This is a genomic window from Dehalobacter sp. TeCB1 (assembly GCF_001707455.1).
Lineage (GTDB): Bacteria > Bacillota > Desulfitobacteriia > Desulfitobacteriales > Syntrophobotulaceae > Dehalobacter > Dehalobacter restrictus.
Genome location: NZ_MCHF01000067.1, coordinates 115,343 through 173,013, shown reverse-complemented (window position 1 = coordinate 173,013; position 57,671 = coordinate 115,343). Strand labels below are relative to the sequence as shown.

Sequence of the window (57,671 nt, the reverse complement as noted above, 5' to 3'; positions counted from 1 at the left end):
ACAGATTTTGAATACATCAATGAGGGCGGAAGCAAAGTTGGTCCTTCTCCAGCCCAGGTCATTCAGGGAAAGCCTATTTTTGAACATAATCAGCATAATCAAAATAACAAACAGGGTATTCGAAGTAATCATGGAAAGATAATAGGCCGTTTTGATTTCAGGAAAGAACTGATAGATAGAATAACTGACGAATGGCATCAGTAAAAAAACAACTGCCACACCGATCACAAAATAAGCTAAGGCCTTAAAATTCAACTTCATATTTCATCCCCTGCAATTACATAAATTATCCTAGATTATTTTTTTCAGATCTATACATAATAAATTCAAATGAATTACACAGAAATATATACAGCGGAAGGAGGCTGCTAGGATGCTTTATTCCAAAAAATCGGATCATAGCTTGCTGTTCATGGGTTCTGCCATGGTGGGGGGGTTTTTGCTGGGTTGTACTTATAAAAGATATGGCAAAAAAATCGAAAAACACATTCAGAAGTTTTGGCAAAAAGATTCGAATGATGATATGTTCGCAGCACACGAAAGCGAAATCTAAATCAGCGATCATCGCCTCTTATCTTTATTTGTTGACACTCTGCTCCTTAACCGGAGCCTTTTTTATTCTATCAGAAAGAATACGTTCCTTTCTGATAGATCTAAGTGCAACTAAGGCTGTTGCCAAAAGGATTGGCGCCACAGCCAAGTTTTCTATATTTTCAGCTTCGTGGGGCAACCCTGTGTCCAAGGCCTACGGCTACTTCATCCAAATGCAGCAGCCCTACCCCAAAAAACACGGCCACGCTGAGATGATCACCGCGGTGGGCAATCCCAATTTTTCCTCCGATATTCAGCCCCGCTGCTTTCGGCATAATCTGGCTTAAAGCCTCACGTGTCGCGCCCGCGACGGCCCCTTCGTCGCCATGGGAATCGTGGATTACCCCTTCACGTTTCGAAGCAACAATCGCCCTTTCGACAAGCTTTTTAATTGAAGCAAGATAATCTCCGCCGTAATCTACGGCAACTGTCTTGATGTTATCCGCTAAAAATTTCTGTTTAAGCGCACTTTCCTCTTCTCTGGTTTCACTCATTGCCATTCTTAAAGCAGCCAGAGCAACCGTCTTACTATCCGGCACCATAGTCAATCCTCCTTCTAGACAAACGTTCTTCATGACGCTAACAAACAATTACACGCTAAAAAAAGAGGCGATGTCAGAAAAAAACAACACCTACTTTCATTATCTTACATGAATTTTCGGAGATTAGCAAAGCTTATCTCGAGGGACTTACGACGAGCTTATCAGCTGGCCTCCGCAGATTTTAACTTCACATCAAAACTTTTGACATCCCCGTTAAGTTCAATCGAATATGTTTTACTATTCAGAATCACATTGACAGTGACCGGATAAGGAATGCCGGTTGCATCCAGAACAACGGTTCCAGGTTCAACTGTGATGCTTTTCCCATTTTCAATGGTTCCAATATCCTGGTCATTTTGTCTAACCATTACAACACTGTCAGGAGTTATCTCAAAGGAGAGACTAATGGAGCCGCTGTTTGCATTTTCGCTGTATTTAAAGGCCGGGGCATCTATTTCTCCGGAAAATTTCAGATAGAACTCGACGGGATCGGTAAATGCTTTCAGCTGATACAGCCCTAACAATACTGTACAAACTGCCATAATCCTGATGGCTGTTTTCTCAAAGCCCTTAAACCTTGACACTTTTTGGCGCGGGAAAGAAAATCTCCTGGAGCGCATCTGACTCACCTCAGTAATATGTATGCGCCGCCAGGAATTTGCATGCCGACATCATTCTGTAAGGCATCTATAAAACCTTATCTGGGGTTGGTCTGCATGCCACAATACCACTTTCGGCAGATAGCGCCCTCCATGGCGCTAACAGCCGCGCTACGCACTCCATGCTCCGCTTGCGCGGAATTGTGGCACGCAGCCTGATATCTAAGGATTATTTAAGCACGTCTGTAACTAGAATGTTGCTCTTCGAAGCAGCTAATTATGAATGTTTTACTTATCTGGCCATGGAGACTGAACTGCAAGTCAGGTATGTTATCATCCTTGGCTTATTCTACCCCAAGCAATCCTGTACCTTCGCCCATATTCCACTTGCGCGGTTACTGTGGCGTGAAGACCTTCTAACAGGAAGTCGCTGATAAGCTTACATGAAAGGCGTTTGCTGAACTGCTCCTCGAACGCGCAAGATAACGAGCTGCATTCTGGCATACAACCCCGCTTAAATAACCTTATGATTAGTCTGGGGGCCACAGTTCCGCTGTGAGCGGAGCACGATGCGGAGCGCGGCTTTTTGCGCCATGGAGGGCGCAATAGCCGAAAAGCGGTATTGTGGCCTCCAGACCTACCCAAGAGCATAGCCGTCTGCCATAATCTTGTCGTTCCTTGCTTCTATGGCTCATTCGGCATTAGCTCATCCTGGCCGTCGCTTTTCCGGCTTTGTAGCCGGTTGAAAAAGCTGCCTGGAGATTGTAGCCACCAGTTACGCCATCGATATCGATCACTTCCCCGGCAAAATACAACCCTTTGACCAAACGGGATTCCATCGTAGTTGGATTGATTTGCTTGGCATCAACGCCCCCGGAGGTAACGATTGCTGTCGCCATACCGAGCGTCGCCGTTATATGAAGTACCAGTTCCTGAAATAACCGGCAGAGTCTTTTCCTTTCTTCTTTAGTAACTTTATTAACGACCTTCTCTGGGTCAATCTCCGATAAAGCGACCATCACAGGAATCATACTCTGCGGGAGAAGATCGTCCAGGGCGTTCTTAAACTGCTTGTTGCCATACTTCAGAAAATCCCTCTGCAGCCTTAAATCTGTCTGCTCAGAAGTAAGGGCGGGCTTTAGGTTTATTTTCAGCTCAACCTTCTGTTTTTGGTCCAAAGCCTTGGAAGCAATCCTGCTTAAGGTTAGAATAATCGGACCGGATAAACCAAAATGCGTAAACAGCATCTCCCCAAATTCTTCTCCCTGCTTTTTCCCGTCGATCCAGATTGAGGCAGCCGTATTCTTCAGCGTCAACCCTTGAAGCTCTTTCGGCCATTTTTCAAGGGTTTTGAGCGGAACAAGCGCAGGCAGCGGCTTAATGATCCGATGTCCTGCTTTTTCAGCCAGCGTATATCCGTCCCTGGTTGATCCTGTTCCAGGGTAGGATGCTCCTCCCGTGGCAACGATCACAGCATCTGCCGGAAGCACTTCATCAGAGACAGCCAGCTGAACACCGGTTACTTTCCCGTCTTCGATCATGACTTTTTTGACAGCCTGGTTAAGCCTGATTTTTACGCATGTTCGTTCCAGATACTTCTTTAAAGCCTTAACGATTACCTCCGAATCGTCGGCTGTCGGAAACACTCTTCCACCTCTTTCTACTTTTGTTTCGACACCATAGTCTTGAAAAAAATGAATCAACGCCTCATTGCCGAACTCTTTTAAGGAAGCGTATAGAAATTTTCCGTTTCCGGGATAAAAACTTACAAAATTACTGATATCCCCCGCATTGGTAAGATTGCACCGACCTTTACCGGAAATTGCAATTTTACTGCCGAGTCTCGTCATTTTTTCGAGGAGCACCACCTCCGCTCCGGCGGAAGCAGCCTGGCCCGCTGCCATCATGCCTGCAGCCCCACCGCCTATTACAACAACCTTTTTAACCACAATCCATTCTCCCTGCTTTCCAATATGTTGATCGCAAACCAACAACACTTGCTAAAATAACTTTAGAGATTAGTCTCCGTATATCTAGACAACTTCAAATGGAGTAGGATGCATAGCACGGCTGTTTACCTACCTTCAATATTCGTGGAATGCGCTGCACAAGCAGCACATAGGCCTGAATCCGTATCGATGAAGATCTGTTTGCCGCACTCTCGGCAATAATAGGAATTCGCTTCTCCGACGATAACCTTCCCGGCTAGAAACTTGAACGGAAGCATCAGATATGCGAAGCTCAGAGCCCGGGAACCGCAGATGTCCACACAGCGACCGCATTGAACGCACTGGAGCGGTTCATAAATCAAAAGCATCTTATTTTCTTTCTGTTTCAGCGTGAGCGCCTGCTGCGGACATATTTTGGTACAAACCCCGCAGCCGTTACAATGATCGGTATATCTGATTGCCTGAAAAGGCACCTTTTTATTTGGTTTCTGTTTCAGTGTCTCTGCCAGCCATTGCCGGGTCCTCGGAATGGCATAGGATTCTTCTGCTTCGATAGCCGGAAACGCTGCCTTGATTCTATCTTTACCAAATTCACGCAACCTGTTTTTCAACCCTTTTTTCGATCGGCCACGAGCAAAACGTCCGGGACCGTAATCCGATTTTGCTGCGCCTTCTTCAGCAGGGAGAATCTCCAGCTTTAAGCCGGGATGATCCGTCCATTGCTGGCTGACCTCCAGATAGAAGCGCTGGCTGGCCGCTGCGGCCTGTTTATCCTGGCAATTGGAACAGTCCCCTGTAAGGATTCTGACCTGTTTGGATTCAGCCAAAAGCATTAAAACTGTCCAGGCATCCCTGTCCAGCATCCCGAGGCAGGCAATTTCATAACCGGCAGGCGCAGCCATTGGACAATTTAATACGCAATTTCCGTTTTCCAAAAGGTACTCTCCGAGGTTTTTCATGTCTCTGTCCACAAAACCGTCAGAGGGGCAAACGGCCATACAGACACCACATTCCGTACAGCTTTCTATCGAAATCTCTTTCTTATCACCGATGGACTTATGCGGACAGGCTTCAATACAAAGCCTGCATTCCCGGGGATAGGGCTTCTTCTTGTTCAGACAGTTGTCGGGATGATACAGCATTTGATTGTATTTCTTCATGATTATTCATATCCTTTGCGAAATTCATTTTCAATTCTTTCGAGATGACGAAGCATTCCGGCATGTGCTTCTTCAGGTAATTCTGCTTCGATCGCCTGATATATTTCCTCATGTTCCTGATAAAGAAGTTCCGACATGCCCTCTTTTTCAAAAGTATCTGCCCAATTCGTCTTCAATGTCTGGTGCATGATATCTGAAATCATATGGAGCATGCGGATCAGCATCTTATTCTTCGTTCCTTTAGCTATAGCATCGTGAAAATCCCGGTCACAGGGATAGCCCTGCCGGCCCGTATTATGACCCTTTCTGATCTCAATAAGAGAACCCCTCATTGCGGAAAGATCCTGATATTCAGCCCTTTCTGCTGCCAGTGCGGCAGCCTGGGTCTCCAGGATTTTTCTTATCTCCATCAGTTCGAAAATGGTATCTTTCTCCAGAGAAAGCACCCATGGCAAAGGAGCAATAACAGACTCGATATTAACATGTTTGATATAGGTTCCTTCTCCGCTTCGGATTTCCAGCAAACCCATAATTTCCAAAGCTCTGAGCGCTTCCCGGACAGACGCCCTGCTGACCTGCAGCCTCTCCGCAAGATCCCGTTCGGAAGGAAGCTTATCACCTGCTTTAATTTGTCCTTCAGCAACCAGCGTACTGATTTGATCAACTATTTCTTCGTAGATTCTTTTCGTTTTTGCTGGTTTCAGATTCATGCTTTCTCCCCGCAATTATCAATATTTATTTCGCATTGATTACCTATCACTTACAAATGATATAAAAAAATCACCGTATACTTACTGCTTCCTTCAAAGCATTGACTTCAGAAGTCGTTAACAGTCGGTATTCTCCTGCCGTCATTTTTGGATCCAGCTGGAGCGGGCCAAAACAGATTCTGCGCAAGCGAAAAACGGGGTATCCGACCTGCTCAAGCATTCTCCTGACCTGCCTGTTCTTTCCTTCGTGAATGGCAAGCTCAATTTCAGTCTGGTTGCCGCTTTTATCACGGGAAAGCTTCTTAATTTTCGCAGGAGAAGTCATACCATCCTCGAGGTGTACACCCGACTCAAGCGTCCTGATTGCCTGATCAGAAATATTACCGGCGACTGAGGCCCGGTATACTTTTTCCACGCCAAAACTTGGATGCGTCAGCCGAAATGTAAGTTCCCCGTCATTGGTCAGAAGCAGAAGTCCTGAAGTGTCATAATCCAGTCTGCCGACCGGATAGACTCTTTCTATAATATTCTGGCCAAGTAAATCAATGACCGTTTTCCTTTGATGGGGATCCGTAACACTTGTAATAACACCCGCAGGTTTATAAAGCATGACGTAGACCAGGTCTTCGCTTGGTCCTGAAGAATACGTCTTAGCGTTGACTTCGATGACATCCTCAGGCGTTACCTTAAAACCCGGCTGCGTTACGGTCTGTCCATTCACTTTTACAAGTCCCTGACTGATCAGAATTTCGGCATGACGCCGAGAAGCGACGCCCAAACGAGCCATCGCTTTTTGCAAACGTTCAGATTGATCTCCGGAACAATCCATCAAAAAACCACCATTAACGAAACATCTCTCAATTGATTTTAGCAAAAAAACTGCAGAAAGCAAACCCTTAGCCAAAGACCCTGCTGACGATCCAGATTGAAGCAATCAGTCCGACTGCATCAGCGAGCAGTCCGACTTTTAAAGCATATCTGTGTTTTTTGATGCCGACTGAGCCAAAATAGACGGCAAGCACAAAAAAGGTGGTATCTGTGCTTCCTTGGAGCGTGGAAGCAAGCCGTCCGATAAACGAATCAGGTCCGTATTGATGGATCAGTTCAGTTGCAACCCCAAGGGCCCCTGAACCGCTCAGTGGCCGCATAACGGCCAAAGGAATAATGCCTAACAGGTCTGGATTCCAGTCCATAGCTAAAAAAAGAGGTCGAAGAAGGTTTATTAACATATTCAGGGCGCCAGAATCCACAAACACTTTAATGGACACCAGCATTCCAATTAAAAACGGAATAATTTTTACGGCGGTTTTAAAGCCATTCTCCGCCCCCTCAACAAATGTCTCATATACAGGAACTTTATGGAGGTAACCATAAAGCGGCACAAAAAATAAAATAAACGGAATAGCCCATCTGGCAAGCTCAGAGATGATGGTCATAATCCGTTCCTCTTTCTAAAAAGAACATCTGCAATGATGGCTGAGGCCATGGCACACCCTGTGGCAAAAACTGTCGTCCCAATGATCTCGACTGGATTGGCCGATCCGGCTTTCATTCTGACAGCAATGATTGTGGCCGGAATAATCGTAATACAGGACGTATTCAGCGCCAGAAACGTAATCATCGCGGGACTGGCTGTTTCCTGATCCGGGTTTTCTTTCTGTAACTCCTGCATGGCCTTCAGGCCAAACGGCGTAGCGGCATTACCCAGACCGAGGATATTCGCACAGAGATTCATGACAATTGGGCCGAAGGCAGGACTATCCGCCCTGAGCGACGGAAAAAGTTTTCTGACCACCGGGGCGCTTATTCTGGCCAGGTGCCGGATGAGTCCTGCTTTTTCGGCAATATGCATGATACCCAGCCACAGGCTCATGACACCCATTAACTCGATTGCCACTTCTACCCCGAGTTCAGAAGCCTGAAGGGCCGACGCAGTGACCTGATCGATATTTCCATTCAGGGCAGCGACAATAATGCCGCAGATCAGCATAACCAGCCAGATCAAATTGACCATAACAGAAACCCCCTGCTTAAAATGTATGTTTTCAGCAGGGGGAATAGAAGAATAGACAATTTCAAAAATATCTCGACGATATCAGGGACATGCTGTTTGCCGGCATATATACTTTATTAGCATCTTTCTTCATACCCGTCTTCACGGTGGAATCTCTTTCTATTGACCATATGGGACAATTTATCCATTAGATTAGGCATTTCGTCAATGATGCGTTCTGCAATCATATTTCCTTCGACCGGAAGCAGTCGGACCTGATTTTGGTTTACAACCAGAAAACCTACAGGTTTTACCGATACCCCACCGCCGCTTCCTCCACCAAAAGGCATCTTGGAAGCGTTTTCATTTTTTTTCTCCTCCTCTTTTTCTCCCTCAGCGGAAGAGAATTCGCTGCCGCCGGCTGCAAAACCGCAGGATACCCTGGAAACAGGTATAATGACAGAGCCACTTGGTGTTTCGACCGGGTCTCCAATCACTGTGTTTACATTTATCATTTTTTGGATACTATCCATCGCTGTCTGCATCAGATTTTCAATTGGATGTTCATCCATAATTCCTAGTCCTCCTGTTTTTTAAGATCATTAATAGGAATTTATAGCCTGTAAAAATAATATGGCTGCTTTTTAGATTTAATATGCAGCAAAGTCTAAATAAAAATATATTTTCGGTAAAATTCGGAATTACCCGGTATCTAAAGTCATCTTGCTTTAGTGGGTTATACCTGTGCAGTCTTGCCGAGATAAACCCGAAGGCTGTCCAGCAGGCTCCCGTCAAGTAACCCGTCTCAGCAGCATCCCTGCCGCCAAGCTCAAGCTCGGCCTGGAGGGAATGAACTGTCATTTTGCGATAAAAAGAGCGGATGATTTTGGAAAAACCTTGTTGCAGCCGTCTGATACTTGCGGAGGAATAGCCATAATGACGAACAACCTCCCGCAGAAAATGCATTATCAACCGGTAACGTTTTCTGGTCGAGTCAGCATTATTTTTTGATTTTCTGTCCTGGCAGTCATTTTGCTGTATATTTTCTATGCTGTTCAACAGAAAATAAAGAAAGCCGGTCGAGACCATCTCTGCCGGAATGTTTATCTCCAGATTGGACCGGAACAATGCAGCTTGATAATGTATCTTCAGCATACTGCTAAAATTTTTGAAAGTATAATCGATGACCAGATTGATTTTGAACAGCGCTAAAACCAGCAGCCAAATCAAGCAAGCTGTGAGCAGTGCAAGAATCGTCATGGCTTGCCTCCAATTAGGAATATTTTATCCTCTCCATGTTATTCCCAGTATTGTGCCGTTCTATGAAAATTTGCCATTTTACAAAATAATTGCCAGCTTGACATCTTTCTGATATAAAAGAATAAACAGATGTTTTTGAGAGGAACGATATAATGACACTATCCTTTACAGAACTCAGTTCCCACGTTGTTACCGTTTTATATATTATCAATATTTTACTGGCCTGTACCGTTATCTTTTTAGAAAGAAGAAATCCAACCTCCACCTTGGCCTGGATTCTTGTTTTATTTTTGTTCCCCGCCGGTGGAGCGATTCTATATTTTATGTTTTCTCAGAATCTGACGCGCAAAAAAATGTTCCAACTCGGAGCGGAGGAACATTTGAAATATGCTGCGCTTTTAAACAAAGAAATTGAAGATCTTCAGTCTGGAAGATTGACCTTTAATGACCCAGCGATGGAAAACTACAAAGATATGATTCTGCTACATCAGATTCAGAGCCAGGCACTCTTTTCCCAGGACAATAGCGTAGAAATATTTACAAACGGCAGAAAGAAATTCGAAGACCTTTTTCGCACGATCCTCGAAGCCAAAGACCATATTCACGTTCTGTATTTTATTATTAAAAGAGATTCGTTGGGGCTGCAATTAATCAAAATTCTGACCGAAAAAGCCAAAGAAGGCCTTGAAGTCAGGCTATTGGTTGATTCCTTCGGTAACAAACTGCGGAAGGATGATTTTCAGCCTCTGATTGATGCCGGTGGAAGTGTCGAAAAATTTTTCCCTTCATTTCTGAGTTATATTAACCTAAGGCTCAATTACAGAAACCACCGTAAACTAGTGATCATTGACGGTCAGATAGGTTATATCGGCGGCTTCAATGTCGGCAACGAATACATCAACCTGAAGAAAAAGATGGGGTATTGGCGTGATACTCACCTCAAAATAACAGGCACCGCCGTTCTCAGTATGCAGACGAGATTCCTGCTGGACTGGAAAGTTGCTTCAGGTGAAAAAATCAAGCATTCGGCGAAGTATTATCCGGAACCAGCAGTTGTCGGAACGAGCGGTATTCAGATCGTCTCCTCCGGCCCGGATTCTCCCCACGAAGAAATCAAGCAGGGTTATATCAAAATGATCAACTCCGCCAAGAAATCTATCTATATTCACACGCCTTATTTTGTACCTGACTCCAGTATCCTCGAAGTTCTGAAAATTGCCGCGCTGTCCGGTGTCGACGTAAAAATAATGATCCCGAACAAACCGGATCATATTTTTGTCTACTGGGCAACGTATTCCTTTGTCGGGGAACTGATCAAAGCCGGGGCCAAGATCTATATCTACAATAACGGTTTTCTGCACTCGAAAACCATCGTGGTCGATAAAAAAATAGCTTCTGTCGGTACGGCGAATTTTGACATCAGAAGCTTTCGACTGAATTTTGAAGTCAATGCATTTATTTATGATGTCGGCATTTCGGAAAATCTCTGTAAAATTTATAATGAAGATCTGCTTTTATGTACCGAACTGACGCCCGAAAAATATGCGAAGCGTTCCGGTCTGATCAAGTTTAAAGAGTCCATTTCGCGACTTCTGGCACCGGTACTATAGCGAAGTATAAAGATTTGTTCTTACTAGGATGCTCTTACGGATAATTCTCAATTGAGAAGTTCTAACCGGTTCTAGAAAGTACAAAGCCGATGAACTATACAAGGTCAGCCAGTTTGGCATCCGTCAGTTTGACGAGTTCCGCCGTATCAAGTTTCACTTGCATCCCGATTTTTCCCGCGCTGATAATGATGTAATCATATTCCGAGGCCATCTCCTCAAGATAGGTCGGAAAATCCTTCTTCATCCCGATAGGGGAACAGCCGCCGTGAATATAGCCAGTGAGCGGCAAAAGTTCTTTAGATTTAAGCATCTCAATATTTTTGTCCCCGGCTGCCTCGGCAGCTTTTTTTAAATTCAGCTCGCAATTTCCAGGGATAATGAAAACATTGGTACCTGTTGTTTTTCCGGTTGTAACAAGCGTTTTAAATACCCGTTCCGGGTCAAATCCCATCTTCCGGGCTACGGATACAGCGTCTATCAGTCCGTCTTCCACTTCATATTCATAGACTTCATGCCAGATCTCTTTTGATTCAAGGATCCTTACGACGTTCGTTTTTTGATTTACTGCCATTATTCCTCATCCATGCCTTATGACATCATAATTTTTTTACGTTAATGATCTTTGATCACGTTCGATCTTTGCCAGACATTTTTCGCAATAACCATAAAACTTAACACGATGGTTAATCACTTTGAATTTATTCTTCTTCATAATGTTTTCTTCAATTGTTCCGAGCAAATCTTCCTCGACTTCTTTAATGGCTCCGCACTCCAGACAAATCAAATGGTGGTGCCGGTGTTCCTCGTCATCTTTCACGATATCGTACCTGCGGAATCCATCTTCAAAATCAACACCGTAAATCAGCCCCATCGCTTCCAACAGTGATAGCGTCCTGTAGACGGTAGCAACACCAATTTCGGGAAATCTATTACGGACAAGCTCGAAAATCTCCTGACTGTTCAGGTGCTTTCCCTGGTTTTCCGTTACTACCTCAAAAACATACTGTCTTTGGCTGGTAAATTTATAGCCCTTTTCCTTTAAGAGCTGATTTAACTCTTTGACTGTCATAAGAAAACACCCCGTTCTCTTTGTTCTATTCAGATTTTACCATATCTTTCATCAAAAACAACCGTACCGTCGGGCTTTTGTTCAGCATGGCTTATTTCTGTCCCAAAAACAGAAAAACCGGTCAAACCGGTTAACATTCTGTATCTGGTGGGTGTCATTCTTCGTCGATCATGGTGATTATTATTAGATTCTTATATATTTTAATTAATTCGATTCTATTTAATTCTATTCTATTGAATACTTTAAAGTTATCAGTATAAATTTTTTAATGTATTCGCGTTAAGCAGATTTTTGAACCAGATGCAGATACAGTTTCAGATAGGCAAAGCAGTATACTCTCGTGGTGTATTCGGTCAGCGCCAGGCTTTTATCTGCGATTGTGGTTACCCAGGCTTCATAACTTCTTGGCAGTCCGACCGGGAACATATGATTGGAAATGATATCCCGTTCTTTTTTGTTCAGTTCAAAGTATTTCTGCGCATTTTTCACCGCGATCTTCGGATGATTGCGTGAATGCCGGTAGCTTTCTGCGAGCAGGTTCTTGTCTTCTCTTTTCTTAAACTTGTATAAGTAGAAGTCGTGAAGAAGTGCCCCTCTGATCGTCGAAATGACATCAAGTCTGAACTTCATAGCAATCTTATAAGACAGGTAAGCAACGTCCAGAGAATGCTCAAAGACTGAGCCATGGTGATGCGGGATCACTTTCATTTTCTGGTATTCATCGTGCTCGATAATAGGTCTGGCTACTGCAAGAAAATAATCATCATACTTTAATAATAATTTTTCCATGATTGCTCCTAACTTTATTAACTAAAACTTATTATATTAGAAACAAACCATGATTTCAATGGTCTTTGTTACAATTTAATAGTACTTTCGTTACATTTTCGTAAACGTTTTGTCAAAATTATAATTTCTTTATTAATATTTGGCATAAGCAATACTATTTTTAAGTAATTACGATTAAACAGCTAAATAGCACCATAATTTTGAATGTTTTATTTTCTGATATAAATCACACCGATTGTCTTCTGGCCGCAGTGACTGGAAATCACGCAGCCTGCATTGGTAATCAGAATTTCTTTATACGGATAAATATCCTGCAACGCGCACTTCAAGTAGATGGCTTCCTCTTCACTTCCCAGGGAGTGGGTGATGAAGATTTGTTTTGAGTCTACAGAATCCCGCCTGGCATTCTCAATCAATTTATCCAAGGCCTTTTTCTTTTCTCCGCGCACTTTATCAACGACAAGCATTTTCCCATTTTCTACACCGATGGTCGGCCGGATTTTCAGGACGCTACCCATTAGGTTCTGCAGAACATTGCACCTGCCACCTTTATAAAGATATTCCAGCGTATCGATCACAAAGCTCACATGGACCTTGGCAACCGAATCCCGGATCTTTGCCGAAATTTCTTCCGCCTTGAGCCCCTGTCGGGCATATTCGGCAGCTGTAATCACCAAAGCTCCTATGCCTGTAGACAGGTTTTGGGAATCGATTACCCAGATTCTTCCCTGTGGGAATTCCGAGGCAGCAAGGGCGGCATTTTGGTAAGATGAGGACATCTGAGCAGAAATGGTGATCACAATAATGTCCTGCCCCTGATCAAAATATTCCCGAAAACATTCTGCATACGCATACGGTGAAGGAGCTGCCGTCTTCGGAAGCAACTTTTTTTCTTCCACAAGCTGAAAAAGCCTTGCAGGAATTAAGTCTATGCCATCCCGGTAGGTTTCTTCTCCAAAATCAACATGCAGCGGAACAACATCAATATCATATTCTTGAAGCAATTCTGCTGAAAGGTCATTGGTACTGTCGGTTATAATCTTAACCTTCCGCATTCACACCACTCCTAAACATTAATAACCCGGCTTTTTATACAACAGACTTTCTTTGTCCAGGATGTCGGTATTATAAACCTCTTCGGTCCACTTTTCCTTGGCTACTTCTTCAAAAGAGACCGAAATATTATTATCGGGAATTCCCATTATTTCCGTCATCGCCTCGGCCATTTTGTCGGCTAAGGCTATTTTTTGTTCGTCACTTCGGCCCGGCCATAATTTAACGATGATATGCGGCATGATAAACTCCCCCTTTAAAATAAATTGAATGATGATTATCTATCACACTCTAAGTTATAACACAAATCTTAAAACTCGCATAGAATATTTGTTATTCCTGGTCATCTTGCGTATTCATTGAATTCAGAAGGCCTTCCGCCTTTTCCTTCAGATTTCCCGGGATATAGATTTCCACACCGAAATTGGTCATCCCCATATAGATTCGAAGATAATCCCCGGCTTCATTGTACCTTTTATAGCAGGGAATCTCTTCAGAATCAAGGATCGATTCAATAATATCCGCCTCAATTTCATTCGCGGCTTCAGTGATTAATATCCATTCTTCAAGTTCAGCGTTACGATCTTGTTCAGCGGGTTCCTTCATTCGTATCCTCCTTTTCTGCGCCAAATTCATATCGGTATATTTTCCGTTATGATTTAATCTATAGCATAATCGAATTGAATTATCGGGTTTTGTAATCAGATCATAGTATCTATCTTATCTTTTAATAATCTCAGACGGTAGCCATTCATAGCCGTATCGCCTAGTTCCCCAAGCAACCGGTAATTCGCTACTGCACCGACAAAAGCTCCGATGACAGGTACCAGCTGCAAAAGCTTGGCGAGATCAATATAATCTCTGTATTCCTGCTGAAAAGTGCGCCAATCAACTGTTTCCATTGAAATCGGATGCCTGTAAATGTATTCATCCCAGTCCAAAATCCTTTGAAAGACCTGCATCCGTTTCTCTCTGCTGGAAAAAGCCAGCTGAAACAGATGAAGGATATATAGTCTTTCCCTTAAATCTTTGACATCAAATCCATAAATGCTTGCCATCTCAAATAAGAACTTAATCTTGATGCTTAAGAGCAGAGGAAAATCTGCAAATCCAAGCAAGATGCCGCCTGCTCCTGTGCCCGCCCCTTCCAGACTGGCCGTTTTTTTGTAGACGCTGATTTTAGCCAAAGCAAGTCTGTCCCGTTCCTTCAGGTCAATATTTTTAAGCGGTTCTCTTGTCGTAAATTCGGATCCTGTCAAAACAGCCCCCACCATATTTTTGATCGCAGCTGTAATGATTTCATGACCTTTATCCGGAATCAGCCTGTTCGTTCTGTTCTGAATATTTTTTGCTACCCTGTCCGTCAGCGATGCGTTCCTGGTCATTTTTCTCTGCCATTTTTTCAGTTCTGCGAGCACCTTCACATCATATGCTTCCACCGATGTATCTCCTTCGTCGCTTATCATAAGACTATTTTACACGATTGCCGGGTCATTGGATATTTTTATTTCATCTGCTAAAGATAATACCGTAAGATTCAAAGATTATTCACTTTCAGGAGGATAAACCGATGGAAAATTATCCGACAGATTTCCGAAGAGTGCCCCAGTCTTACTGGATGGCTTCGACACCCCGGACCGAGTATCCGGCTCTGAATGAGGATGTTGAAGCCGATATTGCAGTCATTGGCGGCGGAATCGCAGGGATTACTTCTGCTTTTCTTTTAAAAAAGGAAGGCTATAAGGTGGTTGTCCTTGAGGCCGACCGCATTCTTCAGGGGACTACAGGTCATACGACCGCCAAGATTACTTCACAGCATTCCTTAATCTATGCAAAGCTGCAGAAAAAGTTTGGGGAAGAAAAAACCCGGCAGTATGCGCAAGCCAATGAAATTGCCCTACAGTTGATTGCCGGACTGATTCAGGATAACAACATAGACTGCGATTTTATGCGGCAAAGCGCCTATGTTTTTACGCAGCAGGATCGATATGTTCCGGAAATTATGGAAGAAGCGAAAATTGCTGACCTTTTCGGCATCAGGGCTTCTTTCCTGTCAGAAATCCCTCTTCCGTTCCCGATTAAAGGCGCTGTATGTTTTGATGACCAGGCTCAGTTTCATCCGCGAAAATATTTGCTCGCACTCGCTAAGGAAATACCCGGAAACGGCAGTCATATTTTCGAACAAACCAAAGCTGTTGACATTCAGCAAGGCACACCTTGTTTGGTGCTCACCGATAACGGGGCAAGAATTGCTGCATCAAAGGTGATTATTGCGTCTCATTACCCTTTTTATGAGGCTATGGGCTTATTTTTCACGAGACTCTATCCCGAACGTTCTTATGCTTTAGGTGTCAGAATCAAAGGAGATTATCCCGGAGGCATGTATATTTCTGCTGAAGACCCGACCCGTTCCCTACGTTCTCAACACGACAAGGAAAACAATTTGGTAATTGTTGGCGGCGAACATCACAAGACGGGGCAGGGAGAAGATACCCACAATCATTACCTAAAACTCAGAGATTTTGCCAGGCAGCTTTTTGAGGTTGAGGATATCCCTTACCGGTGGTCTACACAGGATTATACGACGATGGATGAAGTCCCTTATATCGGTAATCTCACGACCGATACGCCTGATGTCTACGTCGCTACAGGGTTCGGCAAATGGGGAATGACCACAGGTACGGCCGCCGCTCTTATTTTCCGGGACCTGATCCTAAACGGCTACAGCCCCTGGATGAATGTGTATTCCCCTTCCCGCTTTACGCCGGTCGCCTCAGCCAAAAACTTTGTCCAGGAAAACCTGAACGTTGCCAAACACCTGATTTCCGGCAAACTGTCATCCGTCCCGGGCATAGCGGAAATTCCCAGAGGCGAAGGCAAAATCATCGAACATGACGGCCAACGAGCAGGTGCTTATCGCGACCAGCAAGGGGCCCTGCATATTGTCGACACGACCTGCACCCATCTGGGATGTGAATTGCAGTGGAATTCAGCTGAAGCATCCTGGGACTGCCCCTGCCATGGATCCCGTTTTACCTACGAAGGTGAGATCATTGACAGTCCTGCGCAAAATAAATTAGAACACATTCAGGAGTGAGGGCAGCAATCCTCTGCTCAAGGGTTTTGAATGGTTCAAAGTCATCAACTGATACCTTGCTGGTCAACCGAAGACATTCCTTGAAAGATCTGGCCAACAATATTTTCATTCCCTGCAATCAGGGATATCCCTCTCTTTTTCTCAAGAAGCGCGACTTTCCCGCCTGCTTCCTCAACAAGCAGAATGCCCGCGGCAACATCCCAGGGACTTAGATTCAGTTCCCAATAGCCGTCAATGATTCCTGCGGCCACATTGGCAAGGTCATAGGCTGCGGAGCCGATTCTGCGCATCCCCCTCGATCTGGGCACAAAGAATGCAAAATAGTTCGTATTGTTGTCCGGATTTTCAGACTGGTCATATGGGAAACCGGTAGACAGCAGGCATTCCTTTAACCTGGATTTAGCAGCAACGTTTATTCTTTTGCCGTTCAGGCTGGCTCCCTGACCGACCACCGCTTCAAAAAGCAGATCCAGCATCGGCAAATAAACAACGCCCAGAACCGTTTTTTTCTTATATTGAAGTGCCACCGATACCGCAAAGACCGGCAGGCCCTGCGCGTAATTCGTCGTTCCATCCAGCGGATCAATAATCCATAGATAATTCGAATCCTTGTTCTGATGCACCCCGGATTCCTCAGACAGAATGCTGTGGCTGGGGTATTTATCCTGAATCGCTTTCAGAAAATAATCTTCCGAAAGCTTGTCGACCTCCGTTACCAAATCTACTTCTGTCGACTTCGTTTCGATATAAAGATTCTCCTTGCGGAAGTTTTTTTTCTGAAGATTACCGACTTCTCTTACCCAGGTTTTAACATTACCCAAAATATTTTCAAAGTCCGACATATCTTTCCTCCTATAATGGTCGAATGACCGTGTTCATTCAGTGAGCAATGTTGGCTTTTTTAAATGGACATCGTCACTTTGTACATTGTTTTTACCCATCTCCTTGGCATTCAACAATAGCGTGTCAACACGCTGCACAAAATTGTCCCGTTCTTCTTCCTTGCGCCAAGAATCTACTCCGAAACTGCAGGTTAGATGGCCGGAAGTGAAATCATAGCCTGATATCCTCTTTCTTATTCTTTCTGTTATTTCCACAGCCTCACTCTTATGGGTATTCGGTAGCAGAATAACGAATTCCTCGCCTCCCCAGCGGGCAAAGATATCTGTTTCTCTTATCATTCCTCTGACCAGATCCGTGACCTCCGTCAGAACCTTATCCCCAGTTAAATGTCCAAAGCAATCGTTAATTTTCTTAAAATAGTCAATGTCGAAAATCATAAGTGAAAGATCACAAGGATATCTTTTCGCATAGGATATCCATTTATCAAGCTCATCATCAAATTTCAACCTGTTATAGATCCCGGTTAACGGATCTCTAATAGACAGTTGGATCAGATCTCTGCCGTTAAGGAAATGAATTCTTTTAAAAAGGTGGGTCCTAAATGAAGCGCTACTGCTCAGGGCCGCCACTAATAAGATATAAAAAATTACCGCGGAAAAATCCGAAGCATCCATTTGCTCCAAGAAATAGATCGAAGCAGCAAAAAAAGTGACCGCAGTAAATACGGAGACCATGATCATATTGATCCAACGGTTCGGGACTAAACAAACCGCTAAAATAATCGCGATAATACCAAAAGCTTGAATAAAAAAATCCGGAGATTCATATTGGTAAAAGACAAAAATAAATACAACAGACGCCATTACTTCATAAAGCGTAACCCAGAAACACAGCGTTGAATACTTTTTTATGGATTTCATTCTGAAAAAAAATATACCTATCAAGATCAAATAGACGGCTCTTACCAGAAATATCAATTGAAATGCTTTCGGGTTCTTCACAAAATAGAAGTCCGGAATAACAAAAAGGAAATATAGGATTCCCAGAAGAAGTACGATTGGCCGGAGATATTTAAATAAAACAATTAACTCAGACTCTTCGTACTCCTTCTCTAATTTTTTATCTTTAAATTCACCGAAACGGTTTATCATGTTCGTTTGGTCTACCTTCATTGTTTTCCCTCTTTTGTTCTCTACTGTCCGTAATTTTCCGAGATCCACTGCTGAAGCAAATTGGCCTGCCCGGGAGAAATCGCTTTTGGTTTTCCAATACTGACTGCATAGCAGGCAATCTTGGCAGCCTCTTCGACAAGCTGCGCATTGGCCAGGGCTTTGTCGAGCGTCGGGCCTACCGTCAACTGGCCATGATTGCTCATCAGTACAGCATTTTGTATGCCAAGGGTCTGGATCGTAGCCTCAGCCAGCTCCTCGGAACCCATCGGGAAAAAAGGGGCCGTTTCAAGTTTTCCACCCAGCACAGCAGCCATTTCGGCCAAGACAAGCGGAAAGGGTTCCTCCACACAGGCCCAGGCTGTCGCAAAGCAGGAATGGGTATGACAAACACCGAGCACATCCGGTCTTTCCTGGTAGGCAAGACAATGCATCCCGCTTTCAATCGAAGGTTTTCGGCTGCCATCGATCACAATCTGCTGCGTATCCATCACAACTATATCTTCCGGTCTGACCACAGAGTAATCCATCCCGCTCGGGGTTATACATACATAGCCTGTTTTCGAGTCCCGCATGCTGAAATTCCCCATGGTCCGCATAATTAACCCGGACTGAAGGGCCTGTCTGGCAATATCAATGACCTGTTTTCTTTGTTCTTCCAAAAGCATGGTTCTTAAACCCCCAAGCTCAAACGTTTTCAGCTATTTTATAAATCAATTCTTCCGTTTTCTCCCATCCCAGACAAGCATCGGTAATGGACTTTCCATAGATATTCGCTCCGATCTCCTGCCTGCCTTCCACCAGATAGCTCTCAATCATCAGCCCTTTAATCATTTTATTCAACAGCGGATCATACGTTCTGCTTGTCAGAACTTCCCGCGCGATCCGAGGCTGTTCATAGAAGCGCTTCATCGAATTGGCATGGTTGGTATCCACAATGATTGTTGGATTGACCAGTTCGAGCCTTTCATATTCGTAGGCGGCATAGATTAAATCTTCATAATGATAATTCGGGATATTTCTGCCGGAGGAATCCACAGCCCCTCTTAGGATCGCATGGGCAAGCGGATTACCAGATGTCTCTATTTCCCAGCCGTTATAGATAAAATGATGCCCTTGCTGGGCGGCATAAATCGAATTCAGCATAACCGTTATGTCCCCGCTCGTTGGGTTTTTCATGCCGACCGGTGTACATACGCCGCTGACGGTTAAGCGGTGCTGCTGATTCTCCACAGAGCGGGCACCAACTGCAATGTAACCCAGCACATCGAGAAGATACGTGTAGTTCTCCGGATAAAGCATTTCATCAGCTGCCGGCATATGGAATTCCGACAGGGCCCGGATATGGAGCTTACGAATGGCTATAATCCCCTCGCATAAATCAGGTTCTTTGCTCGGGTCAGGCTGATGGACCATCCCCTTATAGCCTTCCCCCGTAGTACGGGGCTTGTTGGTATAGATCCGCGGGATTATCAATATCTTATCCTTGACTTTTTCCTGCATGACAGCGAGCTTTCCAATATATTCACATACCGAGTCCTCATTATCTGCCGAACAGGGTCCGATGATCAGAATAAAGCGGTTATCCTTGTTTTCTAAAATATTGCTGATCTGCTCGTCCCTGTCCTGTTTTATTTTTTTTATATGTTCAGGTAAAGGTATCTGTTCAATAATCTCCTCAGCCGTCGGTATTTTCTTAATAAATTTCATGTTCATTAATGCATTCTCCTTTTATATCATCATTCACTAAGAAGGTCGGTAAATCGGATAAGTCTGAACCGAGCCGATCCTGCAGCATGATAATATTAACTATATATTAGGAATTATAGTACATTCTGGTTCTTTTTAACATCTATTAATTTGCATGAAAATCTTTAAGGCCATTTTGAATACGTTGAAATGTTCCTAGTCCTTCAGATCAAAGGATTGCGATAAGGTCCCTTCCGCTACAATCTTTGCTTGAACTTCTACTTCGATTTCCGCTTCCCGGAAGGCCTTCCGCCAGTCAGTCCCAACTTCTTTCCAAGCTGACGGCTTATGACGGTGCAGATACTGCATTAAACCCAAAAAATCCGAATCATATTCACGGGCTTTTGAGATGGTCTTTAACGCTTTCGCTCGGACACTTTCTGCGGCTGCTGTTTCCATTTGGCTGGCACTTTTCGTAGAGATCTGGAAATTGGAATTATCAGGAATTGCTCCAACAGTTTGGATTGATATTCGAAAGACTGGTTTTCCATTCACCAATTCTGCTTTGATTTTATGCTTAGAGGCCCCTACTTGGTAAGAGATCATCTGGGAGCCATATCCAAACTTAAATGTCATTAGCCCGTCTTTTAAATCTTGCGTGAGAAACAAGTATCCTGTAGACTCATCCCTGTCCAGCCAGCCAATAAGTTTGTCGCTTCGAAATACGCCAAAGCCTTCAATATGCAGACTATCGCTTTGATTTTCGTCATTCCATTTAATCTGCGGCACTACCGGATCCCGGTCCGGGCTAAGGAGCCATTGACAAAATTCCAGAAAGGTAACCCCTCTTGAAACTCCCGTACGAAGTGCAATCTCCTGCTGTTTTTTTATCTGCTTAAAAAGATTCGATACAAGCGTCGGCTTGGCCTGAATAAAAAGCCCAGCATTTCCTTTGGTCACAAATAACCATTCATTGGGTCTGCTTTCAGGATAACGCAGGAAGTTTTCCGTCACCTTGGCCGTCACTTCCTTAGCCATATTCTCCCCGTAAATGATAAATATTGCATGGCTGCTGGTCTGCAAACGCGGCAGCTGTTTATTCAGACCCGTTGTGCTTTCCAAAAATGTTTCACCTTCCCCTTTAAACACCATATCCGTAGATTTGCTGGAAGACGCACCACCGTCTGAATTACTGGAGCTGGGCGGACTAATGATTAGCCATTGACCCTCATACTTTTCCTGAGCTTTTTCGGACGAGTAATCGATCGCCCCGCCAGTCAGCATAGCCAAATCCTCAACCTCATTTCTACTCCAACAGCCTGAAAGGAAAAGCAAACTAAGCATCAAAAGAATCATCCGGGCATATCCTTTTGCTTTTGATGTCACTGCATACAACCTCCTTTTTTCTTTCTGATTAATGTAATGGCAAGCAGTAGCAACGGCAGTATAACTTCAAATAACAAAGATACGGACGGCCAGTATGTTGTCAGAAATTCCAGCAGCGCCATGGTGTTGGGTACAAGGAACGTTGCCCCTGAGAATACGATGACCATCACTGAAGCGGCAATAAGTTTGGGGTACTTTCTGCTGACTGACTGTTTGACTGCGAGTATCGTTACATAAAAAAGCAGAGAGGATTTGACCATGATCCCGGTCAGCCATAACGGCAACGCCAATAATTCTACACGTTGAATGTAATTCCCGTATTCAATTGTTTTCGCAGTAAACCATATTGGGAAGATCATTTGACCGGCGACATCCGCCCCTAAGACAGTCAGTACAACCAGCGATCCAAAAGTCAACAAAAGCATTGCGCTAATAACTGCGTAGGATGCCTTTCTCAGCACTTCCTGAGGTTTATTCATCAGAGGGATTAACATCAGTAACACGGCAATCTCGCCATACCATTGAACCGGTATCCATATATTCTGTATCACCGGACTTATCCCGTCTTCCAAAATAGGGAGCAAACTGCTTGGATCTGCTTTCGGAATCGCCAAGATACAGGCCATTAGATAAGCAAATAAAAATAGAGGCAGGATGAATTGGTTCATCCGTGCGATCACTTCAATCCCTTTTTGCGCAGAATACCAGCAAATAAGTACAAATACCAAATTGATAGGAATGCCCGGTGTTCCAATTAAAGCGGATACGGTTAAAAATTCCGAAGTTTCCCTGACAACGAGGATATTTAGGACAGTAAAAAATAGGATATAGGAAACAGCCAGCACCCTGCCTCCGATTTTCCCTACAATGAGCGGCAGATATTCTGCTATTGTGAGCCCCGGAAACCGCTGTGCCAGCTTGGCCGAAATGATCAATATGCCAAAAGAAGATATCCCTGCCCCCAGGCTTACTAGCCAGGCATTTTGTTTGGCTGTCACCGCAGTTAATCCCGGAATAAACAAGATTGCGGTTGAGGTCATTACAATAAACAGCAGCATCGCGGTCTGCGTACCAGATATTCGTTCCTTGCCTATTTTCTATTCCCCCTCTTTTTAAGTTTCTGCTTCAACTGATTAGCATCGCTGCGCAGAGGTTCCTTGTCTCCGAAGAACCTGGGCCGGGTAATCATTGCCCACCAAGGTACCCGGATAACGGTATCTTTCAGATCCTGCGGTGTCAGCGGCGCGATGGGCGACAAATACGGTACCCCAAAAGAACGCAGACTGCAAAGATGGGTAAGCAGAATCATCAGTCCAAAGATAATTCCCACAATTCCAAAAACACTGGCCATGATAATTAAACTAAAACGGATGATCCGGATGCTGGTCCCGACATTGTAATCCGGAAACGTAAACGAAGCAATCGCTGTCAGACCAACAACTACCACTGAAGTCGGACTGACAATCCCGGCATCGACTGCGGCCTGCCCGATCACCAAACCCCCTACCGTACTGACTGCCTGGCCAACAGTCCTAGGCAACCGTACACCAGCTTCCCGCAGAAGTTCAAAAACCAGTTCCATTAAAAATATTTCCATAGAAATGGGCAGTGGAAGACTTTCCCTGGCTCCGGCCACCGTATTTAGAAGGGATATCGGAATAAGCGCCTGATTGATAGAAAACGCTGCAACTGTAATTGCAGGAACCAGTAAAGCGATATTAATTGCGATGAAGCGGCCTATTCGTGCAAAAGAACCAAACAACGCACTGTAATAATAATCCTCAGAGGCCTGTATCAATGCTATAAAAGTACATGGAACGATTAATACTGAGGGTGAATTGTCGACGATAATGGCAATTCTGCCTTCAAACAGCGAAGCTGCCGCCTTGTCCGGACGTTCTGTATACTGTACAAGTGGAAACAGACTAATTGGCTCATCGGAAATAAATTCTTCAATATAACTGCTGTCCAGAACATTGTCGATCGTGATCCTTTCAATACGCGATTTGACTTCAGCTACAACCTTTTCGTTCGCTACACCCTGGATATAGCAAATATTAACCTTCGTTTTGGACAACGTTCCGACTGTCATGTTCTCGGCCTTCAGACGGCTGGTCCGGATCCTGCGTCTCAAAAGACTTAAGTTTGTTCCCAGATTTTCCACGAAACCATCCCTAGGCCCGCGAATGTTCGGTTCGGTCGTCGGCTCATTGATCTGTCTGATGTTATACCCCTGGACAGAAGCTTTAATGCCAATCGGATACCCGTCAACAATCAAAACGAGATTGTCCTCCAGCACAGCGTTTGCTGCCTCGGAGACCAGAGACAACGTATCGGCTTTGTAATTAGTTAGCAGATGTTGAAGGATGATACCGGGCATATCACCGGCGTTTGTTTCGAGATTCGTGTCCGTATATAGGGCTGTGTTCGTAATAAGATCTGCTTTTGTTTGAAGATTTTCTGTCCTTGCAGAAACCTCCAGCATGATCGGTTTTAAAATTGCGTCATTAATAATTTCAGGCTTACACAGGCTGTCTGAGTAGACAATAAACGCTTTGATTTTTTTGGTAGAGTGCAGCTGAAATTCTCTGAAAGAAATATCCGAACATTTTTCAAAAATCTGCTGCAGGGCTTGCTGGTTATGCTCAATTGCGCTTGACAGAGGCTTCCCGGCTTGGGATTGTTCATCAAGTAAAGGTTTTTCTTTTCCTGTGTTCTTACTGCGTATTTTTGTGATAAGCTGGTCAAACATCCCGCCATTACCGTCCAAATTTATTCTATCCGTTTATTTTGTGTATTAATTCAGTTTTTACTCTAATCTGAAGAAAGATACCGACAGATAATCACCGGACAACAGACACAGATCAATAAAAAAGCATAAAGAATGAGGGGCGCAACAGAACTTAAGTCCCGTTGCGCCCCTCATTCTTTATGCTTTTTTACTCTTCTTCCCTGAAATATTCCATGCTTGTCTTTTTCAATTCAGCATGACTGAACAGCATCTCATATCGTCGTATGCCTGTAACCTTAGAAATTCTCTCCATCGTTTTTCTGCACTCCGACGGCGAATGCCCATGGATCATGGTAAATAGATTATATGGCCAATCCGGAAGATCAGGGCGTTGGTAGCAATGGCTTACTTCCTTAAAGGCGGCCATGATGTGGCCGGTTTCTTCAATCTGCGCTTCTGGAACAACCCATACCCCCATCGCATTTGAAGTAAATCCAGCTTTCCGGTGATACAGGATGGCACCAAAACGTCGCAGCACCCCGTCATGCTTATAGTCCTGGATTCTTGCCCGGACACTTTCTTCTGACCATCCCAGTCTGGAAGCTGCCTCAGAGAAAGGACAAAGCGACGGATTCAAATCACCCTGCAAAATGCGGATTAAGGCCTTATCCCCTTCCCCTGCCTGAAAAGCCGGCTGCCCTTCCGGAGACGAATACCCGGTATTCGCAATGGGCAGCTTATTATTTGTACGCTTTTCCAGGTCAAACAGCACGCCAATCTTGAACAGCCTGGTAGCGGGAAGGCTGTAAACTTCGGGACTTCCCAAAATGTTCTTTGCCTGTTCTAAAATCTGCATCAGCCCGGCCTGCGACCGGGAGATGACCGTAAACCACATATTGTAACGATGATCCCGCAAATAATTATGCGTAACTCCCGGGATTTCCATTAAAAAATCCGCAAGAACGGATATTTTTTCTTCCGGGACCTTAGCCGCGCAAAGCGTGCTGAAATACCCAAGACGACGAGAATCAAAGACTCCGCCTATCCGCCGGATCATTCCTTTCTGCCGAAACTGGTTAACCCGCTGCCATGTTTCTTCTTCATTTAGCCCCAGCATTTCTCCCAAAACCTGATAAGGACGTTCCTCAACCGGGAAGGCCGCCTGGATTCTGGTCAGCAAAATCCGGTCCTTTGTCTCCATTTAGCAACTGACCCCCTTGCGTCCGTGGTATAAACACCAGGGCTCTTCAGCCATGTAGTCTCCATTTTCATAAAAAGCAGCACGAGCCCGGCAGCCTCCGCAGGCTTTTTTATACCCGCAGCTGCCACACCCACCTTTATACGCCAGCGTGCGCAGTTCTTGCAAAACCGGATTGCTGCGCCATATTTCATCAAAAGGTGTGTCCCGGACATCACCGAGAGGCAGATTCAAATACGCACAGGGTTGCACCTGACCCTTCGGACTGATAATGCAATATGCTGTTCCGGCCAGACAGCCGCGGCTGAACCGAGTGTTTACCCCCATCTGTTTGGCAATTCGCATAAACTGCGGTGCACAGGTTGGTTTCAGTTCAATATCAACGGTTTGCTGCTTCTTCATGATCCTGGTCAGCACTTCTTCGTAAGCTTCCGCCCTTAAGGACTCTTCTTCTATAGACACTGCCCGACCTGTCGGCACCAGAAAGAAAAAATGATGCGCCACTGCTCCTTCCCGGACCGCAAAATCCGTAAGTGTTTCAAGTTCATGTGCATTCCAGTCCATCACTGTTGTATGCACCTGGAAAGGAAGCCCCACTGCCTTGCAATTGCGCATACCTTGCACAGCCTGATTCCAGGCTCCGTCATAGCGACGGAAATCATCCTGCTTTTTTCGATCCATTGAATCAAGGGAAATTCCCATCCCCATGGCGCCGGCTTTTTTAAGCTTCGCGGCAAGATCTTCCGTCAACAAAGAACCATTGGTTCCGAAGACAGGCCGTAAACCAAGTTCTTTGGCATAGGCGACTAGTTCAACAATATCTGGGCGCATGAGCGGTTCACCGCCGCTAAAAATCATTATCTTAAACCCTGCTTTGGTGATTTGTTCCAGCAGTGTCCTGGCCTCAGCCGTGTTGAGTTCCTCCTCGGCCCTGCATCCGGCATCGCGGTAACAGTGATCACAATACATGTTGCAGGCATTTGTCGTATTCCAAGAGACAATCATATTCTTCTTCCTCTCCTAACGTCAATCATTAATTGCAGTTTTTTTCCCGATCTCTTCATCCGTTAAGTAACAGGCCGGATCAGATTCCCAAAAATCGCCTGTCACAGCCTCTGCCCTGGTGCGGAAATTGCCGTTGCAGAAATCTAAATACCGGCACTCGGCACATCGCCCTTTGAGAAGTGGTTTACGGTCTTTCAAACCTGCCAGCACTGGTTGGCTCAAGTCAGTCCAGATATCTCCGAACTTTCTCTCTCGGACATTGCCAAACGAGATATGCTGCGTAAACTGATCCGGATGTACATTCCCTGAAGGATCAACCTCTCCAAACGCAATCCCAGAACGATTTCCGCCATTGCAGCCGATGAGTGTCTTTATTTTCTCCGCTCTGGCCGGATCTTCACATAAAGCCCGCAAATAGAGATAAACACCGTCGGCGTGATTATCAACTGTCAGGATTTCCTTGTGCAATCCGCGTTTTTCAAAGTCTCTTGTTCTGCGGATAATGGTATCGAGCGCCTGTCTCGACTCTTCGGGTGTAATATCATCAGCGACCATTTGCTTGCCCCGTCCGGAGTATACCAAATGATAAAAACAAACACGGTCAATTTTTTCTGCTTCAATAAAATCAAAGATACGATCCAGTTCCTCATAATTATGACGGTTAATCGTAAAGCGCAGACCAACGCGCTGACCCGCCTCCACACAGTTCCGGATTCCTCCCATAGCAGCCGCAAAAGCTCCTTCTCTGCCCCTAAACTTGTCATTCACCGCTCTCAGACCGTCAAGCGATACCCCAACATAACCTACACCGATTTCTTTGATGCGCCGGGCAGCTTCCGGTGTTATCAACGTACCGTTCGTAGATAAAGTTGGTCTGATTCCTTTCTGAGCAGTATAGGCGGCAAGTTCAAAAAAGTCGGGCCGCATCAAAGGCTCCCCGCCTGAAAAAAGCAGGACAGGAACGTGAAACTCCGCTAAATCATCAATGAAACTCCTCGCTTCTTCCGTCGTCAGTTCTCCGTTATATTTCTGCGAATCTGAGTCCATATAACAATGGACGCACTGCAAATTGCAGGTTCGCGTCGAATTCCAAACAACCACCGGTCCTGAACTACCTGTTGCTCCGTTTTTAGCCCCATGAGCATGCCTGCTATAACGCAGGGAATCCCCGAAATATTCCGTATCAAATAGCAGCCTCGTAACACTAATCATCATTATGCCCCCAATTATCTTCAATTAAATTTACCTTTACGTATAAATGCTGCCTGAATCTCCCCAATTGGAAATCCCCTCATAGTCAATGTTTTGGAACAATGAGGATGCTTGGCTCTTCGTACAATTATACAGTATAAAATCAAAAATGAATAGTGTAAGCTCTACATTAATATAATTCTAAGAATTAATGTCTATATTACCAGTAGGAACCTTTTTAAAATAAATAAAGGTCTGCAAAACAATTAACGCCGTGGTAGGCAAAAGGAGAAATATCTTTTATGAAACAACAAAAGAAATCCCAGTCAAGAAAAAAACTCCCCGGAAGTTCGATTTTCATGTATATCGCATCTGCTTTTATTGCTCTTATCGCTGTTGCACTTTTAGTCAATAATATTTTGTATTTCAACAACACCATTTCGCAGTATACCACGCAAGGCTATCCATATGAAATGGTCGCCAAGGAATTGATTCCCGGTCAACTGCTCCCTGGAATCTTCCAGCCGCTTAGCATCCTTGGCATTGCCGTAGTCCTGTACGCTGCAGCTCTCATCAATCAAAAAATCACCGGATACTTCTGTTCATGTTCCAACAGTGAAACCGTGGTCCATGCTGAACCCGCAGTGGTAAATACAAACACCGTTAATACCGCAGCTGAAGATACCGTATCTGAGGACCAGGCTGAATCCCCTGCTGCAGTGCCCGAGCAAATTGAATCTCAAACTGTAGAAGTACAAGACGCCCAAGACAGCACTAACAACAAGGACAGCACGGATAAATAGAATCTCATACAAATAAAGAATCGTAATAGAACAAGTCTTAAGCCTATGGCGTTGTGCCATAGGCTTTATGCGTATATTTTTCAGTAAAATACGTACCCTTCTGATCATCAGTATAACTAAGATCATCAAGACAAAGGTCAGCACTGCAAACAGAAAAAATTTCTGGGACGTGGTTAAAATAAAAAACTCCAGACTCCAGTTAGATAATAATGCAGATTTTTTTGACCAAATTTCAACGGTAAAAAATACCATTCTAAAATTTCAAAAATAAGTGCACTCTATATAAAAAAGGAGTACTTTAATGCTGAAAATTGGCAGGAGCGAAGATACAATCATCATTGGCCTTCTAGGAGGTTTAATTGGGACGATTGCTATGGATGTATCTAATTTATTAATTTTTAAGGCAGGGAAAACTGAAACACTATATGGTCATATAGCAGGTGGATTATTTGTAGCTCCATATAGAACAAAACGACGCGAGAATTTCATATTAGGTCAATTGGCACATTTAGGTATAGGCTCATTGTGGGGAATTCCCTTAGTTTATACGCTTAAGAAAACGGGTAAAGATCATTACTTGATAAAAGGAGCAGCCATTTCTATGCTTTCTCTAGGCACGCTTATAGGTGGACAGAAAGTTGGTTTCTTAAAAAAATTTCGCTTAACGAAAACGTATTATTCAGCAATCTGGAATCATCTTCTTCATGGTTTAGTTTCTTCTCAGGCCATTGTAATGTTAGCCAACCCAACTATGATTAAAAAAACTAATGCCCGTGAGAGGGATACATCCTTCTCACGGGTCAAAGATTCCAATATACATCATTCCTTGGATACCTAAGAAAACCGCATTGGATACCTTAGAAAATCCTTAGTTCCGGATCCAACTTTTCCGCCCATATCTCTTCAAGAAGCTGAAGGTCTTCTTCAAATTCCTTCATGGTCTGGGTATCTTTCATTTCGATTTCTTCCAGAATTTCAAACTTAAAAGCCTTGGCCCCATATTCATCCCATTCCTGTTGAAGTTTTGTCAGCACACAGGAGCCGGTATCTTTAGAAAAATCAAAACGGTTCTGGAACCGCCTGACATTAACAGCGCCCTGCAGAACATACCTGCCGTTTTCTTTATTGGTAATCATAAAAACTCCACCGGAAGTTTTCCGTTCCTTATATTCATTGCGAAGCTCCCTTTTCCGGTCGGATGTACCCGTCATCGTCTAATACCCCATTTCCTTCAGCAGTTTGGAAAGCGTACTCAAACGTTCTCCGATTAATTCATCGTCATTGCTGAGTACTTGCCTGAATAGTTTGATGTCTCCTTCAATCATTGGATTATCAGTACATACGGCTACGGTCATTGCATCTCCCTGCAGCCCGATCCTGTCAATGACGGGTTTCTCAGGATCATACATTTTTTCATATCGGTAGGCCTCACGAAAATGAAGTGTCGATCTGCAAATCAGGATCGCAAGATCGATCACCCGGTGAAGCGGAAGCTCCTCGGACTGTCTCGACCATTTTTCTCCGGTGAACCGCCAGACCTTCGCAGATATCTCCAGCTTCCCCCTGTCATTCCACTGGGCCAGCCCCAGGGATAATCCTTTGGCGTCGGAATCATAGGCATTTCTGCCGTCAATCCTTTCATAGTCTTCCGATACAATCACAGGTTTATGTTTCAGCGTCGTTGGAATCTTCATAAGTTACCTCTCCTAATTTAGCAAAATTTTATTTTGTCATTTCTTTTATATCAACTAATTTATTATTCACTAAATTACTAAATTACTAAATTACTAAATTACTAAATTAATAAATTAGTAGATTGTAGTAAGAAGATTATCACATTACACCATCTTTGTCAAAAAATACGCCATTACAGGCACAGTGGTACAAATATTTTGACGTCCACAGCTGGACCAGTGTGGTATTATGGCACACAGACCTACCTCCATAATATTTTAAAAAAAAAGGCTTTAACAGCCTTTTTTACACTCTATTGTAATTTATAACCGCATTTGTCACAGTAACCACGGAAATCAGCTCATCCTTTTCATCAAGCATTTCAATCAACCAGACATGGGATGTTTTTCCCTGATGCAGCAGTCTGCCTTTCGCGAGGATATAGCCTTCTATGTTTTTTGTTTTCATATGATTTGCCGTAATATTCTGGCCCACAGCAACCTGGCTATTATCCAGCAGTTGGTTGGAGGCATATCCTGCAGCCGATTCCCCCAAAGCAATGGTTGCCCCGCCATGCAATATACCATAAGGCTGGCTATGAAAAGTCGTTAAATTCATCTTGGCTTCAAACGTATTGTCCTTATACTGTATATATTCAATATTCAGGTAATCTATCAGGTATTTCTGGTTTTCCATCAAGTGGCCCTCCTTTCCCGCGCACGCTGCTAAGCGAATATGTGATGCTCAACGGTATAATCAGCCAGGACATTTTCATCGACAGCAATTCCCAATCCCGGACCCCGGGGTACTTCAATCCTGCCGTTTTGAACCGTGACCTCAGGCCGGATGATATCCTGTGAAAAATAACGCTGGGATGGCGACAAATCTCCGGGAATATAGGTATCCTTCAGACTTGCCAAATGAACGTGCAGTATTTTCGAAATTCCGCTTTCCACCATACTCCCGATCCAATAGTAGATATGATGTTTCCGGCAAAGCTCAATCATCTGCCTGACATAAAACAAGCCGCCAACCCGGCCGGTCTTGATGTTCAAGGCGCGACAGGCTTTTAATTCGATCGCCTTCTCCAGGTCAGCTACACTTAAAATGCTTTCATCCAGACAGACAGGCGTCTGCATTTCTGCCTGAAGTTTCTGATAGTCCGTCAGTTCCGCTTCAGCCAAAGGTTCCTCCAAACACAGCAAACCAAGACCGTCTATTTTCATCAATTCGGGAATGTGCTCGGAGCGAAAGCTTCTGTTGGCATCCGCGAGCAGCTTGAGATAGGGATAGGCAGTTCTGATCATGTTGAGTTTGGCAAAACCGTCCTGCGGTTTGATCTTTATTTTAAAACGGACGTAACCTTCCTGCAGGTACTGTTCAATCTGTTTTAACAGGCCGGCGTTATCCAGATCTCCCAGAACCATACCCGCCTCAATCTGCGTATTGGTCTCCTCCAGAAACACAGCCGCCATGACAGGGATATGCTGACGCCTTGCGTACACGTCCAGCAACGCATTTTCAACCCCTGCGCCTGTCATCGGATAAGCTCTGTCCAGCCAGGCATGAATGTCGAAAGGATGCACAGTCTCTTCCTGCAGCAGCCGCGGAAGATAAGTTTCCAGCAGAAGATGTTTGGCATCAGCAAGCGTTTCCGAAGTATAAAAAGGATCAGAGAAAGCGACAACTTCCCCATAGCCGGTATTCCCAAATTCGTCTGTGATTTTAAGAATGATCGTTTCCCGACAGTTCAGCCTGGTCTGAGATGTTTTAAAGGTAAATTTCAAAGGCATGTCTAAAAGGAATAGCTCTGCTTTTTTTATGATCATGGGTCTCCTCCTCCAGCCAGCATATCTTCCAGCGCCTTGTGACGGATCTTTCCTGTGGTATTCCGGGGAAGTTCAGCCAAAAAAATGATCTCGCTGGGAAGTTTATAGCGGGCAAGTCTCGGAGACAGATAGTCCCTGATCTCTTCTTCGTTTAACGAAGATACTGCAAATAAGACAGGTACCTGTCCCCACTTAGGATCTTTTCTTCCGATGACAGTGCATTCTTTGATCCCAGGGTGTGCGTAGAGTATATTTTCGATTTCCCGCGGATAAATATTTTCCCCGCCTGAAATGATCATATTTTTGCGACGATCGAGAATATACAGGAAACCGTCCGGATCCAAATAACCGATATCTTCCGTAGGGAAAAATCCGAAGATCGTTTCCCGGCCAAGATATCCGTCCATAACCATGGGACTCTGAATCAGGACTTCGCCGCTGCCGTCAGACCCTGGATTTTTGATCAGAATTTCCACTGAATCCAGTGGAAGTCCAACTGAATCAAGCTTATCCGGGTATTGGAGAACGGAAAAGGTTGCCGATTGGCTGGTGGTTTCCGTCATACCGTACGTTTTATAGATAGGGATCTGCCTAACCATACATTTTTCAACCAAGGGTCGGGGTATGAACTCCCCCCCTATAAGCACCACTCTCAAGCAATGCCTGTCAATCCGGTCAATGATTCTGTTCAGCATGGTCGGAACAACCGACAGCATATTGACTTTTCCTTCCTGAACCAGGCTTAACGTTTCCTCTTCCCGAAAGCTTTCCAGCAAGGTTACCGCAGTCCCGTTGTATAAACTGCGCAGTAGAATCGTTAAGGCGCTGATATGATACAACGGCAGAATCATCAGCCAGTTATCTTCTTCTGTAACTCCGAGGCTTTTTTGAGAAGCCTTAACATGGGCAGCAAACTGTTTCCAGCGCAGCGGAACAGATTTGAATTCCCCAGTCGTGGCGCTCGTATTCATAATGACTGCAATTTGTTCCGGGTTAAAATCCGCCGCCGGATCAAATTCTCTGCATGCTTCCGAATCATCTTGTTCTGCAGCATCAGCCTTTACATCATCCGTAACATCATCCCCAACTACATCCGAAAATGACTTCACTTCGGCCGGAAATGACTGGCTGAAATTCACGGCGGCCAGACCATTCTGGGCCAAAACCAGCTGAATATCCAGGGTTTTTACTTGTTTGCCGATTTCTTCCGCAGTTAAACGTGTATTCAGCATCAATACTTCTTTTTGAAGCAACTGTAAGGCCAGAAAAAACAAGACCGTTTGTTCAGAATTATTCGAAAGGAGCGCTACCCTTTTTTGTTTTTTGACATGCGGCAAAAGCCTTACCGAAAGTAAGCTTACGCGTTCGGACACGTCCCGAAACGTCAGGTCGTTGATAAATTTCTTATCCGGTTTTTCAAGGGCTTGTCTTTTTAACCAGTTCATCTTAATTCATACTCTCTATTAAATCCTTAATTCCATCCATACAGATCGTGTATTACATTATTTGGGGTAGGTCTTCGTAATATCCTGCCGGATCAGGGGAATTTCGGGAACTTTTTGAAATCGGGCTCGCGTTTTTCTTTAAAAGCGTCTCTGCCCTCTTTAGCTTCGTCTGTGGTATAGAACAACAGTGTTGCATCCCCAGCCAGCTGCTGCAGTCCGGCGAGACCGTCTGTATCTGCATTGAAAGCTGCTTTCAGGAAGCGAAGGGCAGTCGGCGAATGCTGCAGGATTTCCTGCGCCCATTTCACGGTCTCCTTTTCAAGCTGCTCAAACGGGACGACTGTATTAACGAGTCCCATCTCCAGGGCTTCCTTAGCCGTATATTGACGGCAGAGATACCAGATCTCACGGGCTTTCTTCTGGCCGATGATGCGAGCCAGATAGCCTGCACCGTAGCCGGCGTCAAAAGAGCCGACCTTTGGTCCGGTCTGGCCGAATTTGGCGTTCTCTGATGCGATCGTCAAATCGCAGACAATATGCAGAACATGGCCGCCGCCAATCGCAAACCCGTTGACCATCGCGATCACCGGTTTAGGAATGATGCGGATTAAACGCTGCAGATCCAGCACATTTAGACGCGGGATCTGATCGTCACCGACATAACCGCCATGGCCACGCACCTTTTGGTCACCGCCGGAGCAGAATGCTTCTTTTTCCTGGCCCTGACCGTGATTAGCACCGGTCAAAATAATCACTCCTATATTTTCATCCTCCCGGGCAATCGAAAAAGCATCAATCAGTTCCATAATCGTTTTGGGGCGGAAAGCATTGCGGACTTCCGGGCGGTTGATGGTAATCTTGGCGATTCCGCTGTATTCCTCATAAATAATATCCTCATAGCTGCGGCTGAGTTTTTCCCACGGAAATGTGCTCATTGAATAACCTCCCTATAATACGTATTCTTTTTCTCCGGGCTCATATTCTTTTTCCCGAATTCTTATTACGTCTTTCCGTATTTTCATCTAAAGCATCAACGCTTAGGAACTCGCTAACGACCGCCCGAAAAGTCTGCGGGTCTTCCAGATGCGTATTATGCCCTACTCCGGAAATGGTCTGCCGGATGATCCTGGCATTTAAATGACTGAACTCTCGGCTGATTTTCTGGTATTTTGGATCAAGTTCACCGCTGACAAAGAGGACGGGCATCGTCAATTCGGCCACCCGATCTTTCAAGCAAGGAAACGTTCCCTGACCGCTCGCCAGTAGTGTATTGGCAAGCGCATATGGTTCATTTTGCAGGCGGCGCTGCCTGATTTTCGCTCGGACTTTCTCGGGAAGACGGGCTTGTGTTTTGAAAAGTTCCAAACCTGACCAATAGCTTTCAAACCATTCAATCCCGTTCTGCCGAATATCTTCGGCCAGTACGGCATCATCTCTGCGCCGTTTCTCCCTGCTTAGCTCACCGTATTCCCCATAGGAAGCGCTTTCCATGATAAGTTTAGCAATTTCCCGGGGATATTGTAAAGCATAGGCCAGCGCAATCCGGCCGCCCATGGAATACCCTATCACGCTGTACTGCACCAGCTCTAACTGCTGTATCAGATCATGCAGCGTTTCCAGCAGCGTGGGAAGTCCGTACGGCTGAAGGGCAGACGGTTTTTCAGTACTGCCGTGCCCGGTCAGATCCACCAGGATCAACCGGAAGCCGGAAAGATCAATTTCGTCCCAGGTACCGAGGTTCTCTGAAAATCCGTGCAAACAGACAACCGGCTTCCCGGTTCCCCGTACTTCAAAGTGAATGTTTAGACCATTTGCGGTGATCATCATTTCCTATCATCCATCTTAGTCATTTTCTGACGGCAGCCGGGTATATTTGTCATGCAGTTCCTTGCTTAACTCCAGATCTATTTTTACTTCAATAAGCTTGATGCCTTGTGTGTTCTGAGCTGTTTGGAAACTGAGCTCAAATTCTTCATAATTTTTCGGTTCAAAGTAGGCGATGCCATACAAAGAAGTTAATGCAGAAAAATCCAAGCCCGGGGGGGTTAAGAACAGCGTTTCAAAATATTTTCCCCGGCTCTGGGGCAAGTACCTGAAGATCCCCCCGCCATTGTTATTGAACAATAGGATGGTCAGATCCAACGGGTGATTCTTGGCGATCTGAAGCCCGTTTAAATCATGGAAAAGCGCAATGTCTCCGGTCAGCAGCACCGTCGGTTTACCGGCAGCCGCTATACCAAGGGCTGTAGAAACCATGCCGTCGATTCCATTAGCGCCTCTGTTTCCAAGTACCTTCAGATTTTGCGCGCGGGCCTCCAGAAAATCATCAACATCGCGGACGGCCATACTGTTGGCTGCAAGAATCCTGGATTCTTGAGGCAGAAGATCTTGAAGCCTTTGAATCAAGGCCCCTTCAAACAGTCCTTTTTCCTGTCTGGCTTGTCTTAGCTGCACCCGCATTCTTTGTTGGTAAATGAGCCACCTATCCAAATATTCCCGGCTGCTGTTTTCGGTTTTGACCGACGCTGCAAAAAGTTTAGGTGAAGCCAGTACATAATGATTCGTGGAAAGTGCCGGGTTACGATAGTCAAATACTGCATCGGCCTGGACAAATAATGCGTCCTGATGCCGGGCCAAATACTGCTGAAGGCTTTTCGACACAGGTGTCTGTCCAAACTGGATGACATATTCCGGTTTTAATTCGTCTTTGACAGCATCATCTTTTAGAAATGCCTGGTAGCTGTCCAGAATGACTCCACTTGAGAAGCCGCGGAAATTGGACAGCGGATCGGCAAGTACAGGCGCTTTCAAACGTGCCGCTAGGGCCAGTACCTCTGTATGATAGTCGGCATACGCGTCACCGCCGCAAACAATGATTCCGTTTTTATTGCTGAATGCTGCATCAAATTTCGGATGAACTTCCAAAGGCTCGGCAGGATGCGGATACGAAGACGGGTCGTTGAGGCTGAAAGGTTCTCGGTGAAGTCTAAAAGCATCTCTGTGGCGGCCTGCTGTAAAATCAAGTTTGCTTAAATCCGGCACCAATGGTTCACGCAGCGGGATATTCACGTGGGACACGCCAAAGCTTCCCGTTATGGCGCTGCCGTAAGCTTTTTGCATAACTGTCCTGGCATAGCGGTACATCCGCTCATCTTCTTCGGGTAATGCCAGTTCCTCAAAAAAACTTGCATACTCTCCGTAAATCCTGGTCTGATCAATGGTTTGAGGCGCTCCGACCTGACGCAGTTCGGGCGGCCGGTCGGCCGTCAGGACAATCAGCGGAACCCTGGAATATTTGGCTTCTACCAGAGCTGGCAAATAGTGCGCTGCAGCAGATCCTGATGTACAAACCAGCACGACGGGTCTCTGCATCTCTTTGGCTGCCCCGAGTGCAAAGAAGGCTGCGCAACGTTCGTCAATACTGACATAGATCTCAAATTGATGTTCACTGAATAAAATTGCCAGCGGGGTAGAACGCGATCCCGGGCTGATCACAACTTCCCTTACGCCCAGTTGGTACAATTCATCCACCAGGGCCGCTATGTAATTCGTTGCTGCAAAAGAATCGGTCATCGTCGTACTATCCTCACCTTCATGTCCAACATATTTCAGATCCCAAGCTTAAAGATTTCCAAAGTTGGAATCATAAGATTCCAGGATTGGATTTAAGGACATGGGGGTCAGGGTACCAGGCCCTCCAGAATCGTCCTTAATTTATCGTTCGTCTCGATGTATTCCTCCAGACAATCGGATCCTTCCACGATCCCGCATCCCGTATACGCATAGACCATATTGTCCTGAATAAGGGCCGACCGGATACCGGCCACAAAAATGCCATTACCGTTCTGATCCATGATTCCCAGGGGGGCCGCATACATCCCCCGCTCGTGTTTTTCCTCTCTGGCAATAATGTCAAGGGCAGGTCCGACCGGATTGCCGCCAAGGGCTGGCGTCGGATGCAGACGGGTGACCCAGTCGGTTAAAAGACTGCGGTCTTTTGCCCCAAGACGGGTTTTTAGATGATAAAGGTTTTTCAGGGTCAGAATCCTTGTCTCGTCGATCCATACCTCAGCGCAGTATTTTTTCATCACATCGGCTATGGTATCCCGCACAATTCGATGCTCATGCAGGTTTTTAGGGTCGTTTAGCAGGATCTCCATTTGAGTCCCCTCATCAATGGCGTTACGGGGAATTGTGCCCGCCAGGGCATAACTGATAATTTCATCGTCCGCTTTCTGGACCAGGATTTCCGGCGTAGCACCCAGAAAAGTCCGTCCTTCCTTCGCATACGCAAAAACAAAGCTGTCCGGGTTTTTTTCCCGGAGGCTCTTGAGTACGCTCTCAACATGAACCGTCGTGGCACAACTGATTTTCACTTCTCTGGAAATAACCACTTTATCTACGTTTTTTAAGGATATTTCCTGTTTGACATTGGTGAATAATTCCTGCCACTGCGGGTAATCATCATCAGCGATCGTATAGGTATGGCGGACAGACTTTGTCTCCCTGTCCTCTAACCCACAAATTTCTTCCTTCGGCGCCTGCTCGGGATAGTATAAAAGCTGCTTGCCGTCCTTTTCAACATAATAGTACTTGAAAGCAATGGTTTCATTGCCAAGTCCGGCCCATTTGGGATCACGGACCGACTGAAAAAAGGTTCTGGCAGAAAACACTAGGTCGTAATTCTGATAACTTTCTCCTTCAGCAAAGGTTCTCCAGCGTATTGCCCCGATGATCAGTTCACCGGTCAAGGGATTGTAAAAGAAAAGACGATCCTGTTTGTCAAAATGAGTCCAAAAAGCCAAAGGATTTTCCAATTTCATTTCTTTTTTTAGATACTTCAATTTTTTCCGTCTCCGCTTGTACAAAATTAATTTCCTATAGTATTATCCTACATTTTCGGCGATATATATACTATTTTATCAAAAGGAGGAAAATTTTTCACGTAATCCGCAGTTTTTTTATAAAAAACCATGTTTACCCCATAAATTAAAAAATTTTTTGATATAATAAACAGCCCTAATCCGATGGAAGCTCGGACCAAGGCTGTTTAATCATCCAGTCATTTCATTCAGTTAATCGCTCAACATTATGTGCACGATTTACCCACGGATTCTGTCCAGGGTCTTTTTGGTTTCAAGTAGGAATCCGTCCGTGCTGACAACCGTCTTTTCAGGAAGATCGGAAATCAGGGCCAGGTCTTTGGTCATAATTCCTGCTTCGATTGTCTGCAGGGAAGCGGCTTCCAACTGATCTGCAAACTCGATCAGATCTTTCAGTCCGTCGATTTCGCCGCGTTTTCTTAATGCTCCGGTCCAGGCAAACAGGGTAGCCATCGCATTCGTCGAGGTTTCTTCGCCTTTAAGATGCTTGTAATAGTGACGGGTTACTGTCCCGTGTGCTGCCTCATATTCATAGCAGCCATCGGGAGATACCAGAACCGATGTCATCATGGCCAGACTTCCGAAAGCTGTCGCGATCATATCGGACATCACGTCCCCGTCATAGTTTTTACATGCCCAGATATATCCGCCCTCGGAACGGATAACACGGGCCACTGCATCGTCAATCAGCGTGTAGAAGTACTCAATATCCGCATCGGCAAATTTCTGCTTGTATTCCGCATCAAAGATTTCCTGGAAAATATCCTTGAAGGTATGATCGTACAGTTTGGAAATCGTGTCTTTGGTCGCAAACCATAGATCCTGCTTGACATCGAGCGCATAGTTAAAGCAGGAACGCGCAAAACTCTCAATGGATTTGTCGACATTATGCATTCCCATAATGACGCCTTTGCCAGCAAAGTCAAAAATCGTCTGGCGGTTCACTTCACCGGTTTCACTGGTGAAAACGAGTTCCGCCTTTCCAGCTCCCGGAACTTTGTATTCGACATTGCGGTAAACATCACCATAAGCATGACGGGCAATCGTGATCGGTTTCTTCCAGGCAGAGACCATTGGAGTGATGCCTTTCACAACAATCGGCGCCCGTAAAACCGTTCCATCCAGAATCGCTCGGATGGTGCCATTCGGACTCTTCCACATTTCTTTCAGATTGTACTCTTCAACCCTTTGGGCATTCGGCGTAATGGTAGCGCACTTTACGGCAACGCCATATTTCTTGTTGGCCATAGCGGCATCGATCGTAACCTGGTCATTCGTCTGATCCCGGTATTCCAGGCCAAGATCGTAATACTCAGTTTTTAAATCGATATAGGGCAGAAGCAAGATTTCTTTAATAGATTTCCAGATGATTCTGGTCATCTCATCGCCATCCATCTCTACCAGTGGGACGTTCATTTGGATTTTCTGCATTTTGTCCTCCTTAATATATCTAAAAATGTCTAAAATCGAAAGCTTTTGTCAATGACATAATTTCGACTGCTATTATACTATAAAATATCGAATTGATATACAAGCAAACACAAAGAATAATACAGAATTCATTTCTGCCATCTTCTATTACTCTTGTCTTTCCGGCTCAATCCGGGTTTTATTTCCAAGCAGGAAAAACCCCTGAATAAACAGCAACACACCAGTTACGATCAGCATCCACTCTATTTTAATTACATCAGCTAAAGGACCGAACACCAGCATCCCAAGTGGCATCATGGAACTTGATATCATAGTCAGAACACCGAATACCCTGCCTAGAAAATCCCCTTCCACTTTTTCTTGCAGCAGAACCATTGCCGGGACATTGAAGATGGGCATGGCGACCCCGATCAGGAACATAAAAAGAAGGTAAATCCAAAAGACCGGAACAACCCCAAGCGCGAGGGTACATACTCCAATCATTAACGCTGCCAGGGTCATCGTGTTTACCCGGTTTTTGAGGCCTCCCCAGGATGCCATCCCGAGTCCGCCGATAACCATGCCAAGCGAAAATGCAACTTCAATTGCAGTCAGCCGCCAGACATCATTACCAAAACTGCGTGTAACCTGAAGCGGGGTTAAAAACGCAGAAGGCGCTGCCAGGAAAAAGAAAACAGCTGTAAATAGAAAGAAAATTTTCAAAAACGGATGGTTAAGAACATACCGGATCCCTTCTCTCAAATCACCGAAGTAACTGACGGTTTGCTTCTGCATGGCTTTGGCATGGGCAGCCACCCTCAGGAATACAAACAATACCGTCACAGCAATGGCAGCTGTGACCACATCAATAAAAAAGATTGTTTCAATTTCAGCTATGGCTAACAATGCTCCGCTGATCATCGGTGATACCAGCATGACCAGCGACTGAATACTGCCATTGATGCCGTTGACTTTGGTCAGCTTATCCTGCGGAACGAGCTGAGGTAAAAATGCACCTACAGCTGGCGTCTGAACAGCCGTTCCAAACGCACGCAGGGCAGCCATCACAAACAGAAGCCAGACGGTCTTGTAGCCCAGCAAAAAAAGAATGGCCAGAATAAGGGTAACTGCCGCAATGAGCGTGTCCGACAGCATGATCAGGTTTTTACGGTTATAACGGTCAGCCCAGACTCCGGCAAACGGAGAAAGCAAAAATGTCGGCAAAAATCCGCAGATGATATAAACCGTCATCATCACGCCGGATTGCGTGCTTAAGGTGATGTACCACATCATCGCGTACTGAACCAGCGATGTCCCAAAAAGCGAGAGCGTCTGGCTTGCTATAAATAGAACAGTGTCGTTCTTCCAGTTCGATCCGTTTGGCAATCCCGTTATGCTTGGCGTATTTTTCAGGTCAGGCATAGCAGTAATTTCTCCCATCTATAAATACTTTTTTCTAAACATTTCTCAAAATAAACCTATTTTTTTGACATCAAGGATAACACCATACGATTATCCTTGATACATCTTCCTCTGTTGATTTGCATTTATGGTATAATTATACTGTATTTCAACATTTACTTTAAACCAAAGGAGTATTATTTATGATGAAGTTCTATTGCACTCACGAGCCCCTTGTCCTCTGTCGGGAGGGCAAACAGGTTTACTAAACTTGTACCCTCCAAAAGATTTTCTAACATGACTTGAGATGAATAATTTTGGAGGATGAAATGAATAACAACTTTTTAGCTGCCTACGGTCTGAACGATCGTTTTACACAAGAAGCAACTATATATCAGGGTTTATATTTAGCAAGGGTCATTGAACAGCACCGGGATTTCTATCAAGTGATCGCTGAAAATGGCGAGCTGCAGGCTGAGGTCTCCGGCAAGTTTATTTTTAACGCCAGAAACAACGCAGATTTTCCGGCCGTCGGGGATTGGGTCATGATTGACCGCTTAGACGAGCGTTCCGGCAATGCGATCATTTACCAGGTGCTTCGCCGCCAAAGTGTCTTTGAGCGGAAAGCTGCAGGAACAACCCATGCTGTCCAGATTGTCGCGGCGAATATTGATGTCGTATTTATCTGCATGTCCCTAAACGATGATTTTAACGTGCGCAGGCTGGAACGCTACCTTACCATTGCTTTCAACAGCATGGCAACTCCAGTCATTGTTCTGACCAAGGCTGACCTATGCACGGATTTAGACAGAAAGATTCAAAAAATTTCGGATGTCTGTGCCGGCACAGACGTCATTGTCTGTTCAAGTATGACAGAAAACGGTTACCGGGATATTTTAACCTATATTGCCAATGGTAAAACAGTTGCCCTTATCGGTTCTTCCGGCGTCGGGAAATCGACCCTGATTAACCGCCTGCTGGGCCAGGAAGTGTTAGCTACCCGGGAGATCCGTGATGACGACAGAGGCCGGCATACAACGACCAGCCGCCAGCTGCTGCTGCTTCCTAACGGAGGCCTTGTCATTGACACGCCAGGGATGCGAGAGCTGCAGATTGAATCCGGTGATCTGGCCCAAACCTTCGATGATATTGCGGAATTTGCCCAAAAGTGCAGATTCAAAGATTGTTCCCACACCTCGGAACCAGGGTGTGCGGTACGCAAAGCGATTGAAAATGGTGAACTGCTGCAAGACCGGGTAAACAGCTATCAGAAACTGCAAAAAGAGCTTGCTTACGAAGGTTTAAATTCGCGGCAGCTTGAGCAGGAAAAAATCAAAAACATGTTCGGCAGCAAAGGCGAAATGAAGCAGGCCATGCGCCAGATCAAAAATAAGAAACAAAGATAGCACAAACTCAAGTAAATCGATTCCTAAATTCCGTTAACAAAGATCCAGAACTTTACTCGGATAAGCCGAGATACAAGTTGACTTTAGCTGATTGGTTTTTCCCCATTCAGCTAAAGTCTTTTTTTTTTATAGCAATTTTTTTACGTTTTTATAGCGCTTTAAATTCGTAGGTAACTTGATCACCCAGAACGGTAACGATCAGCTTATTGGCCTGTTTGCCTGCTGCGGAAGTGTTGAAGCCCGCACAGGAGATGTAACGTACTCCCCTGTCCAACTGAACTTGATCCGTGGAGCCCGGATAAAAGACATAGACATTTTTGCCGGTCTCCTTGTGGTAATCCGCTAAAGTATCCTTAAGCAAAGCAGCTTCTTTGGCATTAACAAACGAACCAGGGGCACAGTCCATGGATACAAAGATTTGATCGCCTTTGCTGCTGTCTAATTCTTTGAACAGCGAGGTCCATTGCGCCGGGTTAGTTCTCCGGAGCCCGCCTTTGCTGCAATCAAGCTGAATGAAAGTACTGTTCTTGTAATGAAAAATTTTATACCCGCTGCCAGTTTTCATAGCAGGCTTGGTCACTCCTCCAGCTAATTTGGCAGCGCTTGCTCCGGTGTAAATGGCAAGATCCATATTTTTATTGATAAACGTATTCAGTTGCATCAAGCTTTGTTGTTTGGATTTGCTGCTGGGCTGCACGCTACTGCCGAACACCGCAAACCTGAAATTGCTTGATCCCGCAAAGAACGTTGCCGCCCGGTTGGCCCTATCCGTAAGTACAGTATTTTTGGGTATCTTGGAAGTATCGATGGCTGGATGATTGCTCACGCTTGCCGTAAGCTCATCCCAATAAATCATTCCGCCGCTATTGGAAGGATCCGTGTTCCGGACATAGAGTCTTGTCAAATAGCGCGGGGAATTGATACTTCCGAGAGAAGCGCTGACCTGCCTCCATCCATTCCAGCTCATATCCGCTGAAAATTGGACTTGATGCTTTTTACCGTTGGCATCTATAACTTCTCCCATGAGTTTGTTGGTATTCTCCAGAGAATTATAAACCCAAACGGCAAGGCCTGACGTATTGGCGTTAAGCGGGATCCCTTTGTTTCCAAAAAGAATGGATGCCTCACCAGGGTCCTCCGTATAAAGAAAATCATACATCAGTTCTCCGGATGTTTGACCTGCATAAACCTGCCCGCTGCTGATCTGGTAAGAACCCCTGACATTTTCCGAGCTTGCTGAAAATGTCCCAAGGCTGTCTTCAAAAGCATATTTATTTTCCGTACTTTCCGAAGATACGGCAACCGCACAGTAGGCATGAACATTGCCGACGGAAGCCTTGATATAGCCTGCACCTGCGTTCTGAGCCTGAAAGACACCATTAAGACATTCTCCGATGCCGATGCTGCCGTATACCTTCCACTGAATATCTTCCGGCTGAATCTGAGCTGTAAATCCCTCCAGACTGCAGCCTGTAACCTGTATCGTCTGGCTTTGCCCTAATGGCGCCTTGATTTCATTGGTACTCAGAATAAGCCTTGCGGGGGCGCTTAAAGAGCAAATATCCAACTCAGCCGTCACATCCCCTACCTTTACGGTGACTTTTCCATCCCCCACGGAAGTCGGACGAAGCGTACTTCCTGAAAACGTGCCTTTGATACCGCTGACTCCCCACTTCACATCCTCAGGGTCAATGTCCACCGGGTTCGCGTATTGGTCTACTCCTTTAAGTGTAAAACTTCTCGAAGTATTGACAAAAACATTTGGACTTTCGGTTTCAATGATTAATCTTGAAAGTGTTCCGGCAGGAGCCAAAGAAAAAATCCCGATGGCGTTCGCAACCGGCCTTAATGTTCCCTCTGAAGGGACATTGGCAACCTGGAGCTGCTTTGTCCCAGGGGTTCGGGCCACCATGGCCGTTGACCCGCCTCCGTCAAGTATCATGGCATTGTAAGCGCCCAGCTGCAGCATCAGTTCTGCTGACTCTTTTTGGGTAAGACCAATACTGTTGTCCTGTCTTCCGTCCACAGTAACCAGAATCAGTTGTTTGCCGTCCTGCGTACTTCCTGCGAGCGTGCGGGGATTATTCTGATTAAAGCTGCTAACATTATATGAGAATTTATCGGGTATCTGACCGTCCTTAACCAGAACAGAAGCTCCGGTGACTGACATTTGAAGGCCGGACCAGTCCGGGGTTGAGTTTAGGCTTAGAGAAGCTTGTCCGCAAATTTGCAAACTTTGCACCAGTTTTGCTGCTTGTTCTCCCCTGGAGATGATTACAAAGCCATTAGTAGGAATCGCTGCGGCTGACTGAGCCTGACGCACCTCCACAACCCGGCCGTCAGATACAAGAACTTCAACCAGGTCAGGATAGGCAGCCGAAGCCCCTAGTGTGGAAGCCCCCCATTTCTTATCAAGAACGGTAATATCGGTATAATTCCGACGGCTGGGCTGGTTGTACTGAGAAACAACAAACGGCGCAGAATCAGGGCCAATCAATTGAATCTCATTTTTCCAATAGCCAATACTCAATTCGCCGTAATTGCTTAAGCTTAAAGAAGCCATTTCATTTTTATTTTGATTATACCAGCTGGCTGTCGACAACAAGCTACCATCTTGAACGATTGGCCCGTCGGCATAGCCGGTTCCCGCATTTATTGCATTGAAAAAGCTGGCATTCACCGCTGCCACAGCGTTATCTTGTTGAGCTAGAGCGGGAACAGTGACGAGTTTTTCTGTGATCTGATCGTTTGTCAATGTATCAATTTTTATATTTTGATTCGTCGTATCGATTCGTAAAACATTAATATTTAACCAGCCGTTCAAAGTGAATCTCGATATATTCTCCAAAGTTGCCCCAGCAGTAATCGTTTGCAGGGTGCTTGATTGGTAAAGCGCAGCCGGCAAGGCTGCTGCTTCACTTGAAAGCGTTGCGACGAATAATATCATGGCGATAACAACGGATAATGCTTTTTTAAATTGAATCATGATAATTTGTTTGTCTCCTCTTTCCGTCTGATATTTCTGTCTATACACAACAAAAATTTGGAATTTCTTCCAACTTATTTTAAGTATACACCTTTGCCTGCTGTTTTATCTACCTTTTTTACATAATTTTTTAGACACGACCTATAAAAATAATGAAACTGCAATACAGAACAGTTCATGCCCCTGGTGCTGAGACTGCAGCCGTGCTATCATTCCCATCATCTGATCGAGGGATCCGCTATCAGGCCTGTTCGATATTTTTGATAAAGCGTTCAGGTCCGATTCCATTTTTTGATACGTTTCCCTCGAAAAAAGCGAAACCGGTTTGAGTCCTGCCTTTTCCAGAAGCAGGGTCAGATTCGCAGCATTATAATGAAACAGATGATCCCTTTCCATAAAAAGCGGGGAATAAGGTCCGTAAGCCGCGTTGGTGAATGAATCCCTGTTCGGAATGCTGAGAAATATTTTCCCATCCGGTTTTAACAAGCCGGATATTCCTTTGAGGAATCCCACCGGATCAGCCATATGCTCCAGAACATGCCAAAATACGATTGCCTCAAATTTTTTATTTTGTTCCAATACGCCGGTCTGCCATACATGATTGATCATTTGAATTCCGAATCGTTCATCAGCAAATATACATGCCTTTTCAGACGGTTCTACACCCGTGGCATTCCATCCCGCATTTTTTGCCATGAAAATAAATTCGCCTGTACCGGAACCGATTTCCAGAAGGTCACCTTTATGGGGGCAAAACACTTCCAGCAGCAAAATATTAAAACTTGCATGCTGCAGAAAAGTATCCTGGATGTACTGCTGGCGCATCATGATCCAGCTGTCGTCATACGTTTCGTCAATCAGACCGTCCGGGCTGCTGCCCTGCATGATCAAAGCAACGTGCTCATTCATAATTAAGTCGCATTTCAGGCAATGAATCAGTCTGAATCCGCTGTATTCAAAAAAAACTTCCAATTTACATCCTTCACATATAGGGCATTTTTCTATTTTGATACCTTCCATCACGATATTCGGGTCTCCCAACAAGCGTATTTGATATGACTAACGCAATGGACTCTCTTCCCATTCGACCAGTCTGGGGTTCGGGTCAAGGATAGACTCATACTGTTCTTTCCAGCCATAACGCGATTCAGGATCAAGCTGCAAATACCGCAGGTACTTCGCCAAACGGTCTTTCGGGTCCGCCCAGCCCAGATGTTTGATCCTCAGATCGCCTAAAGCATAGGAAAGCATTGTAATATTTTTCGGAAACCTCCCGCAGTGCAGGGGGGTTTCATTCCACTCGGCTTGAAAATCCGGCCTGTACCTGATCAAGAAAGGCCGATAAATGGAATGGGCTTGCCAGTACTTATCTTCCCTGTAATGATTGTCATCCCAGAAATCATATAAACGGAAAAAATAAAGGTCCACATCAGGATTACAGATTAAATCCTGGACTTTCTCCTTAAATTTACGTTCGAACATTTCGTCTGCATCCAGGTTTAGGATCCATTCCGGATTTGTCCGGACCGTTTCTTCCCACTGCTGTTTTCTAAGTTCCACTTCATTTTGAAATTTTGATACCGGGTTCTGAATGATCTGATGCGGAATCCCCCGAAGTATCTTCCGGCAAAGATCGACACTGTTGTCCGTGCTGCCGTCATCAATAATGACAGCTTCATCTATATAGTGCCTGTGTTCTTCCAGCACTTTTTCCAGATAGCGATTTGCTTCATTTTTCATAATCATTGACAGCGTTAATTTTGGTCTATGAACACTTAAATATTTTTCATTGGTTCTCTCTTTTACTTCTAGTCTACCTTTATCGGCGTCGCACTTTTTCTTAAAATCACTTACCCCCGCCAGCGCTGATTCCCGGTAAATATGATAAGCTGGATAATACGTATCCACAAACAAGTCCAACCCCAGCGCCTTGACCCGGATGCAGAAATGACGGTCTTCTCCCCATAAAGTCAAATTTTCTATTTCCCTGAAACAGATTCCTTGAAGCAGGGCTTTTCTGCTAATCAGTGTGCATGCTCCAAGACCTCCTACTTCGTAAACGCCGGGGACTTTCAATTGATTGAGAAAAGCCTGCTGCCTCTTCATTTGTTCCTCCGGGGTCAGGCTCTCCCCTCTGAGCCTGCGAACCAGATCATAGCTGTCATACAGCCACACATTGGGCAGCTCCGGAGTTTCCGGATACCACGTCGTCCAGAAAATTTCAGAAATAATATCTTTGCCGGTTCCAATCAGGTGGGTGATGGTTCGAGGATAAAGAAGCAAATCCGAATCAACTAAAAACAAATAATCATAAGAACCTTCAATCGCTTTTTGAATCATAAAATCTTTAAACTTAGCAACTTTCCATATCAGGTGCTCTTTCCAATAATGGGTTGCGTCATCACATACGTAGGTTTCAGGATTCTTTTCTTTGTCCACGGATTGATACAGTCTGACTGGTTTGTTTTGGGCGAAAAGCAGCAGCTGCCGGCTGGACTCTTCCTCATGATTGTCATCAACAAAAATATACTCGATGCGTACATTTTCCTGTTCCAGTCTGGTCAGCGAATCAAGAAATTCTCTTAAGATATTGGATTTTTGGCAGACAGGGCTTCCCAGCAGAACCTTTTTCTTCTCCATTATTTTGACTCCTGATTATAGATTGCCGATGCCTAAAGTGCATTGGTTTATTTTGTATATCATCATCTTTGTATAACATCATCTTTAATTTTTACTGACGACACTGCCCAGTAAAGTTTCAAAATATTTTTGATTATGCAGAACCAGCTTGTCATCCGGCTTATACTCACCGGCCTTCTTGTTATAGCGGATGGCCTCCGCCAGGTTACCGGATTTGAAGTAACAGGCGCAAAGCTCCATACACGGAATATAACCGTAACAATCATGGACGACAGACCCCCAGCTTTCTTCCGGCTTTTTTATCGTGGTTGCCAGCTCATACCAGAATATTGCCTTGGGATAATCCTCCGCAGTTTTATACAAATGACCGATCTGGCAGCAGACTTCTGCCCTGGGAAGATCGTGCTCCATACTTCGCAGCAATGCTTTAAGCGCATTTCCCCGGTCATTTTTGCTCAAATAGCAGTTGCTCATATCGATGCTGGCATCAATATAATTAGATAGAAGCCCTCCTTCGGTATCGAGGAATTTGTCGTAGTATTGAATGGCTTCGTCAATTCTGCTGTTAATATAAAGCTCCCGTGCGTAATAGAAACAATTTCTGTCGCTTAAGATCCGGCCTTCGGAAATAATCTTTTCAAAGATCTCTAGATTTCTTGCGGTCTTCCGTTCAACTTTTTTATGGGTCACACAAATGTCCGAGTTGATAATGTTTCCTTCAATTTTTATATATTCGTGAATCGGGTCTTGCCAGGTATAGTTCATCGACCTTTTCAGGAGTCTTTCCCGGAAAAAAGTACAGACAGCATTCCCTTTATCATCAACGCCAAGGTTATATCTCATCATCACAATATCCACTTGCGGATTCAGGGTCTCTTTCAGCTGCCGGAGCTTATTCCTGTCATCCTCCAGCAGCACATCATCCGCATCCAGCCAGAGAATATAGTCCTGGGTAGCTTGGGCAAAAGAAAAATTCCTGGCTGCTGCAAAATCATCTATCCAGGCAAAATCATAGACCTTAGCTTGATAACGGGCAGCAATCATTTTGGTTTGGTCCGTAGAACCAGTATCCACAATAATTATTTCATCGGGTATATCTCTGACACTTTCGAGACATCTTCCGAGCGTCTTTTCCTCATTTTTTACAATCATGCACAGGCTAATTGTGACCATTGCTTTCTCCTTGAACTGTATCAAATTTACAATTCATACTATGTGAATCAAGCAAGTCTGGTGAATCTTGATGCGCAATCCGCGGACAAGCGGAATACTATATAACGTAGAAAAGCTCGTTCAAAAAGGAAAGGTGATAGGATTGATTCACACGTTTTACGCGGCAGCCGATGCCTATATAACCAATCTTACCCCAACTGCGAATAACGGAAAGACAGGTGCGATGTATACAGGCCTGGATCCGTATTCCAGTTCAATCTATAGAAACTTGCTAAGGTTTGACCTCTCCATGCTTGAACTAAATATTACCATCCAGAAGGCGGTACTCCGGCTTTATCTGACTACGCGTTATCAAGCAGGCGCGCCGCAGCAGCTGGATATTTACCGTTTAACCGCTGCCTTTGAAGAAACTGCTGTAACCTGGGATAATGCTCCCGGATCCGTTTTAACTCCTGATTATACGCTGGTTGATGATAACAACCCTAATGGCTATATCGATATCGCCATGACCGATCTGGTGAGAGACTGGTATACTACACCTGCCGACAATTATGGCATTATGCTTCAGACTACAGAGCTTACAAATTCCCTTTTGGCCTTCAGGACAAGAGAATATGCCGAAAGTGCCATGTGGCCTATGCTGATTGTCGAGTATTCCCTGACCCATACCGTCATTTACACCAGTCCTGTCATCGGTGACTTCTCCTATTTATCCACAAGCTTTGTTTTAGAAGGGCATGCCTTAGAAACAGCTTATACAATCACCTATGATTCAGCGGCCCCTACAGCAGGTCTTGCTATCGTGGAGCAAAGCCAGGATGATGATACTTGGGCCCAGTCAACCTCCATTAGTTTGGACCCTGGAGAAACCAGAACAATGAATGTTTCTACACCTATGGTCTATGAAAGGCTGTCATTTGTAAATGCTGCAAGCGCCGCTATGACGGATACCGTCGGCAGTACAATCGATGTCAATACCAATATTGATAATTCCAACGAAACTGCTTTACGTTACGAATCATCGAATACGCTTCTTCCTATTGACCCTGATACCGGGGTTATGACGTTAGCAGTTGCGGATACGACGACAATTATTATAACCGCCAAATACCTGGATAACTTCAACTACTTTAGCTTTGAAGTAATTGCAGCCCCTTGATAGCCAAGGCTACTAAATAACATGCGGTTGAATACGACTCCCGGATTATCCGGTTTGTATTGAGCCGCTTTTTCATTGTATTTTTGTGCTTCTTCCATATCCCCGATCCTGTAATAACAGTAACATAGCTGAATATTCGGGATAAAACCCCAGAAATCATGCAGGACGGTATTCCAGCTGATGTCAGGCTTTTTGAGGGTAAGCGCCAACTCGTACCAGCCAATTGCCTTCGGGTATTCTGCTTTTTCCAAATATAAGCTCCCAATGTAACACAGTGTCTCAGCGCGCATACTGCCGTATTCAAAACTCCGGATCAATGTCCGGAGCGCTTTTTTCCATTCCTGAGCCCGATGATAGCAATCGGCAAGGTCCAGACAAGCCAGTATCGCATAGTTTTCAAACATATTTTCACTGTCCAAATAGCGATTGTATTGCTCAGCGGCCTCCTCACAGCGGCTGTTGATATACAGTTCCCTCGCATAATAGTACAGGTCCCTGGCGCTGATTTTGCTGCTTTGTCTTATGAGTTTTTCCAAGATCTTTAAGTTTCGGTCGCTTGTACCGCGTTCTTTACAATGCGTAATGCAGATTTCAGTATGAAGAATATTGCCGCTGAACTCAATACACTCATGAATTGGATTGCACCATTTGAAACCGGCACTTCTGTTAATCAGCCGTTCCCTGTAGAATGTGTCGGTCTCATACCCTTTTTCATCCCTGCTAACATTGTATTTCATCATCACAACATCAAAGGACAGCGGTATTTCCTGCTTTAATTTCATAAGAAGTTGACGATCCTCTTCCAAAATTACATCATCAGCATCCAGCCACAGGATATAGTCCATCTGAGCCATGGAAAAAGAATAGTTCCTGGCCGCAGCAAAATCATCAATCCACGTAAAATCATAAATCTTCTCGGTGAATTTTGCTGCAATTTCCTTAGTTCGATCAACAGAACCGGTATCCACAATGATAATCTCATCGACAATGCCTTTAATCCCCGTCAGACATCTTTCCAGTGTCAGTTCCTCATCCCGGACAATCATACATAAACTGATTGTAATCATCGCGCTCTCTCCGGTGCTTTATCATTTTTCTTTGCTATATTTTTATGTTGCGGAAATTGTTATGTGCAGTCTCAACCCGGAATATGGTTACATAGGATAGTCATATGAATATAGTGGTATGAATATAAACCACGATGAGGTGCATTTCATGACCGAAGCAAAAAGAAAGGTTTTGTCCCCTTCCTATCTCAAAGCCTTCAGCTGTATTGCCTCAGCCTGTGAAAACTCCTGCTGCATAGGTTTTAACATCCGAATCGATCCTGAAACCTTCAGCAAATATAAGATGGAAAATGATCCCGTCATCCGTAAGTTATTTGAAGAAAATATTTATATCATCCGCAGTTCAACAGCAAAACAGGATTATATCACCATCAATCCGACCAATGATTATCGTTGTCCTTTCCTCACGGAAGAAAGACTGTGCTTCCTGCAATGCCGGAAAGGAGAACAGTACTTATCCGAGATCTGCGCTTCCTTTCCGTGTATAGGCAATATTTTTAACGGTGTCCTGGAAAAATCAGCAACTCTAGCTTGTCCGGAAGCGGCGCGACTGGCTCTGTTACAGACTGAGGCGATGGACTTAATCGAAGTTGAAGAGCCTAATGATACCCGGAATTTTGTTTACAATTTGCTGAACACCGAAGACGAAATATTTCAGAATAAACCTGCGAAGCACCTGTCTGAACTCAGAGAATTCACTTGGAGTATCCTGAAAGACAGAAAATACCATTTAGATGACAGGGTTGTTTTTCTTGGGGCCTTTATGGAAGAGGTTGACCGGCTGGAAAAAGTGTCTGCTGTTGATAGAATCCCTGATCTCATTTTGAGCTACACAGCTCTTTTTACAGATGCTTCAGCAATGCAGGATATAACAGCCATTCCTGTTTCTCCGGTCCCACGTATTTCCCTGTTTCTACCTCCTGCAATCCGTGTGATTCTTCCCTCGATTGAATCAGACCGGTATCTGCGTTGTTTCAGTAAATTCTTAGAAGGAATTCGTTTTTATGCTTCAACAAGTTATACCCAAGTTGCTAAATGCTATGAAGAAGCCTATCAAAGGTATTACTCCCCTTTTATGCGTGAACATGACTATATCCTGGAAAACTACCTCTTAAATTATGTTTTTATGAAGCTGTTCCCTTATGACTTGAATGGGAATTCAGTTTATTACAGTTACTTGCTGCTGGCAGTTAATTATGCCTTGCTCAAAATGCAGCTCGTTGGAATATCGGCTTATCAGCAGGAACTGACCGTTGATACTGCCATCATGGTGATTCAATCCTATACAAAGGCTATCGAACATAAATACCCGATTCTCCATAACCTAATTCAAGTGCTGAAACAAAACCATTTGGATTCTCTCGCCCATATTGCAGTTTTTATCAAGGATTAAACCAAAGACACTTTCGAATAGCGAGAAGCTCACCCGTAATAATACAGGCAGGCTTCTCTAACGCTCATCTTATACCTATTTGACAATCAAGGATCAAGAGGCTGTTGCAGCGGTAGATAATTACTGCTGAAAAGTGGGTCTACAATTTGGTCACTGACCACAGTAGGTGTTGTTCTTGACCAAATAAATACCTTTCCTGGAGTCGCGCCGGATACTTCGATTTCTATCTGGGTGTTGGGCAATTTTTGATTGAAGAAGATGCTTGTCGTGCAGTAAGGTGGCAAGGTAACCGTTGATTTGAAAGTTGGACTGAGAAGTGTCTTGGGACAGACATCTACATTAAAGACCGAAACATTAATGGGCCCGATAGTGGATGCACTGTTGTTCATGACTTTAACATCCAGGATATTCCCTACACTGGCGTTACTGAGTTTGAACGGTCCTGAAGTCTGGGCGTTGGCAGCACCTAGACTTGCTTCTATCGCTGCTACTTCAGATTTTATTTCCAGTAAGCCAAAGGTGGGACTCAATACAGCGTTTTGGATCTGGAAGATTTCCGTTTTAATTTCTGCTAAGCCAAATGTCGGACTGAACACTGCCCCTTCGATTGCGGCTACTTCGGATTTTATCTCCTGCAGACCAAACGTTGCTCCCATCATGCTCGTGAAAATACCTTCAACCAGCGTGCCTATACTGAAGACTTCCGTCTTGATCTCTGCCAACCCAAACGTTGGACTGTCTAGCTTATTTTCGATATTCTCAACCGTGAATTCAATAACCTGAACTTCGGACTTAATCTCCTGCAATCCGAAAAATGGATGATTCACTGCTTTTTCTATCGAAAATATCTCAGTTTTGATTTCTGCAAGCCCAAATGTCGGGCTTTCCAACAGTTTTAGGATTTTCTTGCAATCAGGCCAATGCTTGGGACAGCAGCCTTTTTTCTTGCAGAAAAATTTAAACGAACTGCCAAAGAAAAACAGGGCACCTACCGCAGTTACGCTTATTTTCAGATTTCTTACGATCACAATCTTTTTTCTACCTACCTGATCTTTGGGACTGGTTTGATTATCAACCTTGCTCTTGTGAAGAATTTTTATTGTCGCCCCACCTAAGAAGAGTCCCGACAATACACCAATACATATGATTGTTGTATTCACAGCTTGTTTAATTGTAGCAAAACGTGCGTATAGTCCGGACTCAGCTGCATATCCAGTTTCTGTTTGATTATTACGCAATTCATCTTGGATTATCTGCAAGTGACATAAGAAATTTGCCAAAGATATTTTATCCAATATTTTTTTACCATTTTGGTAGTCATCAGACACCACAATACCTCCTTTGTATTTCTAATATTATCCAATTTTAGTACGTGCTTATTAATATGATTTTGAGAAATTTATTGTGAAGAAAAACAAGCATTTTCTCAAAATAATGGAGATATCTCAAACAAGCTCAACCTAGTTTTCATACAATATGCTGTAATAGCTTCTAAAACATGCTCCAGAAGTATTTGAAACAAGATATGGAAAGAGGAAGGGAAGACAATGATTCCACCTTTCATCAGTTATATTACATTTAACCGCTTGGGCCTGACCGCGAGAAATCTTGATTCGATCCTTGATACTTCAGAAGAATTTGAAATGCACATCATCGACAGCAATTCCAGGGATGATACCTGGGAATATTTAAGATCCCTTCAGGACCCGCGCATCCAATCCGTAACCAGGCTTCCTCTAAACTGCGGACCCATTTATCCCCTGAACTTAAATCTTTCCAGAAGAAAACCGGAACAATATTTTTTAACCATTGACAGTGATGTTTTTATGATCAGCAAGAAATGGATTTCACGTTTTATGGAGGTTTTTGAGACGTTTCCTGAAGCAGGACTTCTGGGCGTTAAAAGAGGAAAACCTTACCCTCGGTATTACCCTCCGGTTATTCCTAGAGTTAAAGACAACATTCATTATTTACAATTAGAAAACGGTCATATTGACGCTCCGCTCGACTTTGTTCCAGGCTGCTGCCAAGCCTTAAGGCCGGAATTAATCAATCAGATCGGTTATTGGAACGAAGAATGCTGTTATGGTGATTCCGAACTATCTGCGCGGATCTGTTGTTATACTGATTTCAAGGCAGGTTTTATCGATACCGTTGAAATTGAGATGACGCAGTCCATTAACTGCGCCGAATGTCAGGCTGAAAGATGGTGCAGCTTGAATCATCCGATAGACACCTGTTTCGATATCTGGCGCAGATATTATATTAATAGAGCTGCCGCCGCAAAATTCCGGCCGAACTTTCTCAAGGTATTCCAGGAACTTAAGCAAGGAAAAAGGTCAGCCTATTCAGCCTCAATGTCCGATCCCGAGTCAACCCGAAAAAACCTGTATCACCAAAACTGGGCAATGGAAAATATCAGATATTATATTCAAAATTCCAATTAAGAAATGAAGCAAGAAACGAAAAGAATTGATGCAACAAAAAAGCACCTTTCCACCATAGGAAAGATGCTCTTAACCATTCAATTCGTTGTTCACAGCTTCATTTTATGTTAATCGATCTATGCAAAATTACCTGGATTTCAGGATATCCCTTATCTCCGTAAGCAGGATTTCCTCATTAGAAGGTTCCGGAGGTGATTCGGGAGCGGGCGGCTCTTCTTCTTTCTTTTTCCTTAATTTCATCAACACTTTCAGCATAAAGAAGATGGCCAGTGAAATAATCAGAAAATCAACAATCGATTGAATGAATGCGCCATACCTGATCGCTGCTTCCGGTACACTGTCTGTAGCTTCCGTAATGACAATTTTCAGATTGGCGAAATTAATCCTTCCGAGCAAGAATCCGATAACCGGCATCAGTATATCATTAACCAGAGACGTGACAATCTTCCCGAAGGCACCGCCAATTATTACAGCTACCGCCAAATCGACAATGTTACCTTTCATGATGAACTGTTTGAATTCATTAACCATCGGATCACTCTCCTCTGTTACCATTATAATCAAACAAACTGTCTTGCACAACGGCGTCTCGCCGCTCCTTGCCATCCAAAGAATATTATTCCCAATGTTCCAATAAACGCTGCACTGTACTGATCAATCCGGTCAGATCAGTAGAATATTGTATATAGCTTACTTGCTGGTTCCCACTGTACTGTATTGCATCATCCGTTTCTTTAACCATCGATGGCAGCTGTATTGATGTCACAAGCAGCAGGATCCTGGAATCGGGCCAATGTGTGCGGCATTCAGCAATTAATGCTGACGTCTTTGGGCCGCCCTCCCCATCCGGTGATTCGGCAATAACGACTTTGGGATAAATTTCAAAGGAACCCATTTCATCGGAACCTTGTAGCGCCCTTTTCAGGCCCGAAATCGTTGTCACTTTTACCCCAGTGCTCAAAAGGGCCTGCTCCAACGGATAATTAAATAAATTATCTTCCAGTGCGATCAGGACGTCGGTCTCACTGTTTTTTTGGTTTGCCGCCGGGGGGAAACTCATTGAAAAGACAGCACCGCCATCTTCCCTGTTAAAAGCCGTAATTTCACCGCCATGATTATGTACGATGGCCCGAACAATGGGGAGTCCAAGACCGGTTCCCCTTTCTTTCGTTGTAAAAAACGGACGGAACAAATTTTTCATGGCTTCCGGCGTTAATCCCGGCCCGTTGTCTATGACATTGATACAAACCTGATTGCCGCGTTCTTCCAGCCGAATGATTACTCTTCCCCCGGCGTCTGCAGCCTGGACTGCATTTCGTACCAGATTCAGCATGACCTGCGTTAATTGTCCCGGATCAGCTGCCACTGGTGAGACCTTTCCTGTTTCCAGAATAATATCTGACTTTGTGCCCATAGCTTCTCCTTGAAACAGCGGCATCAGTTCCTGGAGAAAAGCAACCGGGTCAATCGGTTCGGCTTCAATGTTGGATGGTTTTCCAAGCAGCAAAAATTCATTCAATAAACGGGTGACCCTGTCAAGTTCCCGCAAAACCAGGTCTTTATAATTGCGTGTTAGTTCAGGATCTTTCTTGCGTCCCATGAGCTGTAGAAGCCCGCTTGCCGCACTGATTGGATTACGCAGTTCATGCGCCAGGACGCCCACCATCTTTGCAGTCGCCTCAAAACGCTCAGCCTGACGGGCACTCTCCTGCCAGTGGTAATAATCCGTCCGATCCTCCAACAGCAGCAGCCAGCCTCTGACTGTCGTTTCTTCCAGCAATGGAGATACCTGCCAGTCAACGCGGCAAATGTCGGAATCACTGTACTTATCCGGGAAAGAATCCATTTGCCCACCAACCGGGATAACGGTATTGGAACGGATATAACCCAGCCACGGTCCCGGCCAATCAGCGATCGAGCTTCCGAGCAGGTCAACATTTGCACCATTCATCAATTGCTCTGCCTGTCTGTTGGCATAGATAATTCGATAATGACGGTCAATCATAACAACTGCACTGCCAACCGCACCCAAAAGTACATCCAGCTGTTTTTTGAGCAACCGGCATAAACAAACCCCATCAAAAGCAATTATACACTCTTCAGCCATTAGAGGGAGCAGAAATTCCGCCCGGCTGAAATCACGAGGCTGTAAAACGCCTAACTCTCCGTGTAAATTACCTTGGTTGATTTCAAAGATCGTTGTTTCAAAAGAATATCTGTTTAAACGGGCAGCCTCTACCGCACGCTCATCTCCTTTGATCAGTAAGGCAGAGAATCCTGAGTCTGCATACTCTAGCCAGCTCCCCTCTGCATCAAGCAGG

The 57,671-nt window shown here is 44.6% G+C and carries 56 protein-coding genes (2 of these 56 running past the window's edge); 9 read left to right on the top strand and 47 right to left on the bottom strand.

Features of this window, described 5'->3' with window-relative positions; translation table 11 throughout:
• On the bottom strand, positions 1-261 hold the start of the coding sequence (locus tag A7D23_RS15240) for a type II CAAX endopeptidase family protein (protein ID WP_068884427.1). Its footprint begins 402 nt before the window's first position; only the first 261 of its 663 coding nucleotides appear in the window; it begins with the start codon at positions 259-261; the stop codon falls past the left edge of the window.
• A 112-nt stretch (positions 262-373) separates the two neighbouring features.
• Here A7D23_RS15240 and A7D23_RS15235 point away from each other — a divergent pair, with 112 nt between their 5' ends.
• Positions 374-553, top strand: a complete 180-nt coding sequence (locus tag A7D23_RS15235; RefSeq protein WP_015043061.1) for a hypothetical protein — start codon at positions 374-376, stop codon at positions 551-553.
• 160 nt (positions 554-713) lie between these two features.
• Here A7D23_RS15235 and A7D23_RS15230 read toward each other — a convergent pair whose 3' ends face one another.
• From A7D23_RS15230 to A7D23_RS15185, 10 genes are all read right to left on the bottom strand, one after another.
• Positions 714-1,133: a HutP family protein gene (locus A7D23_RS15230; RefSeq protein WP_068884425.1), complete on the bottom strand. Its 420-nt coding sequence runs from the start codon at positions 1,131-1,133 to the stop codon at positions 714-716.
• Positions 1,134-1,294: 161 nt separating this feature from the next.
• Positions 1,295-1,753: a hypothetical protein gene (locus A7D23_RS15225; protein WP_068884421.1), complete on the bottom strand. Its 459-nt coding sequence runs from the start codon at positions 1,751-1,753 to the stop codon at positions 1,295-1,297.
• Between the two features lie 680 nt (positions 1,754-2,433).
• Positions 2,434-3,681, bottom strand: coding sequence for an NAD(P)/FAD-dependent oxidoreductase (locus tag A7D23_RS15220; protein ID WP_068884419.1), 1,248 nt, complete (start codon positions 3,679-3,681; stop codon positions 2,434-2,436).
• Positions 3,682-3,806: 125 nt separating this feature from the next.
• On the bottom strand, positions 3,807-4,841 hold the full coding sequence (locus A7D23_RS15215; protein ID WP_068884417.1) for a 4Fe-4S dicluster domain-containing protein: 1,035 nt from the start codon (positions 4,839-4,841) through the stop codon (positions 3,807-3,809).
• 2 nt (positions 4,842-4,843) lie between these two features.
• On the bottom strand, positions 4,844-5,551 hold the full coding sequence (locus A7D23_RS15210; RefSeq protein ID WP_068884414.1) for a FadR/GntR family transcriptional regulator: 708 nt from the start codon (positions 5,549-5,551) through the stop codon (positions 4,844-4,846).
• A gap of 70 nt (positions 5,552-5,621) precedes the next feature.
• Positions 5,622-6,380, bottom strand: coding sequence for a pseudouridine synthase (locus tag A7D23_RS15205; RefSeq protein WP_068884411.1), 759 nt, complete (start codon positions 6,378-6,380; stop codon positions 5,622-5,624).
• A 67-nt stretch (positions 6,381-6,447) separates the two neighbouring features.
• On the bottom strand, positions 6,448-6,987 hold the full coding sequence (locus tag A7D23_RS15200; protein ID WP_068884408.1) for a spore maturation protein: 540 nt from the start codon (positions 6,985-6,987) through the stop codon (positions 6,448-6,450).
• On the bottom strand, positions 6,984-7,565 hold the full coding sequence (locus A7D23_RS15195; RefSeq protein WP_068884405.1) for a nucleoside recognition domain-containing protein: 582 nt from the start codon (positions 7,563-7,565) through the stop codon (positions 6,984-6,986). Before A7D23_RS15195 ends, A7D23_RS15200 begins: the two co-directional genes overlap by 4 nt.
• Positions 7,566-7,681: 116 nt before the next feature.
• Positions 7,682-8,116 carry a GerW family sporulation protein gene (ytfJ, locus tag A7D23_RS15190; protein WP_015043070.1) on the bottom strand — a complete coding sequence of 145 codons (435 nt, stop codon included), beginning with the start codon at positions 8,114-8,116 and terminating at the stop codon, positions 7,682-7,684.
• Positions 8,109-8,804 (bottom strand): DUF2953 domain-containing protein, encoded by a 696-nt coding sequence (locus A7D23_RS15185; protein WP_019226331.1) that lies wholly within the window; start codon positions 8,802-8,804, stop codon positions 8,109-8,111. The genes ytfJ and A7D23_RS15185 overlap by 8 nt, the downstream gene beginning before the upstream one ends.
• Positions 8,805-8,956: 152 nt before the next feature.
• Here A7D23_RS15185 and cls point away from each other — a divergent pair, with 152 nt between their 5' ends.
• Positions 8,957-10,414 (top strand): cardiolipin synthase, encoded by a 1,458-nt coding sequence (gene cls / locus A7D23_RS15180; RefSeq protein WP_019226330.1) that lies wholly within the window; start codon positions 8,957-8,959, stop codon positions 10,412-10,414.
• A gap of 94 nt (positions 10,415-10,508) precedes the next feature.
• On the opposite strand, the gene ybaK is transcribed toward cls, so the two are convergent.
• The 7 genes from ybaK to A7D23_RS15145 form a co-directional block, all read right to left on the bottom strand.
• Entirely contained in the window at positions 10,509-10,985 is a 477-nt protein-coding gene (gene ybaK, locus A7D23_RS15175) for a Cys-tRNA(Pro) deacylase (protein WP_019226329.1), read from the bottom strand.
• A gap of 36 nt (positions 10,986-11,021) precedes the next feature.
• On the bottom strand, positions 11,022-11,483 hold the full coding sequence (locus tag A7D23_RS15170; protein WP_019226328.1) for a Fur family transcriptional regulator: 462 nt from the start codon (positions 11,481-11,483) through the stop codon (positions 11,022-11,024).
• Positions 11,484-11,762: 279 nt separating this feature from the next.
• Positions 11,763-12,272 carry an HD domain-containing protein gene (locus A7D23_RS15165; protein ID WP_019226326.1) on the bottom strand — a complete coding sequence of 170 codons (510 nt, stop codon included), beginning with the start codon at positions 12,270-12,272 and terminating at the stop codon, positions 11,763-11,765.
• A 209-nt stretch (positions 12,273-12,481) separates the two neighbouring features.
• Positions 12,482-13,327 (bottom strand): DegV family protein, encoded by an 846-nt coding sequence (locus A7D23_RS15160; RefSeq protein WP_019226325.1) that lies wholly within the window; start codon positions 13,325-13,327, stop codon positions 12,482-12,484.
• Between the two features lie 18 nt (positions 13,328-13,345).
• A complete protein-coding gene (locus A7D23_RS15155; protein ID WP_019226324.1) occupies positions 13,346-13,567 on the bottom strand; it encodes a tautomerase family protein in 222 nt (73 codons plus the stop codon).
• A gap of 91 nt (positions 13,568-13,658) precedes the next feature.
• A complete protein-coding gene (locus A7D23_RS15150; protein ID WP_019226323.1) occupies positions 13,659-13,931 on the bottom strand; it encodes a DUF2007 domain-containing protein in 273 nt (90 codons plus the stop codon).
• 95 nt (positions 13,932-14,026) lie between these two features.
• On the bottom strand, positions 14,027-14,764 hold the full coding sequence (locus A7D23_RS15145; protein ID WP_019226322.1) for an EcsC family protein: 738 nt from the start codon (positions 14,762-14,764) through the stop codon (positions 14,027-14,029).
• A gap of 131 nt (positions 14,765-14,895) precedes the next feature.
• Between A7D23_RS15145 and A7D23_RS15140 the strand changes: the two genes are divergently transcribed.
• Entirely contained in the window at positions 14,896-16,422 is a 1,527-nt protein-coding gene (locus A7D23_RS15140; protein ID WP_019226321.1) for an FAD-dependent oxidoreductase, read from the top strand.
• A gap of 44 nt (positions 16,423-16,466) precedes the next feature.
• Here A7D23_RS15140 and A7D23_RS15135 read toward each other — a convergent pair whose 3' ends face one another.
• The 10 genes from A7D23_RS15135 to nirJ1 all read right to left on the bottom strand — a co-directional run bounded on the left by A7D23_RS15135 (position 16,467) and on the right by nirJ1 (position 27,655).
• Positions 16,467-17,264 (bottom strand): inositol monophosphatase family protein, encoded by a 798-nt coding sequence (locus A7D23_RS15135; protein WP_019226320.1) that lies wholly within the window; start codon positions 17,262-17,264, stop codon positions 16,467-16,469.
• A 33-nt stretch (positions 17,265-17,297) separates the two neighbouring features.
• Positions 17,298-18,437, bottom strand: a complete 1,140-nt coding sequence (locus A7D23_RS15130) for a GGDEF domain-containing protein (protein WP_068884402.1) — start codon at positions 18,435-18,437, stop codon at positions 17,298-17,300.
• 20 nt (positions 18,438-18,457) lie between these two features.
• A complete protein-coding gene (locus A7D23_RS15125) occupies positions 18,458-19,102 on the bottom strand; it encodes a class II aldolase/adducin family protein (protein WP_068884400.1) in 645 nt (214 codons plus the stop codon).
• Positions 19,103-19,121: 19 nt separating this feature from the next.
• Positions 19,122-20,150: a 3-deoxy-7-phosphoheptulonate synthase gene (locus A7D23_RS15120; protein WP_068884397.1), complete on the bottom strand. Its 1,029-nt coding sequence runs from the start codon at positions 20,148-20,150 to the stop codon at positions 19,122-19,124.
• Between the two features lie 189 nt (positions 20,151-20,339).
• The gene (locus A7D23_RS15115) at positions 20,340-21,509 is read right to left on the bottom strand and encodes a Ger(x)C family spore germination protein (protein WP_019226317.1); all 1,170 of its coding nucleotides are present in this window, start codon (positions 21,507-21,509) and stop codon (positions 20,340-20,342) included.
• Positions 21,506-22,588 carry an endospore germination permease gene (locus A7D23_RS15110; RefSeq protein ID WP_083221944.1) on the bottom strand — a complete coding sequence of 361 codons (1,083 nt, stop codon included), beginning with the start codon at positions 22,586-22,588 and terminating at the stop codon, positions 21,506-21,508. Before A7D23_RS15110 ends, A7D23_RS15115 begins: the two co-directional genes overlap by 4 nt.
• Before the next feature lie 11 nt (positions 22,589-22,599).
• The gene (locus A7D23_RS15105; RefSeq protein WP_019226315.1) at positions 22,600-24,279 is read right to left on the bottom strand and encodes a spore germination protein; all 1,680 of its coding nucleotides are present in this window, start codon (positions 24,277-24,279) and stop codon (positions 22,600-22,602) included.
• 169 nt (positions 24,280-24,448) lie between these two features.
• Positions 24,449-25,441 carry an Lrp/AsnC family transcriptional regulator gene (locus tag A7D23_RS15100; protein ID WP_019226422.1) on the bottom strand — a complete coding sequence of 331 codons (993 nt, stop codon included), beginning with the start codon at positions 25,439-25,441 and terminating at the stop codon, positions 24,449-24,451.
• Positions 25,442-26,443, bottom strand: coding sequence for a putative heme d1 biosynthesis radical SAM protein NirJ2 (gene nirJ2, locus A7D23_RS15095; RefSeq protein ID WP_025205832.1), 1,002 nt, complete (start codon positions 26,441-26,443; stop codon positions 25,442-25,444).
• A 21-nt stretch (positions 26,444-26,464) separates the two neighbouring features.
• A complete protein-coding gene (gene nirJ1, locus A7D23_RS15090; RefSeq protein WP_025205833.1) occupies positions 26,465-27,655 on the bottom strand; it encodes a putative heme d1 biosynthesis radical SAM protein NirJ1 in 1,191 nt (396 codons plus the stop codon).
• 281 nt (positions 27,656-27,936) lie between these two features.
• On the opposite strand from nirJ1, the gene A7D23_RS15085 reads away from it, so the two are divergent.
• Positions 27,937-28,437: a hypothetical protein gene (locus tag A7D23_RS15085; RefSeq protein ID WP_025205834.1), complete on the top strand. Its 501-nt coding sequence runs from the start codon at positions 27,937-27,939 to the stop codon at positions 28,435-28,437.
• Between the two features lie 301 nt (positions 28,438-28,738).
• Positions 28,739-29,275 (top strand): hypothetical protein, encoded by a 537-nt coding sequence (locus A7D23_RS15075; RefSeq protein WP_025205836.1) that lies wholly within the window; start codon positions 28,739-28,741, stop codon positions 29,273-29,275.
• A 19-nt stretch (positions 29,276-29,294) separates the two neighbouring features.
• Here the strand turns inward: A7D23_RS15075 and A7D23_RS15070 are convergent, their stop codons facing one another.
• From A7D23_RS15070 to A7D23_RS15020, 11 genes are all read right to left on the bottom strand, one after another.
• A complete protein-coding gene (locus tag A7D23_RS15070; RefSeq protein WP_025205837.1) occupies positions 29,295-29,648 on the bottom strand; it encodes a GIY-YIG nuclease family protein in 354 nt (117 codons plus the stop codon).
• 3 nt (positions 29,649-29,651) lie between these two features.
• On the bottom strand, positions 29,652-30,131 hold the full coding sequence (locus A7D23_RS15065) for a DUF6530 family protein (protein WP_015043096.1): 480 nt from the start codon (positions 30,129-30,131) through the stop codon (positions 29,652-29,654).
• A gap of 286 nt (positions 30,132-30,417) precedes the next feature.
• A complete protein-coding gene (locus tag A7D23_RS15060) occupies positions 30,418-30,807 on the bottom strand; it encodes a PaaI family thioesterase (RefSeq protein ID WP_025205838.1) in 390 nt (129 codons plus the stop codon).
• Positions 30,808-30,836: 29 nt separating this feature from the next.
• The gene (menC, locus tag A7D23_RS15055; RefSeq protein WP_025205839.1) at positions 30,837-31,940 is read right to left on the bottom strand and encodes an o-succinylbenzoate synthase; all 1,104 of its coding nucleotides are present in this window, start codon (positions 31,938-31,940) and stop codon (positions 30,837-30,839) included.
• Positions 31,937-33,385, bottom strand: coding sequence for an o-succinylbenzoate--CoA ligase (gene menE / locus A7D23_RS15050; RefSeq protein ID WP_015045141.1), 1,449 nt, complete (start codon positions 33,383-33,385; stop codon positions 31,937-31,939). The genes menC and menE overlap by 4 nt, the downstream gene beginning before the upstream one ends.
• A 92-nt stretch (positions 33,386-33,477) precedes the next feature.
• Positions 33,478-34,320, bottom strand: coding sequence for a 1,4-dihydroxy-2-naphthoyl-CoA synthase (gene menB / locus A7D23_RS15045; protein WP_015045142.1), 843 nt, complete (start codon positions 34,318-34,320; stop codon positions 33,478-33,480).
• Positions 34,321-34,360: 40 nt separating this feature from the next.
• Entirely contained in the window at positions 34,361-35,212 is an 852-nt protein-coding gene (menH, locus tag A7D23_RS15040; RefSeq protein WP_015045143.1) for a 2-succinyl-6-hydroxy-2,4-cyclohexadiene-1-carboxylate synthase, read from the bottom strand.
• Between the two features lie 15 nt (positions 35,213-35,227).
• Positions 35,228-36,958 carry a 2-succinyl-5-enolpyruvyl-6-hydroxy-3-cyclohexene-1-carboxylic-acid synthase gene (gene menD, locus A7D23_RS15035; protein ID WP_015045144.1) on the bottom strand — a complete coding sequence of 577 codons (1,731 nt, stop codon included), beginning with the start codon at positions 36,956-36,958 and terminating at the stop codon, positions 35,228-35,230.
• Between the two features lie 107 nt (positions 36,959-37,065).
• Positions 37,066-38,229, bottom strand: coding sequence for an isochorismate synthase (locus A7D23_RS15030; RefSeq protein WP_015045145.1), 1,164 nt, complete (start codon positions 38,227-38,229; stop codon positions 37,066-37,068).
• 258 nt (positions 38,230-38,487) lie between these two features.
• Positions 38,488-39,699: an NADP-dependent isocitrate dehydrogenase gene (locus A7D23_RS15025; RefSeq protein ID WP_015045147.1), complete on the bottom strand. Its 1,212-nt coding sequence runs from the start codon at positions 39,697-39,699 to the stop codon at positions 38,488-38,490.
• Between the two features lie 147 nt (positions 39,700-39,846).
• Positions 39,847-41,100 (bottom strand): MFS transporter, encoded by a 1,254-nt coding sequence (locus tag A7D23_RS15020; protein ID WP_015045148.1) that lies wholly within the window; start codon positions 41,098-41,100, stop codon positions 39,847-39,849.
• 308 nt (positions 41,101-41,408) lie between these two features.
• Between A7D23_RS15020 and rsgA the strand changes: the two genes are divergently transcribed.
• On the top strand, positions 41,409-42,485 hold the full coding sequence (gene rsgA, locus A7D23_RS15015) for a ribosome small subunit-dependent GTPase A (protein ID WP_015045149.1): 1,077 nt from the start codon (positions 41,409-41,411) through the stop codon (positions 42,483-42,485).
• A gap of 148 nt (positions 42,486-42,633) precedes the next feature.
• Here rsgA and A7D23_RS15010 read toward each other — a convergent pair whose 3' ends face one another.
• The 4 genes from A7D23_RS15010 to A7D23_RS14995 form a co-directional block, all read right to left on the bottom strand.
• Entirely contained in the window at positions 42,634-45,471 is a 2,838-nt protein-coding gene (locus tag A7D23_RS15010; RefSeq protein WP_015045150.1) for a phosphodiester glycosidase family protein, read from the bottom strand.
• Positions 45,472-45,612: 141 nt separating this feature from the next.
• Positions 45,613-46,443 carry a class I SAM-dependent methyltransferase gene (locus A7D23_RS15005; protein ID WP_015045151.1) on the bottom strand — a complete coding sequence of 277 codons (831 nt, stop codon included), beginning with the start codon at positions 46,441-46,443 and terminating at the stop codon, positions 45,613-45,615.
• An 87-nt stretch (positions 46,444-46,530) separates the two neighbouring features.
• Entirely contained in the window at positions 46,531-48,111 is a 1,581-nt protein-coding gene (locus A7D23_RS15000; protein ID WP_019226427.1) for a glycosyltransferase, read from the bottom strand.
• 84 nt (positions 48,112-48,195) lie between these two features.
• Positions 48,196-49,284 carry a glycosyltransferase family 2 protein gene (locus A7D23_RS14995; protein ID WP_019226428.1) on the bottom strand — a complete coding sequence of 363 codons (1,089 nt, stop codon included), beginning with the start codon at positions 49,282-49,284 and terminating at the stop codon, positions 48,196-48,198.
• Between the two features lie 70 nt (positions 49,285-49,354).
• Between A7D23_RS14995 and A7D23_RS14990 the strand changes: the two genes are divergently transcribed.
• The gene (locus tag A7D23_RS14990; protein ID WP_019226429.1) at positions 49,355-50,443 is read left to right on the top strand and encodes a DNRLRE domain-containing protein; all 1,089 of its coding nucleotides are present in this window, start codon (positions 49,355-49,357) and stop codon (positions 50,441-50,443) included.
• On the opposite strand, the gene A7D23_RS14985 is transcribed toward A7D23_RS14990, so the two are convergent.
• The gene (locus tag A7D23_RS14985) at positions 50,410-51,510 is read right to left on the bottom strand and encodes a glycosyltransferase family 2 protein (RefSeq protein ID WP_019226430.1); all 1,101 of its coding nucleotides are present in this window, start codon (positions 51,508-51,510) and stop codon (positions 50,410-50,412) included. The two genes, A7D23_RS14990 and A7D23_RS14985, sit on opposite strands and share 34 nt — an antisense overlap.
• A gap of 148 nt (positions 51,511-51,658) precedes the next feature.
• On the opposite strand from A7D23_RS14985, the gene fliB reads away from it, so the two are divergent.
• Complete coding sequence (gene fliB, locus A7D23_RS14980) at positions 51,659-52,903, top strand: flagellin lysine-N-methylase (RefSeq protein ID WP_019226431.1); 1,245 nt, start codon at positions 51,659-51,661, stop codon at positions 52,901-52,903.
• A gap of 86 nt (positions 52,904-52,989) precedes the next feature.
• Here fliB and A7D23_RS14975 read toward each other — a convergent pair whose 3' ends face one another.
• Positions 52,990-54,231 (bottom strand): hypothetical protein, encoded by a 1,242-nt coding sequence (locus tag A7D23_RS14975; RefSeq protein WP_019226432.1) that lies wholly within the window; start codon positions 54,229-54,231, stop codon positions 52,990-52,992.
• Positions 54,232-54,450: 219 nt separating this feature from the next.
• On the opposite strand from A7D23_RS14975, the gene A7D23_RS14970 reads away from it, so the two are divergent.
• Positions 54,451-55,350, top strand: a complete 900-nt coding sequence (locus A7D23_RS14970; protein WP_019226433.1) for a glycosyltransferase — start codon at positions 54,451-54,453, stop codon at positions 55,348-55,350.
• 126 nt (positions 55,351-55,476) lie between these two features.
• On the opposite strand, the gene mscL is transcribed toward A7D23_RS14970, so the two are convergent.
• Positions 55,477-55,881 carry a large-conductance mechanosensitive channel protein MscL gene (mscL, locus tag A7D23_RS14965; RefSeq protein WP_019226434.1) on the bottom strand — a complete coding sequence of 135 codons (405 nt, stop codon included), beginning with the start codon at positions 55,879-55,881 and terminating at the stop codon, positions 55,477-55,479.
• A gap of 85 nt (positions 55,882-55,966) precedes the next feature.
• Positions 55,967-57,671: the 3' portion of an ATP-binding protein gene (locus A7D23_RS14960; protein WP_242871546.1), read on the bottom strand. Its footprint extends 467 nt past the window's final position; the window shows 1,705 of its 2,172 coding nt (coding positions 468-2,172); its start codon lies beyond the right edge, outside the window; the stop codon is at positions 55,967-55,969.

What these genes read in the sequence shown, in the direction of transcription:
- A7D23_RS15235 (WP_015043061.1), top strand. Translation starts at nt 374, where the DNA reads ATGCTTTATTCCAAAAAATCGGATCATAGCTTGCTGTTCATGGGTTCT.
- A7D23_RS15230 (WP_068884425.1), bottom strand. Translation starts at nt 1,133, where the DNA reads ATGGTGCCGGATAGTAAGACGGTTGCTCTGGCTGCTTTAAGAATGGCA.
- A7D23_RS15225 (WP_068884421.1), bottom strand. Translation starts at nt 1,753, where the DNA reads ATGCGCTCCAGGAGATTTTCTTTCCCGCGCCAAAAAGTGTCAAGGTTT.
- A7D23_RS15215 (WP_068884417.1), bottom strand. Translation starts at nt 4,841, where the DNA reads ATGAAGAAATACAATCAAATGCTGTATCATCCCGACAACTGTCTGAAC.
- A7D23_RS15210 (WP_068884414.1), bottom strand. Translation starts at nt 5,551, where the DNA reads ATGAATCTGAAACCAGCAAAAACGAAAAGAATCTACGAAGAAATAGTT.
- A7D23_RS15205 (WP_068884411.1), bottom strand. Translation starts at nt 6,380, where the DNA reads ATGGATTGTTCCGGAGATCAATCTGAACGTTTGCAAAAAGCGATGGCT.
- A7D23_RS15200 (WP_068884408.1), bottom strand. Translation starts at nt 6,987, where the DNA reads ATGACCATCATCTCTGAGCTTGCCAGATGGGCTATTCCGTTTATTTTA.
- A7D23_RS15195 (WP_068884405.1), bottom strand. Translation starts at nt 7,565, where the DNA reads ATGGTCAATTTGATCTGGCTGGTTATGCTGATCTGCGGCATTATTGTC.
- ytfJ (WP_015043070.1), bottom strand. Translation starts at nt 8,116, where the DNA reads ATGGATGAACATCCAATTGAAAATCTGATGCAGACAGCGATGGATAGT.
- A7D23_RS15185 (WP_019226331.1), bottom strand. Translation starts at nt 8,804, where the DNA reads ATGACGATTCTTGCACTGCTCACAGCTTGCTTGATTTGGCTGCTGGTT.
- cls (WP_019226330.1), top strand. Translation starts at nt 8,957, where the DNA reads ATGACACTATCCTTTACAGAACTCAGTTCCCACGTTGTTACCGTTTTA.
- ybaK (WP_019226329.1), bottom strand. Translation starts at nt 10,985, where the DNA reads ATGGCAGTAAATCAAAAAACGAACGTCGTAAGGATCCTTGAATCAAAA.
- A7D23_RS15170 (WP_019226328.1), bottom strand. Translation starts at nt 11,483, where the DNA reads ATGACAGTCAAAGAGTTAAATCAGCTCTTAAAGGAAAAGGGCTATAAA.
- A7D23_RS15165 (WP_019226326.1), bottom strand. Translation starts at nt 12,272, where the DNA reads ATGGAAAAATTATTATTAAAGTATGATGATTATTTTCTTGCAGTAGCC.
- A7D23_RS15160 (WP_019226325.1), bottom strand. Translation starts at nt 13,327, where the DNA reads ATGCGGAAGGTTAAGATTATAACCGACAGTACCAATGACCTTTCAGCA.
- A7D23_RS15155 (WP_019226324.1), bottom strand. Translation starts at nt 13,567, where the DNA reads ATGCCGCATATCATCGTTAAATTATGGCCGGGCCGAAGTGACGAACAA.
- A7D23_RS15150 (WP_019226323.1), bottom strand. Translation starts at nt 13,931, where the DNA reads ATGAAGGAACCCGCTGAACAAGATCGTAACGCTGAACTTGAAGAATGG.
- A7D23_RS15140 (WP_019226321.1), top strand. Translation starts at nt 14,896, where the DNA reads ATGGAAAATTATCCGACAGATTTCCGAAGAGTGCCCCAGTCTTACTGG.
- A7D23_RS15135 (WP_019226320.1), bottom strand. Translation starts at nt 17,264, where the DNA reads ATGTCGGACTTTGAAAATATTTTGGGTAATGTTAAAACCTGGGTAAGA.
- A7D23_RS15130 (WP_068884402.1), bottom strand. Translation starts at nt 18,437, where the DNA reads ATGAAGGTAGACCAAACGAACATGATAAACCGTTTCGGTGAATTTAAA.
- A7D23_RS15125 (WP_068884400.1), bottom strand. Translation starts at nt 19,102, where the DNA reads ATGCTTTTGGAAGAACAAAGAAAACAGGTCATTGATATTGCCAGACAG.
- A7D23_RS15120 (WP_068884397.1), bottom strand. Translation starts at nt 20,150, where the DNA reads ATGAACATGAAATTTATTAAGAAAATACCGACGGCTGAGGAGATTATT.
- A7D23_RS15100 (WP_019226422.1), bottom strand. Translation starts at nt 25,441, where the DNA reads ATGGAGACAAAGGACCGGATTTTGCTGACCAGAATCCAGGCGGCCTTC.
- nirJ2 (WP_025205832.1), bottom strand. Translation starts at nt 26,443, where the DNA reads ATGATTGTCTCTTGGAATACGACAAATGCCTGCAACATGTATTGTGAT.
- nirJ1 (WP_025205833.1), bottom strand. Translation starts at nt 27,655, where the DNA reads ATGATTAGTGTTACGAGGCTGCTATTTGATACGGAATATTTCGGGGAT.
- A7D23_RS15085 (WP_025205834.1), top strand. Translation starts at nt 27,937, where the DNA reads ATGAAACAACAAAAGAAATCCCAGTCAAGAAAAAAACTCCCCGGAAGT.
- A7D23_RS15075 (WP_025205836.1), top strand. Translation starts at nt 28,739, where the DNA reads ATGCTGAAAATTGGCAGGAGCGAAGATACAATCATCATTGGCCTTCTA.
- A7D23_RS15070 (WP_025205837.1), bottom strand. Translation starts at nt 29,648, where the DNA reads ATGACGGGTACATCCGACCGGAAAAGGGAGCTTCGCAATGAATATAAG.
- A7D23_RS15065 (WP_015043096.1), bottom strand. Translation starts at nt 30,131, where the DNA reads ATGAAGATTCCAACGACGCTGAAACATAAACCTGTGATTGTATCGGAA.
- A7D23_RS15060 (WP_025205838.1), bottom strand. Translation starts at nt 30,807, where the DNA reads ATGGAAAACCAGAAATACCTGATAGATTACCTGAATATTGAATATATA.
- menC (WP_025205839.1), bottom strand. Translation starts at nt 31,940, where the DNA reads ATGATCATAAAAAAAGCAGAGCTATTCCTTTTAGACATGCCTTTGAAA.
- menE (WP_015045141.1), bottom strand. Translation starts at nt 33,385, where the DNA reads ATGAACTGGTTAAAAAGACAAGCCCTTGAAAAACCGGATAAGAAATTT.
- menB (WP_015045142.1), bottom strand. Translation starts at nt 34,320, where the DNA reads ATGAGCACATTTCCGTGGGAAAAACTCAGCCGCAGCTATGAGGATATT.
- menH (WP_015045143.1), bottom strand. Translation starts at nt 35,212, where the DNA reads ATGATGATCACCGCAAATGGTCTAAACATTCACTTTGAAGTACGGGGA.
- menD (WP_015045144.1), bottom strand. Translation starts at nt 36,958, where the DNA reads ATGACCGATTCTTTTGCAGCAACGAATTACATAGCGGCCCTGGTGGAT.
- A7D23_RS15025 (WP_015045147.1), bottom strand. Translation starts at nt 39,699, where the DNA reads ATGCAGAAAATCCAAATGAACGTCCCACTGGTAGAGATGGATGGCGAT.
- A7D23_RS15020 (WP_015045148.1), bottom strand. Translation starts at nt 41,100, where the DNA reads ATGCCTGACCTGAAAAATACGCCAAGCATAACGGGATTGCCAAACGGA.
- rsgA (WP_015045149.1), top strand. Translation starts at nt 41,409, where the DNA reads ATGAATAACAACTTTTTAGCTGCCTACGGTCTGAACGATCGTTTTACA.
- A7D23_RS15010 (WP_015045150.1), bottom strand. Translation starts at nt 45,471, where the DNA reads ATGATTCAATTTAAAAAAGCATTATCCGTTGTTATCGCCATGATATTA.
- A7D23_RS15000 (WP_019226427.1), bottom strand. Translation starts at nt 48,111, where the DNA reads ATGGAGAAGAAAAAGGTTCTGCTGGGAAGCCCTGTCTGCCAAAAATCC.
- A7D23_RS14995 (WP_019226428.1), bottom strand. Translation starts at nt 49,284, where the DNA reads ATGGTCACAATTAGCCTGTGCATGATTGTAAAAAATGAGGAAAAGACG.
- A7D23_RS14990 (WP_019226429.1), top strand. Translation starts at nt 49,355, where the DNA reads ATGCGCAATCCGCGGACAAGCGGAATACTATATAACGTAGAAAAGCTC.
- A7D23_RS14985 (WP_019226430.1), bottom strand. Translation starts at nt 51,510, where the DNA reads ATGATTACAATCAGTTTATGTATGATTGTCCGGGATGAGGAACTGACA.
- fliB (WP_019226431.1), top strand. Translation starts at nt 51,659, where the DNA reads ATGACCGAAGCAAAAAGAAAGGTTTTGTCCCCTTCCTATCTCAAAGCC.
- A7D23_RS14970 (WP_019226433.1), top strand. Translation starts at nt 54,451, where the DNA reads ATGATTCCACCTTTCATCAGTTATATTACATTTAACCGCTTGGGCCTG.
- mscL (WP_019226434.1), bottom strand. Translation starts at nt 55,881, where the DNA reads ATGGTTAATGAATTCAAACAGTTCATCATGAAAGGTAACATTGTCGAT.